At 47.2% G+C, this 57,671-nt stretch carries 47 protein-coding genes, 2 tRNA genes and 1 other annotated feature (2 of these 50 only partly in view); of the genes, 7 read left to right on the forward strand and 42 right to left on the reverse strand.

Annotated features, from left to right (window positions below; genetic code table 11):
- From NST33_RS24665 to NST33_RS24760, 20 genes are all read right to left on the reverse strand, one after another.
- Positions 1-1,672: the 5' portion of a valine--tRNA ligase gene (locus NST33_RS24665; protein WP_221820862.1), read on the reverse strand. Its footprint begins 995 nt before the window's first position; only the first 1,672 of its 2,667 coding nucleotides appear in the window; its start codon is at positions 1,670-1,672; its stop codon lies off the left edge, out of view.
- Positions 1,673-1,733: 61 nt separating this feature from the next.
- Positions 1,734-2,015, reverse strand: a binding site (T-box leader).
- 155 nt (positions 2,016-2,170) lie between these two features.
- The gene (locus NST33_RS24670; protein WP_221820863.1) at positions 2,171-3,754 is read right to left on the reverse strand and encodes a LysM peptidoglycan-binding domain-containing protein; all 1,584 of its coding nucleotides are present in this window, start codon (positions 3,752-3,754) and stop codon (positions 2,171-2,173) included.
- A 367-nt stretch (positions 3,755-4,121) separates the two neighbouring features.
- Complete coding sequence (locus NST33_RS24675; RefSeq protein WP_221820864.1) at positions 4,122-5,030, reverse strand: RluA family pseudouridine synthase; 909 nt, start codon at positions 5,028-5,030, stop codon at positions 4,122-4,124.
- A complete protein-coding gene (gene hemL / locus NST33_RS24680; RefSeq protein ID WP_221820865.1) occupies positions 5,027-6,331 on the reverse strand; it encodes a glutamate-1-semialdehyde 2,1-aminomutase in 1,305 nt (434 codons plus the stop codon). The genes NST33_RS24675 and hemL overlap by 4 nt, the downstream gene beginning before the upstream one ends.
- A gap of 26 nt (positions 6,332-6,357) precedes the next feature.
- Complete coding sequence (hemB, locus tag NST33_RS24685; protein ID WP_017692601.1) at positions 6,358-7,359, reverse strand: porphobilinogen synthase; 1,002 nt, start codon at positions 7,357-7,359, stop codon at positions 6,358-6,360.
- Positions 7,360-7,464: 105 nt separating this feature from the next.
- Positions 7,465-9,027 carry a uroporphyrinogen-III C-methyltransferase gene (gene cobA, locus NST33_RS24690; RefSeq protein WP_221820866.1) on the reverse strand — a complete coding sequence of 521 codons (1,563 nt, stop codon included), beginning with the start codon at positions 9,025-9,027 and terminating at the stop codon, positions 7,465-7,467.
- A gap of 4 nt (positions 9,028-9,031) precedes the next feature.
- The gene (gene hemC, locus NST33_RS24695) at positions 9,032-9,988 is read right to left on the reverse strand and encodes a hydroxymethylbilane synthase (RefSeq protein WP_036605896.1); all 957 of its coding nucleotides are present in this window, start codon (positions 9,986-9,988) and stop codon (positions 9,032-9,034) included.
- 2 nt (positions 9,989-9,990) lie between these two features.
- The gene (locus tag NST33_RS24700; RefSeq protein ID WP_221820867.1) at positions 9,991-10,641 is read right to left on the reverse strand and encodes a bifunctional precorrin-2 dehydrogenase/sirohydrochlorin ferrochelatase; all 651 of its coding nucleotides are present in this window, start codon (positions 10,639-10,641) and stop codon (positions 9,991-9,993) included.
- Positions 10,642-10,646: 5 nt separating this feature from the next.
- Positions 10,647-11,435 (reverse strand): cytochrome c biogenesis protein CcsA, encoded by a 789-nt coding sequence (ccsA, locus tag NST33_RS24705; protein ID WP_091037986.1) that lies wholly within the window; start codon positions 11,433-11,435, stop codon positions 10,647-10,649.
- A 53-nt stretch (positions 11,436-11,488) separates the two neighbouring features.
- Positions 11,489-12,874, reverse strand: coding sequence for a glutamyl-tRNA reductase (gene hemA / locus NST33_RS24710; RefSeq protein WP_221820868.1), 1,386 nt, complete (start codon positions 12,872-12,874; stop codon positions 11,489-11,491).
- Between the two features lie 340 nt (positions 12,875-13,214).
- Complete coding sequence (gene speD, locus NST33_RS24715; protein ID WP_091011877.1) at positions 13,215-13,616, reverse strand: adenosylmethionine decarboxylase; 402 nt, start codon at positions 13,614-13,616, stop codon at positions 13,215-13,217.
- A 336-nt stretch (positions 13,617-13,952) separates the two neighbouring features.
- Positions 13,953-14,540 carry a non-ribosomal peptide synthetase module gene (locus tag NST33_RS24720; RefSeq protein ID WP_076216938.1) on the reverse strand — a complete coding sequence of 196 codons (588 nt, stop codon included), beginning with the start codon at positions 14,538-14,540 and terminating at the stop codon, positions 13,953-13,955.
- Between the two features lie 266 nt (positions 14,541-14,806).
- The gene (gene yihA / locus NST33_RS24725) at positions 14,807-15,463 is read right to left on the reverse strand and encodes a ribosome biogenesis GTP-binding protein YihA/YsxC (protein ID WP_221820869.1); all 657 of its coding nucleotides are present in this window, start codon (positions 15,461-15,463) and stop codon (positions 14,807-14,809) included.
- A 156-nt stretch (positions 15,464-15,619) separates the two neighbouring features.
- Positions 15,620-17,959, reverse strand: a complete 2,340-nt coding sequence (gene lon, locus NST33_RS24730; protein ID WP_221820870.1) for an endopeptidase La — start codon at positions 17,957-17,959, stop codon at positions 15,620-15,622.
- An 86-nt stretch (positions 17,960-18,045) separates the two neighbouring features.
- Complete coding sequence (lonB, locus tag NST33_RS24735; RefSeq protein ID WP_339305476.1) at positions 18,046-19,800, reverse strand: ATP-dependent protease LonB; 1,755 nt, start codon at positions 19,798-19,800, stop codon at positions 18,046-18,048.
- A gap of 167 nt (positions 19,801-19,967) precedes the next feature.
- Positions 19,968-21,065 carry a flavodoxin-dependent (E)-4-hydroxy-3-methylbut-2-enyl-diphosphate synthase gene (gene ispG / locus NST33_RS24740; protein WP_076216934.1) on the reverse strand — a complete coding sequence of 366 codons (1,098 nt, stop codon included), beginning with the start codon at positions 21,063-21,065 and terminating at the stop codon, positions 19,968-19,970.
- Positions 21,066-21,185: 120 nt separating this feature from the next.
- A complete protein-coding gene (gene clpX, locus NST33_RS24745; protein WP_076216933.1) occupies positions 21,186-22,439 on the reverse strand; it encodes an ATP-dependent protease ATP-binding subunit ClpX in 1,254 nt (417 codons plus the stop codon).
- A 12-nt stretch (positions 22,440-22,451) separates the two neighbouring features.
- Positions 22,452-23,042 (reverse strand): ATP-dependent Clp endopeptidase proteolytic subunit ClpP, encoded by a 591-nt coding sequence (gene clpP / locus NST33_RS24750; RefSeq protein ID WP_076216932.1) that lies wholly within the window; start codon positions 23,040-23,042, stop codon positions 22,452-22,454.
- 379 nt (positions 23,043-23,421) lie between these two features.
- On the reverse strand, positions 23,422-24,762 hold the full coding sequence (tig, locus tag NST33_RS24755) for a trigger factor (protein WP_221820872.1): 1,341 nt from the start codon (positions 24,760-24,762) through the stop codon (positions 23,422-23,424).
- Between the two features lie 138 nt (positions 24,763-24,900).
- Positions 24,901-25,743: a hypothetical protein gene (locus tag NST33_RS24760; RefSeq protein ID WP_256704391.1), complete on the reverse strand. Its 843-nt coding sequence runs from the start codon at positions 25,741-25,743 to the stop codon at positions 24,901-24,903.
- 326 nt (positions 25,744-26,069) lie between these two features.
- On the opposite strand from NST33_RS24760, the gene NST33_RS24765 reads away from it, so the two are divergent.
- The 3 genes from NST33_RS24765 (at position 26,070) to NST33_RS24775 (ending at position 28,007) form a co-directional block, all read left to right on the forward strand.
- Positions 26,070-26,143: transfer RNA gene (locus tag NST33_RS24765), tRNA-Arg, on the forward strand.
- Positions 26,144-26,201: 58 nt separating this feature from the next.
- Complete coding sequence (locus NST33_RS24770) at positions 26,202-26,411, forward strand: hypothetical protein (RefSeq protein WP_221820873.1); 210 nt, start codon at positions 26,202-26,204, stop codon at positions 26,409-26,411.
- A gap of 366 nt (positions 26,412-26,777) precedes the next feature.
- A complete protein-coding gene (locus NST33_RS24775) occupies positions 26,778-28,007 on the forward strand; it encodes an MFS transporter (protein WP_221820874.1) in 1,230 nt (409 codons plus the stop codon).
- A 129-nt stretch (positions 28,008-28,136) separates the two neighbouring features.
- Here NST33_RS24775 and NST33_RS24780 read toward each other — a convergent pair whose 3' ends face one another.
- From NST33_RS24780 to NST33_RS24790, 3 genes are all read right to left on the reverse strand, one after another.
- Complete coding sequence (locus NST33_RS24780) at positions 28,137-32,105, reverse strand: S8 family serine peptidase (RefSeq protein ID WP_221820875.1); 3,969 nt, start codon at positions 32,103-32,105, stop codon at positions 28,137-28,139.
- 397 nt (positions 32,106-32,502) lie between these two features.
- The gene (locus NST33_RS24785) at positions 32,503-33,273 is read right to left on the reverse strand and encodes a class I SAM-dependent methyltransferase (RefSeq protein WP_221820876.1); all 771 of its coding nucleotides are present in this window, start codon (positions 33,271-33,273) and stop codon (positions 32,503-32,505) included.
- 199 nt (positions 33,274-33,472) lie between these two features.
- A tRNA-Arg gene (locus tag NST33_RS24790) sits at positions 33,473-33,546 on the reverse strand.
- A 280-nt stretch (positions 33,547-33,826) separates the two neighbouring features.
- Between NST33_RS24790 and NST33_RS24795 the strand changes: the two genes are divergently transcribed.
- Positions 33,827-34,120, forward strand: coding sequence for a DUF4870 domain-containing protein (locus NST33_RS24795; RefSeq protein WP_062837822.1), 294 nt, complete (start codon positions 33,827-33,829; stop codon positions 34,118-34,120).
- A 165-nt stretch (positions 34,121-34,285) separates the two neighbouring features.
- On the opposite strand, the gene NST33_RS24800 is transcribed toward NST33_RS24795, so the two are convergent.
- Entirely contained in the window at positions 34,286-34,642 is a 357-nt protein-coding gene (locus NST33_RS24800) for a hypothetical protein (RefSeq protein WP_145325244.1), read from the reverse strand.
- A gap of 30 nt (positions 34,643-34,672) precedes the next feature.
- On the reverse strand, positions 34,673-34,972 hold the full coding sequence (locus NST33_RS24805) for a hypothetical protein (protein ID WP_145325243.1): 300 nt from the start codon (positions 34,970-34,972) through the stop codon (positions 34,673-34,675).
- A 192-nt stretch (positions 34,973-35,164) separates the two neighbouring features.
- On the opposite strand from NST33_RS24805, the gene asnB reads away from it, so the two are divergent.
- Complete coding sequence (gene asnB, locus NST33_RS24810) at positions 35,165-37,009, forward strand: asparagine synthase (glutamine-hydrolyzing) (RefSeq protein ID WP_221821026.1); 1,845 nt, start codon at positions 35,165-35,167, stop codon at positions 37,007-37,009.
- Between the two features lie 146 nt (positions 37,010-37,155).
- Here the strand turns inward: asnB and NST33_RS24815 are convergent, their stop codons facing one another.
- The 9 genes from NST33_RS24815 to NST33_RS24855 all read right to left on the reverse strand — a co-directional run bounded on the left by NST33_RS24815 (position 37,156) and on the right by NST33_RS24855 (position 47,362).
- The gene (locus NST33_RS24815) at positions 37,156-38,853 is read right to left on the reverse strand and encodes a methyl-accepting chemotaxis protein (RefSeq protein WP_221820877.1); all 1,698 of its coding nucleotides are present in this window, start codon (positions 38,851-38,853) and stop codon (positions 37,156-37,158) included.
- Between the two features lie 411 nt (positions 38,854-39,264).
- Positions 39,265-40,125 (reverse strand): STM4011 family radical SAM protein, encoded by an 861-nt coding sequence (locus NST33_RS24820; RefSeq protein ID WP_221820878.1) that lies wholly within the window; start codon positions 40,123-40,125, stop codon positions 39,265-39,267.
- Positions 40,122-41,510, reverse strand: a complete 1,389-nt coding sequence (locus NST33_RS24825; protein WP_221820879.1) for an STM4012 family radical SAM protein — start codon at positions 41,508-41,510, stop codon at positions 40,122-40,124. Before NST33_RS24825 ends, NST33_RS24820 begins: the two co-directional genes overlap by 4 nt.
- A 47-nt stretch (positions 41,511-41,557) precedes the next feature.
- Positions 41,558-42,343, reverse strand: a complete 786-nt coding sequence (locus NST33_RS24830) for an STM4013/SEN3800 family hydrolase (RefSeq protein ID WP_221820880.1) — start codon at positions 42,341-42,343, stop codon at positions 41,558-41,560.
- Complete coding sequence (locus tag NST33_RS24835; protein WP_221820881.1) at positions 42,336-43,589, reverse strand: STM4014 family protein; 1,254 nt, start codon at positions 43,587-43,589, stop codon at positions 42,336-42,338. Before NST33_RS24835 ends, NST33_RS24830 begins: the two co-directional genes overlap by 8 nt.
- Before the next feature lie 21 nt (positions 43,590-43,610).
- Positions 43,611-44,453, reverse strand: a complete 843-nt coding sequence (locus tag NST33_RS24840) for an STM4015 family protein (RefSeq protein ID WP_221820882.1) — start codon at positions 44,451-44,453, stop codon at positions 43,611-43,613.
- A 353-nt stretch (positions 44,454-44,806) separates the two neighbouring features.
- Positions 44,807-45,430, reverse strand: coding sequence for an XTP/dITP diphosphatase (locus NST33_RS24845; protein WP_017692573.1), 624 nt, complete (start codon positions 45,428-45,430; stop codon positions 44,807-44,809).
- A 1-nt stretch (position 45,431) separates the two neighbouring features.
- Positions 45,432-46,187 (reverse strand): ribonuclease PH, encoded by a 756-nt coding sequence (rph, locus tag NST33_RS24850; protein WP_221820883.1) that lies wholly within the window; start codon positions 46,185-46,187, stop codon positions 45,432-45,434.
- Positions 46,188-46,306: 119 nt separating this feature from the next.
- Positions 46,307-47,362 (reverse strand): GerMN domain-containing protein, encoded by a 1,056-nt coding sequence (locus NST33_RS24855; protein ID WP_210109903.1) that lies wholly within the window; start codon positions 47,360-47,362, stop codon positions 46,307-46,309.
- Positions 47,363-47,634: 272 nt separating this feature from the next.
- On the opposite strand from NST33_RS24855, the gene NST33_RS24860 reads away from it, so the two are divergent.
- On the forward strand, positions 47,635-48,201 hold the full coding sequence (locus tag NST33_RS24860) for a phosphatidylglycerophosphatase A (protein ID WP_339178917.1): 567 nt from the start codon (positions 47,635-47,637) through the stop codon (positions 48,199-48,201).
- Positions 48,202-48,362: 161 nt separating this feature from the next.
- Here the strand turns inward: NST33_RS24860 and NST33_RS24865 are convergent, their stop codons facing one another.
- The 5 genes from NST33_RS24865 to NST33_RS24885 all read right to left on the reverse strand — a co-directional run bounded on the left by NST33_RS24865 (position 48,363) and on the right by NST33_RS24885 (position 52,462).
- Positions 48,363-49,016, reverse strand: coding sequence for a ferric reductase-like transmembrane domain-containing protein (locus tag NST33_RS24865; RefSeq protein WP_339178919.1), 654 nt, complete (start codon positions 49,014-49,016; stop codon positions 48,363-48,365).
- A 36-nt stretch (positions 49,017-49,052) separates the two neighbouring features.
- Complete coding sequence (locus NST33_RS24870; RefSeq protein ID WP_339305482.1) at positions 49,053-50,096, reverse strand: FAD:protein FMN transferase; 1,044 nt, start codon at positions 50,094-50,096, stop codon at positions 49,053-49,055.
- Positions 50,093-50,509 (reverse strand): hypothetical protein, encoded by a 417-nt coding sequence (locus NST33_RS24875; protein ID WP_339178924.1) that lies wholly within the window; start codon positions 50,507-50,509, stop codon positions 50,093-50,095. The genes NST33_RS24870 and NST33_RS24875 overlap by 4 nt, the downstream gene beginning before the upstream one ends.
- 198 nt (positions 50,510-50,707) lie before the next feature.
- A complete protein-coding gene (locus tag NST33_RS24880) occupies positions 50,708-51,691 on the reverse strand; it encodes an MBL fold metallo-hydrolase (protein WP_339305484.1) in 984 nt (327 codons plus the stop codon).
- A 27-nt stretch (positions 51,692-51,718) separates the two neighbouring features.
- The gene (locus NST33_RS24885) at positions 51,719-52,462 is read right to left on the reverse strand and encodes a methyltransferase domain-containing protein (protein ID WP_339305486.1); all 744 of its coding nucleotides are present in this window, start codon (positions 52,460-52,462) and stop codon (positions 51,719-51,721) included.
- A gap of 232 nt (positions 52,463-52,694) precedes the next feature.
- On the opposite strand from NST33_RS24885, the gene NST33_RS24890 reads away from it, so the two are divergent.
- Positions 52,695-53,570, forward strand: a complete 876-nt coding sequence (locus NST33_RS24890) for a DUF72 domain-containing protein (protein WP_339305488.1) — start codon at positions 52,695-52,697, stop codon at positions 53,568-53,570.
- A gap of 181 nt (positions 53,571-53,751) precedes the next feature.
- Here the strand turns inward: NST33_RS24890 and NST33_RS24895 are convergent, their stop codons facing one another.
- The 3 genes from NST33_RS24895 to NST33_RS24905 form a co-directional block, all read right to left on the reverse strand.
- A complete protein-coding gene (locus NST33_RS24895; protein ID WP_339305490.1) occupies positions 53,752-55,896 on the reverse strand; it encodes a glycoside hydrolase family 88 protein in 2,145 nt (714 codons plus the stop codon).
- A 90-nt stretch (positions 55,897-55,986) separates the two neighbouring features.
- On the reverse strand, positions 55,987-56,808 hold the full coding sequence (locus tag NST33_RS24900) for a polysaccharide deacetylase family protein (protein ID WP_221820890.1): 822 nt from the start codon (positions 56,806-56,808) through the stop codon (positions 55,987-55,989).
- Positions 56,809-56,840: 32 nt separating this feature from the next.
- A protein-coding gene (locus NST33_RS24905; protein WP_221820891.1) for a glycoside hydrolase 43 family protein crosses the window boundary here: on the reverse strand, positions 56,841-57,671 show its 3' portion. The gene runs 786 nt beyond the window's last position; 831 of the gene's 1,617 nt are visible here — the last part of the coding sequence; the start codon falls outside the window, past its right edge; its stop codon occupies positions 56,841-56,843.

The following is a 57,671-nucleotide window of genomic DNA, read 5'->3' on the forward strand; positions in this document are numbered from 1 at the left end:
AGCGCATTGCATCTGCGCCGTATTTCTCAATCACATCGAGCGGGTCTACACCGTTGCCCAATGATTTGGACATTTTGCGTCCATCTGCGTCACGAACAAGACCATGCATCAGTACATCCTTGAACGGAATCTCATCAGTGAATTCCAATGCAGTGAAAATCATACGTGCAACCCAGAAATATATGATGTCATACCCTGTCACAAGTACACTTGTTGGATAATAACGTTGCAGATCTTCCGTATCTTCCGGCCAGCCTAGTGTGGAGAAAGGCCATAATCCGGAGCTAAACCATGTATCCAGAACGTCTTCATCCTGTCTGAGCTTGCGTCCAGCATACTCTGGCAGCGTTGTTGGATCTTCAGCAGATACGATGATTTCACCCGTTTCCTCATCATACCAGGCAGGAATACGATGTCCCCACCACAGTTGACGGGAAATACACCAGTCACGAACGTTCTCGATCCAGTTCAGATAGGTTTTCTCAAAACGGTCTGGAACAAAATTAACCCCTTCGCCGCTCTGTTGTTTCTTGATCGCTCTCTCTGCAAGTGGCTTCATCTCAACAAACCACTGTGTAGAGAGATACGGCTCAACAACAGCTCCGGTACGTTCACTGTGTCCAACCTGATGCGTGTGATCCTCAATATTGATCAATACGCCCTGCTCTTTCAAGTCAGCAACAATCTGCTTGCGGCAGTCACTGCGATCCAGTCCCTGATACTTGCCAGCCTCAGCATTCATTGTGCCGCTCTCATCCATTACAGTAATTTGAGGCAGATCATGACGAAGACCTACTTCAAAGTCATTCGGATCATGCGCAGGCGTGATTTTAACTGCACCACTTCCGAACTCTTTATCCACATAATCATCAGCGATAATTGGAATTTCGCGTCCAATGATTGGCAGTACAAGTACTTTACCAATCATATCTGCATAACGCTCATCCTTCGGATGTACAGCAACCGCTGTATCACCCAGCATCGTTTCAGGACGCGTTGTTGCCACGGTAACGTAGCCACTTCCGTCTTTGAGTGGGTAACGCAGATGGTACAAGTGACCCTGAACCTCTTTATATTCAACCTCAATGTCGGACAGAGCTGTCCGGTTCACCGGGTCCCAGTTAATGATGCGTTTCCCTCGGTAAATAAGGCCTTTTTCATACAGTTGAACAAATACTTTGCGAACCGCTTGGGACAGACCTTCATCCAGCGTAAAACGTTCACGTGAGTAGTCAAGCGACAATCCCATTTTGCCCCATTGCTGACGAATGGTAGTGGCATATTGATCTTTCCAGTCCCATACTTTCTCCAGAAACTTCTCACGTCCCAGATCATAACGAGTCAGACCTTCTTCACGCAGCTTCTGCTCCACTTTGGTTTGGGTTGCAATACCTGCATGGTCGGAACCCGGAAGCCACAGTGCATCATAACCTTGCATCCGTTTGGTGCGGATCAGAATATCCTGCAGTGTAAAATCGAGCGCATGCCCAATGTGCAGCATCCCTGTCACATTTGGGGGCGGAATTACAATTGTATACGGCTCGGCATCTTTACGTTGACCGGCTTTGAAATATCCACGCTCCATCCAGGTGGCGTACCATTTATCCTCTGCCGCCTTAGGATCGTAAGTGGTCGGCATTTCTGTTGCAGCTGATTTTTTTTCCTCAGACATGTGTCATTCCTCCGTTACTTCATCATCTTCGCCAAAAAAAACAAAAAAAACCTTTCATCCATCAAAGGACGAAAGGTTAGCTTTCGCGGTACCACCTTTGTTTCACGCCGACAGCAAGATAGACTTCACCCTCTGTACATGACGTGACACTTCAAGCAGATAACGGCTGCTACCGGCCCATCCTACCTCAGAAATAAATGACGATAGATCTCATTCATCCCTTGTATTCAAACAGGCAACTCCCGGGCGACTTCGATCAGTTGGTTCCTGCGGAATCTCACAGCGTTGCAATTCCACTCTCTGAAAGGTCATACTGTCTACTACTCCCGTTCCACGTTGTTCTTCAAAAAACCTACACACATCATACCTTGCTCGTGCGCGATAGTCAACCTGACAACAGCGGATAAAGAGCGCTGGAATGCAGGTTTAGGACGAATCATGCAAAAACCCGCAATCCTCAAGGGGATCACGGGTCGTAACGAAGGCTTTAACTGCGGATTAAGGGATGTACAATATCTGACCTTCTTCCACAACCTGCTCAGATAATCGGTTATACAACTGAAGTTCCCTCGTGCTCAATTGATAACGATCTGCAATGGCATCCAGTGTATCTTCTCGCTGAACAATGCACAGTTTCACCTTGCGGAATGGGGTCTGGTCCACGATTGTTCCCAGGAACAGGTTCTTCCATTCCACATCATCAGCTGGATATGTTTCTTCCTGTACCACCCCCGCAGGAACTTCATCACCTCGCTCCACTTCAGCATCGCGTGCCGCTCTGCCCGAGGATAACAAGGAAGAGATACCTACGCCCTCTTCTTGCCGTGGTGCGGATTCTTTTTTGCTGCCAAAAGCAACCTTCAGCTCCGGCTTGTCTTCCGTCTCAGCCACAGGTTCAGGAACAAATGCTTCGTTCTGTACGAACTCGTCTACCCCAGTCGCTTCAAAAGACGGCCGGTCTTCCTCCGCGTTGCCTGGTTCGGACGGAGCAAATACACCTTGCCAGTTCTCCGCCTGTGATTCGCCCGGGACATCGGCAACCGCCTGATTCTCCTGCTGAGGTACAGATCTCGCTGATTCGAAGTGCCATACCTCTGGTGCGTCCGGTACATCCCGTGCTGCCAACTCATTAGATGATTGAGCAGTAGGCTCTGAGACTGCTTGATCTGCACTTCTCGAGTTCGCAGGCAATACATCCACGGAAGGCTCGGACCAACCCGAAGACTCGTCTTCCAGGGGCAGCAATGGTTCCGACTCAGGGTAAGAAGCTAACCGATCAGCAGTCTCAGCCATAAATGACGAGATCGGAGAAGGTTCGCTATATTGCTCATTAGATGCCAATTCATCTGCATTCGCCGTCAGAGATGCGGGATCTTCGTTTGCATCAGGTTGTCTGTTTTCGTTAGCGTACTCCGCACTTTGCTCCTCGGATTGAAGTGGCTCGGCCAATGACGAATTCGCATATTCCTGCTGCGATTCTTCGCTATTCCCTAATTTCTCTTCCCTTGTGGACAGGTCAGCGAATTCAGGAGCACCATATGCAAGTTCTGCTGCATTTGCAAGTCTCTCTTCCTCACTCCGCTGGAGCAGGTACTCCTGTGCAAATATGTTGGGGTCGCTACCTGTCTGTGCTGCTTCATCGGAACGGTTGGATTGCTGAGCATCAGGTGAGTGGACAACTGTAAACTCATCTGCTGACCACACTTGTGGCTCTTCAACAGGAAAACCTTCGATGCCTCGCAGCGACAATACGCCTGTAATGTTCAGACTGCGATTGGATAACAGATCCACGTCAAAATTTTCGATCTCGATGGAAATATCCTCAATTGATCTGACCCGGTTCAGCGGCACTGTGATCTCCACGGGAATGAAATGTTTGAGCTCCTCTGAAGCCTCATTTTCTCCTCTGTACGCACCTGTAAGTAAAAGATGCCCTCTTAAGGTGGCATGATCATCCTGCCCTATGACTTGAATGCGCGGGTATAGTTCAATCTCCTCCAATTCCTCAATCGCAGGGACTCCCTCAGACAAATGAACGCGCTCATAAATATCGAACCGCAAACCATAAGGTTGATTCAACAAAGGTGGCGTCCTCCTTTCGGCATATGTTCACCATGATCCTTCTCATGGGACTGATCCATGGTCCAAATCCTTCGTTACCCCATCTATATGCCTTGAATGAGGGGAGCATGCCACCTTTTGAAAAACCTTGTTATATTAAGCGAAATAGAGAATGTTGCACCTAGCCACTTCGATGACAGAATAACCTTCCGATCACTGTTATCCCCAGATTTTTTTGATTCCCTTCTTCAAAGGGAAAATGCGGGGATAGCTTATGCTTCCGAAGCAGCTTTCTTTCAGAAAGCTTTTAGGCGAACGCTTTGCTTCTTCTGGTTGTTTCTGTCCTCTCTGTTTTCGTGTAAATAGTTAGTCGAACTTATATAGTGTATTAATAATTTTGACGCTCACGCTCTGCCAATTGTGTGAAATCGGACGGCCATGGGTCGTTCACTTCAATCATCGCTCCGGTTAAAGGATGACTAAACTTAAGCATCTCTCCGTGAAGTGCTTGTCGCCCAATGGCATCCGCTCTACCTCCATACAACGCATCACCAATAAGCGGATGTCCCGCGTAACTCAGGTGTACACGAATTTGGTGTGTACGTCCTGTATCCAGCTTCAATCGTACAAGGGTTGCTCGTTCCCATACTTCGACGATCTCCACATGAGTAACCGCTTCCTGTCCACCTTCGGAGACACGCCTGCGCTGTTTGTGATGTCTGTCCTTGCCAATCGGAGCATCAATTTTGTGGAGTTCAAGGGGGATTTGTCCACCTGCAATGGCTACATAATGGCGGCCAATCTCTTTGCGACGCATCGCTTCATCCAATTTGGCGAGGGCAAAAGCATTTTTGGCATACAGAACAGGTCCGGTTGTATCCTCATCCAGTCGATGAACATGGCGTACGCTTGCCTGAATTCCGTTCATTTCATAATAGGAGGCAACCACATGATCCAGCGTGATGGCCTGATCAACACGGCTTCCATCCGGATGCAGTTTCATGCCTGCCGGTTTGTGCATAACCAGACAGAAATCATCCTCATACAATACATCCACATCAGCCCAGCGTGGCTCAACATCGATTGGCTGGGACGCAAAAAGGGCCAGCCGAAACCGGTCCCCTGCAAGTTGTATTCCTTGGTTTGCTTTTAACTGACGAAGCAGTTTCTCTGGAAACTGAAGTTCAGACAATAGCCATTGCTCTGCAGCCATCGGTTTGTCCGAACTGCCTGTTACGGCTTTTCCTGGCATCAGCTCAAGCCATTCCCCGCGGCGTTTCCAACTTTTGATGGTCATAACGATTGAAGAGCTTTACGATTCGCCTCAATCGTATCGTCAATATCCTGCTCTGTGTGCACACCAGAGACAAACATGCCTTCGTATTGCGAAGGCGCAACACTCACACCTTGATCAATCATGGCCGCAAAATAACGACGGAATTGATCCAGATTACTTTCTTTGGCAATATCATAATTGGTTACGGGAACGGCACTGAAGAATGGACAAACCATGGAACCGACACGGTTAATGGTTATCGCAATACCCGTCTCCACTGCATTTTTCTCAAATCCGGCTTGCAAACGTGTAGACAATGTCTCCAGACGATCATAGACCTCTGGTGTTAACAATTTGAGCGTGGTATACCCTGCTGCCATAGCCAGCGGATTTCCGCTCAATGTACCCGCCTGATAGATCGGTCCTGTAGGAGCAATCTGTTCCATCAAATCCCGACGACCACCATAGGCACCAACGGGGAGTCCACCACCGATAACTTTACCCAGACAAGTAAGGTCAGGTGTAACCCCATACCGTCCCTGAGCACAGTTCAACCCTACGCGGAAGCCGGTCATGACTTCGTCAAAAATAAGCAGACTGCCATATTGGGTCGTCAAACTGCGCAGGCCTTCAAGGAAACCGGAAGCCGGAGGTACAACCCCCATGTTACCCGCCACAGGTTCCACTATAACAGCGGCCAGTTCTTCACCATAACGTTCAAAAGCAAGCTTCACGGACTCCAGATCGTTATAAGGTACCGTAATTGTATTCACAGCTACACCTTCAGGTACACCTGGACTATCCGGCAGACCCAGTGTTGCAACACCTGAACCCGCCTTGATCAGCAAACTGTCCGCATGTCCATGATATGATCCTTCAAACTTCAGAATTTTACTGCGTCCGGTTACCCCGCGTGCCAGTCGAATGGCACTCATCGTTGCTTCTGTACCAGAATTGACCATCCGTACAATATCGATAGAAGGTACACGCTCACAGACCAGTTTTGCCATCTCGGTCTCCAGCAAGGTAGGCGCACCAAAACTTGTTCCTTTCAAAGCTGTTTCACGCAAAGCTTCTACAACGTCAGGGTGTGCATGTCCCATAATGAGTGGGCCCCACGATCCCACATAGTCAATAAAAACATTGCCATCAATATCGTAGATTTTGGACCCTTCACCGCGTTCTGCATAGATCGGAGTAAGTCCCACCGATTTGAATGCGCGTACAGGGCTGTTCACACCCCCGGGTATGTACTGCTTCGCTTCCTCAAACGCGCTGCGTGAGCGCTCATCCTTGCGACGATTACCTTGTTGTGCAGTCATGATTATCCTCCTTAATGTCATTTATTTTATTTCTCAGCCAACCAGCGTGAAGCGTCTTTTCCGTAGTAGGTAATGATCATATCTGCACCTGCGCGTTTCATGCTGAGCAGGATTTCCATGGCAACTTTTTTCTCATCGATCCAGCCTTGAATCGCCGCCGCCTTCACCATGGCATACTCGCCACTTACATTATAGGCAACAAGCGGAAGATCAAATTGATCCTTAATCGTGCGCATAACATCCAGATAGGAAAGGGATGGTTTTACCATCAACATGTCCGCTCCTTCGAGCACATCCGTCTCTGCTTCACGCAAGGCTTCACGCGCGTTCGCCGGGTCCATCTGATATGACTTGCGGTCTCCGAATTGTGGTGTGGAATCCGCAGCTTCACGGAATGGACCATAAAATGCGGATGCATATTTAACAGAGTAAGACATAATCGGAATATGACTGAATCCATTCTCATCCAGTCCCGCGCGGATCGCTTGTACAAATCCATCCATCATGTTGGATGGTGCAATAATGTCCGCTCCTGCTTTGGCTTGAGACACTGCCGTTTGCACGAGCAGATCCAGTGATTCATCATTTAATACATCTCCGCAGATGTGGCCGTCAATCTCCACGGTGTGTACCATACCGCAGTGACCGTGATCCGTGAATTCACACAGACAAGTATCCGCAACAACCAGCAGTTCCGGGTACCAGGATTTGATCAATCTTGTCGCTTCCTGCACAATGCCATCTTCAGCGAAGCCAGATGAACCCACACTGTCCTTCGTCTCCGGAATACCGAACAATAACACGGCTGGAATTCCCAGCTCGGCAATTTCCGTTACTTCCTCCTGAAGCCGATCCAGCGAGAAGCGGAACACGCCAGGCATGGATTTAATTTCGGATTTTACATTTTCTCCATACGTCACATAGATCGGTTGAATAAAGTCATCCACGGTTAGATGGGTCTCTCTGACCATATTACGAATACCTGTGGATTGGCGTAAACGGCGATGCCGTACAATTGGAAAACTCATACGAGTAAAACCTCCTTGAAAAAAGTTAAATAGAGCAAAAAGGGAAGCGCGCTGGTATCCTATCGAATTCAGCACGCTTCATATGTTGACATGATTACATGTGTATTAATTTCGAAGAGCGCCTTCTTTGGTGCCTGTCCGTTTCCAGTCGCATAGAATTGTGATCAAGCTATCCATCGTTGCTTCCTCTGCCATCAGTGTAACCTTTAGTCCAGCGGCTTCTGCCGTCTTCGCTGTAACAGGTCCGATACACGCAACCTCCACATCTTTCAATAAAGGCAATGGATCTTGCAACCCCATACGTTTCAACATACTCATGAAGTTGGTAACCGTCGATGAGCTTGTAAAGGTCACCGCATGAATACCACCTTCTTCAAGCAACTTAAGCAATTCGTCATCATCCTCACCAGCGAGGATCGTATCGTAGATGATGGCTTCGGTGACCTGAAGTCCTCGTTCTCTCAACTGGTCCCGCAACCACGTACGTGCAAGATCACCGTGCGGAAGCAGTACTCTCTGACCTTCCTTCAGTTCACTTTCAAAAGTCTCAAGCATGCCTTCGGCCTGGAAAGGACCTTTGACAACCTCTGCAACGATCCCATGTTTGCGCAAGGCATCTGCTGTGGAAGGTCCTACGGCTGCAATTCTCGCTTGATGAATCGAGCGAATGTCCTTGCCTTCCTGTTCCAGATGGCGGAAGAAAAACTCCACGCCGTTCACACTTGTGAAAAACACCCAGTCATAGGTATTTAAAGCACTGAAGGCGTCTTTGACACTTTGCTGCGCAGATTCACTGGACGGCATGACCGTCTCAATGACCGGAAACTCATACGGTTCGCCGCCGAGTTCCTCAATGCGATTCACCAGTTCACTCGCCTGACTGCGAGCACGGGTTACCAGAATTCGTTTGCCAAACAGCGGCAGCGCTTCTGCCCATTTCAACTGTTCCCGCTGATTGACGACATCTCCCACCACAATAACAGCTGGTGGTTGGAAATTGGCTGCGATCACTTTCGCTTCTATATCTTCAAGGGTGCCTATAAGGGTATCCTGTTCCGCTCGTGTTCCCCAACGAATCAGAGCTACCGGTGTTTGCGCTGGACGACCATGACGAATCAATTGTTCGCTGATATATCCAATTTTGGCAACCCCCATCATAAATACAAGTGTGCCCGTTGCATTCGTCACTTTATCCCAATGAATACTGCGATCAAGCTTGTCCGGACTCTCATGCCCCGTAATAATAGAGATGGAAGATGCATAGTCACGGTGAGTGACGGGAATTCCGGCATAAGCAGGTACACTTATAGCAGCGGTAACCCCAGGTACAATCTCAAACGGAATCCCGTTTTTGTGCAGCAAACCCGCCTCTTCGCCCACGCGTCCAAAGATAGTTGGATCGCCGCCCTTAAGCCGAACCACAACCTTGCCCTCAAGCGCCAGATCCACCAACAGTTGATTGATCTCTTCCTGTTTCATCGTATGCCGATCCGGGCGCTTGCCCACGTAAATCTTGACTGCGCCGGGTTTCATTTGTTTCAACAATCTCGGACTTGCCAAACGATCATAGACTACAGCATCGGCTTTACCGATGGATTCCCACCCTTTTACCGTAATCAGCTTTGCATCCCCAGGACCTGCCCCTACCAAAAAGACCTTTCCCACCATGTCTTCATCCCCTAACTTCTGCCAGTATCTGCTCTGCTCCCCGTTCGATCAATCTCCAAGCCACTTCTTCTCCCAGACGAACCGGGTCCTTGCCGATCATAGCTTCCTTAAGAATCAGTCCACCATCCGGTGTGCCGACCATACCTGTTAATTGTAACGTGTTTTCACCATTCAGGGAATCTGCATCTTGCTGAGGCACCCACACCGCATGAGCACCGATGGGAACCTGGCAACCCCCATTCAATACACTGAGAAAACGGCGTTCCGCCTGTACAGGAAATGCTGTCTCGGGATCGTTATACAGCTGCAGCAAGTGCAACAGTTCCTCATCGTCTTCACGACATTCGATACCAAGCGCGCCTTGACCCACTGCCGGAAGGCAAGCTGTTTCCGTCAAGTACTCTGTGATCCGGTCTTCCCATCCCATACGGTACAATCCTGCAGCTGCCAGAATAATCGCATCGAATCCTTCGGTCTCCAGCTTCCGCAGACGGGAATCAATATTGCCGCGAATCGATTCCAATTGCAAATCTGGACGATAGGCCTTTAATTGACTCGACCGGCGCAGACTGCTTGTTCCGACTCTAGCTCCTTCTGGCAGTTGATCCAGAGTAAGTCCACCATTGGAGATCAGCGCATCCCGTGGATCTGCACGACGGGGAATAGCACCATTGATTAATCCTTCGGGTAACTCGGAAGGCATATCCTTCATACTATGAACAGCCATATCAATCGTACGATCAAGCATCGCCTGTTCAATCTCTTTGACAAACAAACCTTTGCCTCCCACTTTTGACAACGTTACATCCAGAATGAGATCTCCCTTGGTAACAATCTTATGTACTTCAAAGTCAAAAGCTAATCCTTCCCGCTCACAAATATCGCGTAAATCCTGAATGACATGACCTGTCTGGGTTAGCGCAAGCGCGCTCTGTCTACTTCCAACTTTAATTGTACGCATATCTACACTTCCTCCTGATTATGGGATATCCAGTCCCCGATTTCTTCTTCGGTCCACCACCGAAAATGGCCTGTACGAATATCTTCTAATATGTGCATTTCAGTTAATTGCCGAAGCAACGTACTTCTGAGACTTGAAGAAGATACGCGTGACTTCACCTCAGTCCTCATCTGGTGCAAAAACTCAAGGTACGTCTCATATTCATCACCGAACTGTCGTTCGAGTGTGGCACGTATCTCCGCAGCTGCTGCCGGTCCCGCTCCTGCTGTGGATATTGCTATGCTTAATCTCCCACGCCTTACCACGCTTGGCGTAATAAAGCTGCTGTGCTCCGAAGACATTGCATTATTCACCAATATGCCCGCAGCCTCCGCATCCCGAACCACAGTTGAATTGACCTCGGAATGGTCAGTCGCTGCATATACGAGAAAGGCCCCCCGCAAATCTCCATTGCGGTAGGACCGGTCTATCCATTGAATTCGGGATTCATGATGCAGTTGTTTTAATACGGGAGTAAGCTCCGGACTAATGACCGTAATCTGTGCCTCGGCATGCAGCAATCCCTTAATTTTACGTTCGGCAACACGTCCACCACCAACCACGCAGCACTTCTTGCCTGAAGTATTCACAAATATCGGCGTGTAACGGTCCATCCCCTTCACTCTCCCGTCCAACGATGAAACGCTGAATACGCATTGGATAAAAAACTTATAATGACAAATCCGTACCCGATCAGTGTCCATCTTGCCATGATAATCGTAGAGAACTGTTTCCTTCTCTTGGATACGAAGTAACCTACATAGATGGCTATAGCAAGACCTGTCGAAATAACTTTGAGATCCAAGAGTAGAATCCAGCGTCTTTCCGCCACAATGGATAATACGGCAAGCATCACAGAAACACCAAGTAACGGTGTTCCTATCAACGTAGCACCATCCATATACTTCCCGATCACTTCCAGGCTTGGCAGCCGTCGCATCGTATCATTCCACTTTTTTTTCTTCAACTTACGGTGCAAGAACAGATATAACAAGGCAAATACCGTAGCAACGGTTAACGCCGCAAAACCAAGATTCGCCAAGGTAATATGCATAATGAGTAATCCATGTACCGTTTGCCAGTTATGCAGTGATATCTCTCCGGCCGTAAACCACAGTCGGTTTAATACCGTAACGGAAAAACCTACAACATTCAGCAACAAAATGACAAATTCAGAACGCTGGATGCGAGTCATGACGAGAGACATCAGCACAATACTGAATGAAAATATAAACAAAAAATCAAAGGTGGTATAGATGGGGAAATGACCTTCAGTCCACATGCGCAATATGACATGCGTTACCTGCAATCCCCAAACAACGACAAGAAACCCTGTGCCTGTCCGCTTCGCCCCCGCATTGCGTCGAATGCAGTCCGAGAAATAGAACAGTAGGCTCAGGGCATACATATAGATTAGAGCTTCATAAACTTGTTCAGCAAGGGTCAAGCTGCCCACCCGCCTTATACGCCTGCCGGAGCATAAGCCGGCACGGGGTCTTGCCGGTTTTCGTTAAGGTGAGCGGCTGGCTTCGCCAGAGCTGTGGCATCACTCTGACTCACTTTTTCAGCGGCCATCTCTACTGAATCTTCCAGAGCGAAAATCTGAGTAAACATGCGCAGAGCTTCATCACCTTGCTTCGTGCCTGCCATTTCCTTAATCCGATTAATCGGATCTGTCGTCATTTGGTTCACAATACTCTTGGTCAAACGACGAATGACTTTACGTTGATGTTCATCGAGCTCAGGCAGTTTATTAAACAGGCTATCCATCGTTTCTTCATGAATGGAAACACCTTTTTCCTGCAAAGCGCGAATAACGGGACGCACACCCAACGTTTTGAGCCAATGGTAATAATCCTCCATCTCAAGCTCAATCATTCTCTCAATCTTGGCAGCTTCCACCTTACGCATCTCGAGGTTGCTCTCCACGATTCCTTCCAGATCATCAATGTCATAGAGAAATACGTTGGATAATTCACCAATCGCTGGGTCAATATCGCGTGGAACCGCAATATCAATCAGGAACAATGGGCGAGATTGACGACGCTTCATGCTCTCCCGTACCACTGCTGCATCCATGACATAACGTTCAGCTCCAGTGGAACTAATCACAATATCAACTTCATTAAGTCGATCTAGTGCCTGTTCCATCGTACAAGGTGTACCCCGGAACTTGGCTGCCAATTCTTCAGCTCTTGCGAGCGTACGATTCGCCACGATGACCTCGGATGCCCCGTTGGCATAGAGATGTTTCACGGTTAGTTCACTCATCTTGCCAGCACCCAAAATGAGCACCTTCTTGTCTGTGAACATGCCAAAAATCCTCTTACCGAGTTCAACAGCAGCATAACTGACAGATACGGCGCTCTCCCCGATGGAAGTCTCCGAATGTGCCCGTTTACCCAGCGTAACGGCCTGTTTAAATAACTTATTAAACCAGGTACCTGTTGATTTTTCTTCCTGCGCTTTAAGAAAAGCCTGTTTCACCTGTCCAAGAATCTGAGTCTCACCAATGACCATGGAATCTAGTCCGCAGATGACACGGAACAAATGGCGCATGGCTTGATCATCTTCATATATATATAAGTGTTGCGTAAATTCTTCCCGTGGTACATTAAACCATTGTTCCATAAATGTTCGAATAAAATAACCACACATGTGAAGACGGTCCACCACAACATACAACTCGGTACGGTTACATGTGGCTACGATTACACCTTCCAATACACTCTTGGTCAGCTTGAGCTGCTGCAGCGCTTCAGACAAGTCCTTTTCTGCAAATGTGAATCGTTCCCTAACCTCTACAGGCGCCGTGCGATAATTCAAACCAACGACAACGATGTGCATTGCAAGTTCACCTGCCTAATAAATTTCCAATCAAAGTGCTTACTGCATATGTCTATCCATTTATGATTGACATGGTTAATTATATCACACATCATAGCCGTGACCGGGTCATTTTTATGAAATGTTTATGAAATCACCATGTTCATCATCATATGCACTGTCATTTATTGTAGTGTCTCACCAAAGTTCACCGTTATGCGTTAAAAAGTGTTGATTATGAATATTCATAACGATACGCATATTAAAACAAATAGCCATGGAATTATTCCATGACTATTAGAGTTTGGGAGGTTATGTGTCCATCCCGATATGTGAACATTGTATGCAATATACTTTTTATTTAAACCCGTTCCGTCTGGTTGTTCATCTCTGGTGTTTCAACTTGCAATTCGCCCAATCCACGTACCAACTTCTTTGCATACGTTTTTTCAGGCTTTAATACGGATACCAGGTAGTCAATAGCAAGCTGTGGATCTACGGTCTCCCCACAAGTGTAACAATCAATCGCTGCAAAACCTCTCTCAGGATACGTATGAATGGAGAGATGGCTCTCAGACAATAGTACAAGTACGGTTGCTCCCTGTGGGTCAAACTGCTTGGACTGCACGGACATTACTGTCGCGCCACATGCCTCCGCTGCTTCAACCATTTGGGCTTCCAGATACTCTGCATTGTTCAGTAGATTAAAGTCGACACCCCAAGTATCAACAGCAACGTGTCTTCCGAAAGTTGAATATTCCATCCTTCGGTTCCCCCTTCCTAGGAATAAAATGTTTGAAAAAATTTCATCCGCTAGGACCTACGTCATTCACTTCCCGAGGGAAAAATCTCTCGCAACATATAATGTCCTGAGTGAATCCTGGTTCCTATATTGTTTTCAACGAGATTAAAAATAACATTGAATCAGAGTGAAATCAACCCTTTTCCAGAAGATTGTAAAATAAATATGTTCAATTCGGAATATTTGATCTCACATCAAAAAATCCCCCTGAAACCTCCACATTGGCGAGTGCCACTGCCCGGAAGATACAAGGGAATTCATTATATACACATACGTTTATAAACATACAATTTTAAGCTAATAGGCTTCAAGCTCAAACAACCGTTTTTGATGACGAGCAAGGGTCTCATCAATCTGATGGAGCTGATCAGCAGTCGCATCTTTTCTAGTGTCCAGCAGTGAATCGATCTCGGCATACACACGGTTGATTTCGCGTTCTACATCTCTGGCCTGGAACAGATGTTGCAATTCAAGCAACGTATTTTTGTATTCATAGATCACTCGGGTGTTCTCCCCGGTCTTCTCCACAATTTTGTGGACAGTGCCTTGAGCATAAACATACGTCATGGTGAACCCTTTATAGATCCGATGAACGACCCCGTCACCCTTAAAAGTCACAAAGAGCTTCCGGACAACGTTGGTCAGATGCAGATTCACCAGGCGGCAAGATAACTCACAGATATAGAACCCTTCTATGCGGTCAAAAGGGAAATGCACTTCTTCTCCACTTACATCCCCCAGCACGACCTCCTGACAACCATTGTCCAACACCTTAACCCGATGATGAAGCCTGCCGTCTTCTGTCATGCGCAAAAACTGATGCATCTGGGGTTCTGACAATTTCATAGTGGCCTTAACATACTCTGTGGCTAACCGCTGAGCCATACAAATCCCTCAATTCTTTCCCGATTGTTTTGTCTTCCTGCACATGTAGCAGTCATCTCAAAATTCTTCAGGCCGGCTAAGCCGGATGTTTGGTACTGTTGGCAATATGCACCTATGCTCATTATACACTACCCTAACGTTATATTTCTCCAGAGCCAGATGATGAATTCTCACGAAATCCCATAAAAAACCGGATTAATCTGGATCTCATCAAAGATTCACTTAGCATGCTCACTTTCCTGCACTAAAACGGTGTACTATCTCGGTTATCCGTTAATTCCGTTGGTTTCTTCCTCATCAGAAGCACCCTCTGCATCCAGCACTGGTGCATACTTATCTATGCGGGCATGGCGGGTAATGATGTCCCATAACTCTTCTTTCCCCAATCCCTCTTCGGATGAAAACGGCACAAACAAATCCCCTGAACGAAGACCCAGTGATTCCTTAATGACTTTGATATATTTGGCTCTGCGTGTTTTTGGAATCTTGTCCATCTTGGTTGCTACAACAACCAAAGGCAGTCCATTATGACGAAGCCATTCGTTCATCATCTTGTCCTCTTTGGACGGTTCATGTCTCATATCCACCATCTGCATAACCAGTTTCAATTCTTCGCGTCCCAACAAGTATTTCTCCATCATTTTACCCCAGGCAAAGCGTTGCTCTTTGGAAACTTTAGCGTAGCCATATCCCGGAAAATCGACGAAGTAGAGATCCTGATTAATTTTATAATAGTTGAGTTGCTGTGTCTTACCCGGTGTTGAGCTCGTCCGAGCCAAATTTTTACGATTGATCAAACGGTTGATCAGGGAAGATTTCCCCACATTGGAGCGTCCCGCCAAAGCAATCTCTGGCAGACCGTCATCGGGGTATTGTTCAGGCCGAACGGCACTGATAATAAATTCAGATTGATTTACTTTCATATTGTATCTTTCCTCTCTTGAACGCCTATGCTATGCATCACCTGTTGAAGGTATTATGCCATGGATTGTTCTATCATACCAAAAAAACCGTTCCAGCGGACGCCGAAGCCTCCGCAGAACGGTCTACTCTTCATACGAACCTTTCGGATGTGTGGATTACAGGTTAATGCCTGTCTGCTCCACAAGTGCATGCTGCAATACCTGATCCATATGGGCTACAGGTACAAACTCCACATCTTCCTTGATGCTGTCTGGAATGTCACGCAGGTCCCGTTCGTTATCCTTAGGCAATAATATTTTTTTATAACCGGCACGATGGGCTGCCAGTGATTTCTCTTTCAGACCACCAATCGGCAGTACACGTCCACGCAGTGTTATTTCACCAGTCATCGCGATATCCTTGGACACATGTTTGTTTGTTAAGGCTGAGATTAACGCTGTTGCCATCGTAATCCCGGCAGATGGACCATCCTTCGGAATCGCTCCTTCCGGAACGTGAATATGAATATCGTTCTTCTCATGGAAGTCAGGCGAAATTCCAAGCTGTGTAGCTTTGGAACGGGTGTAACTGAATGCGGCTTGTGCCGATTCCTTCATGACATCCCCCAGTTTACCTGTGAGAGTCAATTTACCTGTTCCAGGCACAACAGTCACTTCAATGATAAGGGTATCTCCACCCACTTCAGTCCACGCCAGACCCGTTACAGTACCAATCTGATCTTCCAGTTCGGCCATACCATAACGGAATTTGCCAGGTCCAAGGTAGTCTTTGATCTTATCTGATGAGATGTTAATCTGACCTTCCACACCAGATACGACGTTCTTGGCAGCTTTCCGGCACAACGAAGCCATCTGCTGTTCCAGATTACGCACACCTGACTCCCGTGTATATTCACGAATTACACGCAACAACGCGTCATCCGGTATTTCCAATTGCTTTTCTTCCAGACCATGGTCCTGCTTCTGTTTGGGCAACAAATAGTTTTTCGCAATTTGCAGCTTCTCCAGCTCCGTGTAACCAGGGATGTTGAGCATTTCCATCCGATCCAGCAATGGACGCGGAATATTGTGTACCGTGTTGGCAGTTGTTATAAACATAACGTTGGATAAGTCAAACGGCAATTCTACAAAATGATCACTAAACGTATTATTCTGTTCCGGATCAAGTACCTCAAGTAACGCTGCGGAAGGATCTCCGCGGAAGTCTGAAGCCATCTTATCAATCTCGTCCAGCAGGAATACCGGATTCAGAGAACCTGCCGTTTTCATCCCCTGGATGATACGCCCAGGCATGGCCCCTACATAGGTGCGTCGGTGACCACGAATCTCAGCTTCATCCCGCACGCCGCCAAGAGATATTCTTACAAACTCCCGACCCAGCGATCTCGCGATCGAACGAGCAAGTGATGTTTTACCGACCCCTGGAGGTCCAACCAGACAGAGAATGGGCCCTTTGAGCTTCTTGACGAGTTTCTGGACAGCCAGATATTCAAGCACACGCTCTTTGGGCTTTTCCAATCCGTAATGATCTGCATTCAGCACATCTTCGGCTTTTTGGATATCCAGATCATCCGCTGTCATCTGACTCCAAGGAAGGCCAAGCAGCCAATCCACGTAGTTGCGAATGACTCCGCCCTCAGCTGAACTTGCAGGCATTTTCTCCAGTCGATCAATTTCTTTCTCGACCTTTTCTTTCACCTTGTCCGGCAAGCCGAGTTCTTCCATCTGTGTGCGAAGTTCCTCAACCTCACCCGCACGGCCTTCTTTTTCACCCAGTTCTTTCTGGATCGCTTTCATCTGCTCGCGCAAATAATATTCCTTCTGCGTTTTCTCCATCTGTTTCTTCACGCGTTGGCTGATCTTGCGTTCAAGCTCCAGCACTTCGCGCTCATTGTTCAGGATATCCAGTAATTTCTCCAGACGTTCCCGAACATCGATGGTCTCCAGAATTTCCTGTTTATCCTTGATCTTCAAGGACAGGTGACTCGTGATGACATCGGCCAGACGCCCTGGTTCTTCGATGTCAGACACCGCTGCGAGTGTCTCTGGTGTCACTTTTTTGGACAGATTAATATAATTCTCGAACTGGTTCAGAACGGTACGCATCAAGGCATCCGTCTCCGGATGGGTGTTCTCCTCTTCAGGCAGCTCTTTAGCCAGTACTTCATAATATTCCTCGTTGTCCGTATATTCAATAATTTCAGCCCGTTCCAAGCCTTCTACGAGTACACGAATCGTACCGTTTGGAAGCTTCAGCATCTGTCTGACCTTGGCCACGGTTCCGATTCTGAAAATGTCCTCTTGTGTTGGTTCTTCAATATTTACTTCGGCTTGGGAACATAGGAGAATCAGATGTTCTTCTACCATCGCTTTTTCTAAAGCCTTGACCGATTTCTCCCGGCCCACATCGAGATGCAGTACCATACTCGGGTAGACGAGAAGTCCTCTTAAAGGCAGTAAAGGAAAACGACGACCTTTCGCTTTGCTCGGTCCCATCGCTTTCGCACCTCCAATGGCTCTCAGGTTGTAGTCATTCATTATTCTATCAAATGTTCACATAAAAAACCAATGAAGGGAAGCGCTTAGCAGCTTCCCGAATCTGTAACCTGTCCTGGGCGAGGCACGTCCGCACGCAAATAGGAAGCGGATGCCGGCGGAAAAATCTCCGGTGCAGGTGCAACTGTCTCCTCTGCAAGCTTCGTTTGTTCCATCTGTTGTGATTCCGGAACCCAGGCAAACACTTCACGGAATACATCCTCTACGGTATCTACCGGGATAACGCGCAAGCCATCCAGATTCTCAAAAATGGACTGCCAGTTCTCCGCGGGAATAATAACGGTCTTCGCTCCTGCCTGAAAGGCAGCCTCCACCTTGGCTAGCACGCCACCAATAGGCTTAACCCGACCATGAATACTGACCTCGCCAGTCATCGCTGTCTCATGATCCACAGGGCGTCCCTGAATCGCTGATGTAATGGCAGTCGCCATGGCAATCCCGGCGGATGGACCATCAATAGGTGTCCCACCTGGGAAATTCACGTGTAAATCGTAATCATTCGGGCGAATACCCATGGCTTTTAATACGGTTAACACATTTTCAACCGAGCCTTTGGCCATACTTTTTCGCCGGAGTGTACGCGAACCGCCTCCAATCTCTTCTTCATCCACAACGCCTGTAATGTTGATTCGGCCTTGATCTTTAAGAGCCGGAACAGCAGACACTTCGATCTCCAAAATGGTTCCCATATTCGGTCCGTATACCGCCAAGCCGTTAACAAACCCCACCTGCGGCTGTGTAGGGACCTTCCGATCAGGCCGTGGCTGAATCTGGCTGCTACCCGCCACCCACTCCACATCAGACGCCTGAAGCGTCTCACGCTTCTCTGTCAGCGCAAGTCCAGCAGCCAGCTGGATGATATTAACCGCTTCACGTCCATTGGTTGCATATCGCTTGACCACATCAACGGCATCCGGACATGGACTGAACCCTATTTTCTGAACAGCATCCTCTGCAATTCGCCCAATCTCCTCAGGCAACAAAGGACGGAAATAAACTTCCATGCAGCGTGAACGCAAAGCTGGTGGCAGTTCATGAGGGGAACGTGTCGTTGCTCCAACAAGGCGGAAATCGGCCGGTAGGCCATTTTGAAAAATATCGTGGATATAAGCAGGAGTATGCGTGTCTTCCGAGTTATAGTACGCACTCTCCAAAAACACCTTGCGATCCTCCAACACTTTCAACAGCTTATTCATCTGAATCGAATGTAATTCACCAATTTCATCAATAAAAAGCATTCCCCCATGCGCTTTTGTCACAGCTCCCGGTTTTGGTTGGGGAATACCAGCAACGCCCATAGCTCCTGCTCCCTGATATATCGGATCATGAACCGAACCAATTAAGGGGTCAGCAATACCACGTTCATCAAAACGGGCTGTTGTTGCATCCAGCTCCGTGAATTTGGCGTCTGGCTTAAATGGAGAAGATGGATTCTTCTTGGCCTCTTCCAACACAACCCTTGCGGCAGCTGTCTTCCCGACTCCGGGTGGGCCATAAATGATAACATGTTGCGGATTCGCACTGCATAATGCAGCTTTAAGGGCACGCAACCCATCTTTTTGCCCAACAATATCATTAATGGTAGCTGGACGCGTCTTCTCCGACAGCGGCTTGGTGAGTGAGATTGAACGCAGCTTGCGCAGCTTCTCCAGTTCCTTGCGAGATTCAAGCTCAACGGCACTGCGGTTCGTTTTCTGGCCACGCAGCAGGTTCCAGAAATACAAACCAATCACCACTCCAAAAAATAACTGAATCAACATGATGACCATACCAAATTCCATGGCTTCACATCCTCCTATTTTGTCGCTATTCTCATATGAGATCATGCTAATACTTGGTAGTATAGCCTTTTCAACGCGACGTAAACGGGCGATGCAGAATTTGTATGCGAGAAAATAAAAAGCCCGCCATCGCTGGCGAGCTTTTGTTGTAACAAGATATGAATCAATCAGTGCGAACGACCAGGAATAACACCTGTCTCTTCGTAGGCTTCGACGATTTTGTCGATCTCTTTTTTTAATTCCTCAACCATGATTTCTTCAGGTACTTTACGAATCATCTTGCCGTGACGGAACAAGAGACCTTCTCCACGAGCACCGGCTATGCCGATATCCGCTTCTTTGGCCTCACCTGGACCATTAACCGCACAACCCAACACCGATACTTTAATCGGCACCTTCAGTTTGGAGATATACTCTTCCACTTCGTTGGCAATGGAGAACAGGTCGATATCCAATCGTCCACACGTTGGGCAGGAGATCAATGTAGCTGCATTTGTAATGAGTCCAAATGTTTTGAGCAGATCACGAGCGACCTTAATTTCTTCTACCGGGTCCGCACTCAGTGAGATCCGCATCGTAGAACCAATACCCATGGACAATAAGGCTCCCATACCTGCGGAGCTTTTGATCGTACCGGAGAACAGTGTACCTGCTTCGGTAATCCCGAGATGCAACGGATACGGAATGATTTGAGCTGCTTTGGTATATGCCTCAATCGCCATCGGCACATCCGATGCTTTGAGTGACACGATGATATCATGGAAATCAAGCTCTTCCAAAATACCAATGTGATACAATGCACTTTCTACCATAGCATCTGCCGTAGGATACCCATACTTCTCAAGGAGATGGTTTTCCAAAGACCCCGCATTTACTCCAATCCGAATCGGAATACCACGGTCTTTACAAGCCTTAACCACTTCTTCCACTTTCGCACGTTTACCGATGTTACCTGGATTAATCCGAACTTTATCGATGCCGTTCTCAATCGCAAGCAAAGCCAGCTTATAGTTGAAATGAATGTCCGCTACGAGCGGTATATGAATGCGTTTCTTGATTTCCTTGATGGCTGCGGCAGCTTCCTCATTATTCACCGTTACACGTACCACTTGACAACCCGCTTCTTCCAGTCGCAGAATCTCTGCAACCGTTGCTTCAACGTCTGCCGTTTTGGTTGTACACATACTTTGGATAATGACTTCGTTACTGCCACCGATCGTTACGTTTCCCACTTTCACGGGACGTGTATCCTGTCTTAAATACATGAGTGATTTCTCTCCCCACAACGTCAAAGCTCCACCCTGACAGAGACATGAATTCGCCTTCTGCCAAAGTGGAGAACTGACAAGTCTATATTTCAGAGTTCAACGGGATTCAGGCCTTTATTAGGCGCTCTCTTCCTGCTTATCGTCCTTCGATTGGCTTAGTTCAGGCACGACTCTTTTCTCAACAACTTCTTCGGTAATGACACAGTTCGTAACATCATCACGTGAAGGCACTTCATACATGATTTCAAGCATGATACCTTCAATGATGGCACGTAATCCACGTGCACCTGTGTTACGTTTAATTGCTTCTTTTGCAATCGCAAGCAATGCAGCTGGTTCAAATACCAGATTCACATTATCCAGCTCAAGCAGTTTTTGGTACTGTTTGGTAAGCGCGTTTTTTGGTTCAGAAAGAATCCGTACCAACGTATCTTCATCCAATGGCTCCAAAGTGGAGATGACTGGCAGACGGCCTACAAATTCCGGAATCAGACCAAATTTCAGCAAATCTTCCGGCAATACCATACCCAGGTATTCACCTGGTTTCAGATCTTTTTGCTCAGAAACGGTATTAAAGCCAATGACTTTTTTACCGATCCGGCGTTTGATCATTTGCTCCAGACCATCAAAGGCACCGCCGCAAATGAACAGGATGTTCGTTGTATCGATCTGAATGAATTCTTGATGAGGGTGTTTACGACCACCTTGTGGTGGTACAGAAGCCACAGTTCCTTCAAGAATTTTTAAGAGAGCCTGTTGCACACCTTCGCCCGATACATCACGAGTAATGGATGGGTTTTCGGATTTACGCGCTACTTTATCAATCTCATCGATATAAATAATGCCACGCTCTGCTTTTTCCACATCATAATCAGCAGCTTGAATCAGTTTGAGCAGGATGTTCTCTACATCCTCACCTACATAACCCGCTTCTGTTAATGACGTAGCATCCGCAATAGCAAAAGGAACATTCAAAATTTTTGCCATCGTTTGCGCAAGCAACGTTTTACCAGAACCTGTTGGTCCTAACAGCAAAATGTTACTCTTTGACAATTCAACGTCTTCAATTTTGCTTTGTGTGTTGATCCGTTTGTAGTGATTATACACCGCAACAGACAATGACTTCTTCGCTTGTTCCTGTCCAATAACATATTGATCCAGGATATTACGAATTTCTTTTGGTTTTGGAATATCTTTGAGGTCTACTTCTTCGTCATGACCGAGTTCTTCCTCAACGATTTCGGTGCAAAGTTCGATACATTCATCACAAATGTACACGCCTGGTCCAGCGACCAGCTTACGCACCTGCTCCTGAGATTTACCGCAAAAAGAGCATTTCAGTTGCCCTTTCTCATCGTTAAATTTAAACATGAAACCACCCCTTTAGGAATTGATCGGTCTACTGAGCACCTGGTCAATAATGCCGTACGTCTTAGCCTCTTCAGCGCTCATGAAGAAGTCACGGTCTGTATCCCGCTCAATTTTCTCAAGAGACTGACCCGTACGATCGACGTATATTTGATTCAGTTTCTGACGTGTTTTAATAATCCATTCTGCGTGTATCTTAATATCCGCAGCCTGTCCTTGAATGCCGCCAAGCGGCTGATGAATCATTACTTCGCTATTTGTCAGCGCATATCTCTTGCCAGGTGCACCGGCTGTCAGCAATAACGAGCCCATGCTTGCTGCCATCCCAACGCAAATGGTAGATACATCCGGCTTGATAAATTGCATCGTATCGTATATACCCATCCCTGCGGTGACAGAACCACCAGGTGAGTTAATGTACAAGCTGATATCCTTCTCAGGATCGTCGGCTGCCAAAAACAAAAGCTGTGCTATGACAAGATTGGCTACATCGTCATCAATCGCACTGGTTAGAAAGATAATGCGATCTTTCAGCAAACGTGAATATATATCGTAAGACCGCTCGCCTCGATTGGTTTGTTCTATAACCATTGGCACCAGACTCATGAGACCAACCTCTTTTCTACATGTAATTAGACATAGGCCACCTGTAAAGCAAACCCAAATTCATTCTAACACTTTCCTGTGACAATGTCATTTTTCACAAGAAGGGTCAGACATCCGTTTGTTTACTTTTTTAGCCTGATCATATTTAACCATGTTTTCTATGTATGTGCAAATTGAAGCCATCCTATGCCGTATTGCCTTTTTTTATTTGCATGAAGTACATAGGTATGTAAAAAGTGTACAGGGATCAATAAAATTAGTGTTCATCCATATAATTACTTCATTTTCTATAAAATGGATGTCGTAATTTAAAAATAAGGCACGCAATAATTCACGTGCCTTATCGTTTATTCAACTGACAAGTTGATAATAGCTTGTCTTATTTTTCGTCAGCTTCTGCAACAACTTCTTCAGCTGGAGCTTCAACCGGTTCAACAACTGTGCTGTTCTCAACAAGAACGTCAATCGTTTTACGCAGTTTAACTTCATCGCGAAGGCTGTCCAGGGAACCATTACCTTCGAGGATGCCACGGATCTCATCAGCAGGACGCTTGTAAGATTCAGCCATTTTCTCGAGTTCTTGATTCACTTCTTCGTCAGATACTTCAATGTTTTCCGCTTTACCTACAGCTTCAAGCACAAGGTTGTTGCGAACACGTTTGGAAGCATCTTCTTGCATTTGTCCTCTCAGGTCAGCTTGAGTCTGGCCAGAGAAGCTCAGGAACATTTCAAGGTTCATACCTTGGTTACGCAAACGGTTATCGAAATCGCGCATCATGTTTTGTACTTCGCTCTCAACCATTGCAGCAGGAATGTCCACTTCAGCGTTCTCAGCCACTTTTTCTACAACTGCATTTTCTTGTGCAGCTTTGGCTTCGTCAGCTTTACGGGATTCCAATTGTGTTTTCAGGTCAGCTTTGTACTCTTCAAGAGTGTCGAATTCGCTAACATCTTTAGCAAACTCATCATCCAATGCAGGAAGCTGTTTGCGTTTGATTTCGTGAATTTTCACTTTAAATACCGCTTGTTTGCCAGCAAGTTCTGCTGCATGGTAGCTCTCTGGGAAAGTCACTTCTACGTCTTTGAAGTCACCTGTGGACAGACCCACAACTTGTTCTTCAAATCCAGGAATGAATGTGTTGGAACCCAGTTCCAGGGAATAACGTTCAGCTTGTCCACCTTCGAAAGGTACACCATCAACGGAACCATCGAAGTCGATTACTGCAACGTCGCCGTTAGCAGCGGAACCTTCATCGATTACAACGAGTTCAGCGTGACGTTGTTGAAGACGCTCAAGTTCTTCAGTCACTTCTGCTTCAGTTACTTCACCTTTTGCTACAGCAACTTCGATTCCTTTGTAGTCACCAAGAGTAACTTCAGGTTTCACAGTTACTTTTGCTTTGAACTTGAAAGTTTGTCCTTTAGCGAATTGTTCAACATCTACGTCAGGACGATCAACCGGGAAGATATCCGTTTGGTCGATTGCTTCTGTATAAGCTTCAGGAAGCAAAATGTCGATTGCTTCTTGATAAAGGCTTTCTACACCAAAACGTGCTTCGAAGATGGAACGTGGTACTTTACCTTTACGGAATCCAGGTACGTTTGCTTGTTTAACCACTTTATTAAAAGCTTTGTCGAGCGCTGCAGTTACACGATCTGCATCCACTTCAACCTCAAGAACCCCAAGGTTCTTCTCTATCTTTTCCCAAGTTGCTTTCATTGTATACTTTCCCCTCCAAAATTCACATGTTCACGTAGGCAATCACGTACAAAATAACCATTTTAGTATAAACAAGATTAGATTCTTTTTCAAGGGGAATCCCTTGATACGGTTTAAGGAAAACGTTTCCGGCCTCTATTAACCATCCAATCCGGCAGATACAAACTGCTTCATGGAACGATAAGCCTGCTCCAGCCGAAAGCGCATTGCCCCTGTCACAGCATACATTGAGCGAGTATTTTCCTCATCATGCGAGCCACCCAGACTGTCTGCAACGGTCATATGTAGAGCTGCTGCCCATATATCTGTCATGGAATCATTTTCTTCCAACATGGATACATAATCACGAGTTCCATACACGGCCATGACATATTGTATCCATAACTCCTGAGCAAAATAAAAGAGCGTAGGTTCATGAACCTCCGTCTGATCTGCCACTCGTTCCAAAATCTGAACGATCTGGAGCGGGAATTCCTCTGGTTTAAGAGGCACGGTATCAATCTCGACTTCAACCTGCTCTTCGCCTCTCGTAAACAGGATCATACCTTGAACGCCTCGGCGACGCAAGGTTTGCAGCACCCGAAATTGAAGCAAAGGGTGAAGTGACTTCTCTTTTAACCAACTCGTAAGTGCCTCATCAATCTTCGGCAGATCAAGATAGGCCAGCTGCTCCAAAGCCAGCATTGTCTGTTCAGACAGCGGCTCTTCCATGACTGTGCGAAGCATCTTATCTGCATAGCCATCATCCTGTTCAAGCTTCATTCGGGCATGCTGTCGTGCCATGTCCTCCTCACTAATCTCTTCTTCCTCTTCTCGTTCTTCAAGAACGGCAGGCGAGGTTTCTTCATATTGAGGAAACGCAGCCTGAAGCCATTCGAGCAGGGCCCGCCATTCATCGTAGTGGCGCTCTTCCTGTCCCTGACATTGCAGCAAAAAGTGAAGCAATTTCATCGCTTCACCATACCGTTCATTTTCAAGCATAACTGTCAATTGAATCTGGTAATAGTCCAGCGTCTTAGGAAACAGCACAATATTGTTGTTATGCTCGGTTTCCGGGGTCGTGGATTCCTTAATGGGAGCACCTCCTCTATATCCTGAATCTCCAGTTGGCATCAACCTAAATAGATATATATTAAAACGATTGTTGATCTATTTTTTTGAGTTCTCCTGATATTCTAACATAACCTTAAATATAATGAAAAAAACGTTACTGCCGCCAAATATCATATACGAAAAACAGTTTAAAATAAAATGCTTGATATTCCTGTATGCATATGATAAAATCAATTTTGCTTGAAAAAAATCATGTCTCAGTAGCTCAGCTGGATAGAGCAACGCCCTTCTAAGGCGTCGGTCGGGGGTTCGAATCCCTCCTGGGACGTATTAAAAAGAAGCTTCCTTCGGGAAGCTTTTTTTGCGTTCTGGGGATGAGAACCCCAATGGTTCGTCGGAGCATTCGCTTCGTTAGCACCACTTCGCAGTCTCGACTGCAAGGAGAGTATCCCTCCTGGGACGTATTAAAAAGAAACTTCCTTCGGGAAGTTTTTTTGCGTTCTGGGGATGAGAATCCCAATGGTTCGTCGGAGCATTCGCTTCGTTACGTGCTCTATGTCGCTGCATTGGAGCGTCTGCATTTGCTCACTCTATAAGCAATACGTTGAAGTATCGATGTTCTAACGAACACAGGACAGTTTATTTGCTACAAATTCAGCATAACTGAATTCTAACGAATCTTAGAAAGCTTATTTCACCATTCTGGAATATTAACTCACTTATTTGCACACTTCATAGCCTGATTAACGTCGCTGAGGTTCGGTAGAATCTGAAAATAGCGGTTTTACCCATTAGAAGACTTCATGGATTCGTTAGAGTTCACAGGTTAGTCAAAGCACCCACGGTCCATTGGGTGTTTTTTCATTTCATTGCTCAATATTGACATAGAATGTTATGCTTACGGAGTGGATTATGTAACAATCCATACATATTAACTTCATAGGACACAGGAGATTTTATCAATGTCATCTTCAATACAGCAACACTCATCTATCCATACCGAGGAAGAACATTCTTCAACATCCAAAAGATTCGGCCTGTTGTTAGCAGGCATTATCGTCATCGCCGCTACCATGAGGTCACCGATTACAGTAACCGGACCTGTAGTGGAGATGATCCGCTCAGATACAGGTATCGGCCATACAATGGTCGGGCTTCTGACCTCACTTCCTTTGCTCGCCTTTGCAGCAGTCTCCCCTTTTGCTCCACGTCTTGCCAAACGGTTAGGACTCGAATCTGCTCTGCTATTGGCTGTCATGATTGTAACCATTGGGGTGGCCCTACGCTTGTTGCCTTCCGCTCTCTCCTTATATGCTGGAACCGCAATTTTGGGGTGCGGCATTGCATTAAGCAACGTGCTTTTGCCAAGTTTGATCAAACGCGATTTCCCATTGCGAGTAGGTATCGTCACCGGATTATACTCTGTATCCATGAACATATTTGGCGCCATCGCCTCAGGTGTGAGTGTACCCGTAGCAGGAGCCACATCTATGGGTTGGCGTGCTTCGTTAGGCATGTGGGCCTTGTTGTCCATATTGGCGCTTCTCTTGTGGCTCCCCCAGATCGCCGCAGGACGTCAGCGAATGTTATTCATAGCCACACAGAGTGAAGGGACGCCTGTACGTCTACGGACCTCTTCCCTTGCCTGGTTCATTACTTTATTTATGGGTCTGCAATCTCTAATATTCTATACAACGATTACCTGGCTTCCCGAGATTCTCGCTGAGCAAGGATTCAGTCCCACCTCAGCAGGGTGGATGCTCTCCCTAATGCAGATGGTTAGTGTACCGGCTACCTTTATCGTTCCAATCCTCGCCGGCCGAACGCGAGATCAGCGTGTTCTAACCGCGATTACGTGCTCTTCTTTGATTGTCGGGTATGCTTTATTGTTAAGTGGCATCGCTTCGCTCGTTACCATTGGTGTCACGTTGGCAGGAATAGGTGCTGGAGCTTCATTTGGCATGGTAACCATGTTCTTCGTCCTTCGCACAAAAGATGCCAGACAAGCTGCCAGCCTGTCCGGTATGGCCCAGTCCTTCGGATATATGCTTGCGGCAGTAGGACCTCTACTGTTCGGCATGCTTCATGACTGGACAAAAGGATGGACCCTGCCGTTGCTAATACAGGTCATTCTGGCCATCGCTTTGCTAATCGCAGGGATTCAGGCCAGCAAAAATAGAATGATCGGTTAGTCATACAATTCATTTATAAAAAAAACAAAACAGCCTCCATCCTGCAAATCAGGATGGAGGCTGTTTATGCATAAAAAAATTCCTTCATTAATTTAATCAATTTTAATTCAATTTCAATGAGGGATAAACTTACTTCACTTTTACCTTAATCGTGTCTGTGCTGGTCACTCCGGCTGCGTTAATTAACTCTGCCCGATACGTATACGTGCCCGATGCTTTCCCGGACAGTGTAGTCACAGCACTTTGCGCATTAGGTGTAGCCGAACGGAGTTCTTGCGTATCGATCAACTTATCATTTTCATAGAGACGATACTCTGTGGCGTTGGTCCCCCACCACAGGTTCATGGTCACCTTATACTTTCCATCGCCATCCCAGTTATCCTGAGAGAGAACCGCTTTGCCTGGCGTAGCGTTGGTAACCCGAACAGTCAACGTCTGACTCCGCGTTGTTCCCTTGTCGTTGGTCAGCTCAGCCACGTACGTATACGTGCCATTGGCTTTGCCCGTGATCTTCGTCTGAGCAAACTGCGCCCAAGGTGCGTTGTAAGTCAGCTTCTGCGTATCAATCAAAACCCCGTCCTCATATAACTTGTAGCTAGTTCCGTTCTCACCCCACCACAGGTTCATGGTAACGATATACGAGCCCTCTGGCAGGCCGTTGCCTACCCAGTTATTGTGAGACAACACAGGCGTACCTGGGGCCTTGGTTGCCGGAGTTTCAGGTTCAGTCTCCACGGCTTCCAATTTCAGTGCCGTATTGGCTGTGCCCGCAAGCCCCTGTTGGTCTTTTACTGTAAGTTCAACAGCATACTCACCGGCTACAATCCCCTCCAAAGGAAGGCTGAAGCTGCCATCAGCTTGTACTTCAAAGACTCCTTCTTTATAAACCGAACCATCCTCTTTTTTCACAACATACGTTGCTTCCAGGGAAGCGGCCGGATCAAACGTGATGTCCCATCCGCTGGCAAGCGCAGGAGCTACACGGAAGTACAAGTCTTCCACGCTACCATTAAGAACAACAGGCTCATCCTCTCTGAACTCCAACGCTTCTGGTGCAGTTACAGCCGGAGCTGTCTTTTTCACCAAAAATGGCGAAGTGTCTTCCTTATAGGTTTTGCCGTCTGTACCAATGGTAGTGATGTCTACCGTATATAAACCATCCGGGATCTCAGTCACTTCATCGGTTGTGTAATCTGCATATGAGCCGTCCCAAGCAAGATTGTATCTTGCATTGGCATTGAAATTAAAATAGTTACCAAAGATGGAGCCAATATAACCATCTTGATAATATCCACCTTCCGGATTAAGACCATCATAGATCTCAATCAGGGCAAATGTCATCGGATTATAGAATTCCATAGCTACATTAAGGGTATCCAACGTACCATCAGCCTTCAATGGATAGTGGAATGGATTTTTCTCAGTGCCTTTTACGGTTTCAATATATTTAACCCCACTCAACGTAACGTTGAAATGAGCAACATATGGCACAGTAAAAGTGTTGGTTCCGTTCGAGAACTCAATGTATCCTTGTGCTTCTGTAGTCGCAGTAACCCCTCGTGGAACGGTGATTGTCACTGCAAGTTCTTCTTCACCATTCAGTGTGAAGGAACTCTTTTCTACCGCAACGGATACACCAGCGACATTACGAGTTGGATTCACATTTACGGTGTAATCCCCTCCACTACCATTCAGCGCTTCAACTTTAATCGTTTTGGTAATCGTCTTTTCATCTGTGCTCAGGAAATTACCGTAGTTGATACTTCCCGTGATATTCTCCTTCTCAACAACAGAGCCACTTTCTGTGTATTGAGTTACATCAACCACTTTGACAAAAGCAGCAGGATCAATGGTATTTACAGCCTGAATACGGCCAGCACCTTGATCAAATACATCAAACTTGGTTGTATCCAGCACCTTACTATTGTTCATCAGTGCAACTTTGATATCAAATGGTGTCCATTCCGGATGTTTCTCGATCAGCAGCGCAATCAAACCAGCTACATGAGGTGTAGCCATACTTGTACCTGATTTACGATCATAAGCTTGTGCGTAATCTGCGTCTGGCTCATCCTTGCCGTAGGCAGGAATCGTAGACAAAATACTTGTACCTGGTGCAACAATATCCGGTTTGATGTCCAGTGTTACCTTTGCAGGTCCACGTGAACTGGATGAATTCATTTCATCACCCGGAGTTTGGGAACGTTCAAAATCACTAAAGCTCACTTCAACGGCTTGGCCTGCGTCCAGCTCAGCCTTGATCACATCTCCATCTTCCTTGGACATGCTCAGTGTTGGAATGAGTTCAAAGTTATCGCCCAGACTTACACCGATTGGGCCGGGAATGTTGTTATATACAATAACAGCCAAGGCTCCAGCCGCTTTAGCATTGGCGATTTTCTCTACAAATGCGATTTCACCACGCTGTATTAATGCCACTTTACCTGTAAAATCCTTGCCTTCAAAATCAGTTGGCTTACCCAGTGCTGCAAATTCAAGTTCATATTTGCCTGTCAAAACAGTTCCAGGGTCTGCAGACAGGCTCCATCCCATCAGATCCAGACGGTAAACCGACTCTGTAACAGCCAGTGGAGCTTCAGTCGGAGCAATTACAGACTCTTCTTCCACAGGAGCAGCTTCAGGAGAAGCTTCAACCGGTGCAGAAGGTGATACAGATGGAGTATTTTCAGTATTTTCTTCTGTTGTAACTTCTTCTACATTCGGAACTTCAGCTTCGTTAGAAACTGTGTCCTCCACAGCTGCTGCACTTTCCTCATCAGCAGTTGCAGGTACACCTTGCTCCGAACCTTCTGGCTCTTCTGTTCCAGGTGCCGTACCCAGTTCAGGAGATTGTTCAACCTCTGGCACCGGTTGTTGTTCAGGTTTTGCCTCTTCGTCTTCCTCACCAATCCAGAAGTGGGTATCGGCTGTAATCACCTGGCTAGGTCCTGTAGAGTTACCTACTGTAATGGCCATTGCAGACGCACCCGGAGAACCGAGTGTATAACGGTTGGGGCCACTGTTACCACTTGCCACAACTGCTGTCACGCCAGACAGCATGGCATTGTTCAGGGCAACTGAAGTAATATAACTCGGATCGTTGGCGGCGTTACCTAACGAGAGATTAATTACGTCCATGCCATCTTGAACAGAACGATCAATTCCGCCGAGTACCCATGAGGTTTGACCACTACCATACGGTCCAAGTACACGGTAAGCATAGATATCTGCTTCAGGAGCCACACCAACAATACCGTAGTCCCCTGCTTCGCGAGCAGCAACGGTACCCGCTACGTGCGTACCGTGGGAGGTATAATAGGCGCTTCCAGTATCATTGAACTCAGGTTCACCCGAAGCTTTCCATTCTTGATATGTCGCTTCATACGGATCATTGTCGTTTCCAACAAAGTCCCATCCGCCTTTGTAAGCTTCCTGCAAATTAGGATGTTCATAGTCAATCCCTGTATCGATGACGCCGACTTTAATGCCATTTCCTTTGTAACCCAGATCCCATACTTCAGGTGCACCAATAAAAGGCGCTGTGTCTTTCATATACGGGTTCACTTCATCTGTCTCAGGCGCTATTGTAACTTCAAGGTCAGGATATACGCTGACCACGCCAGGTATTTGAAGCAATTGTCCCACCTGGTTTCCTTTAAGTTCAATTGCTACACCATTCAGGGCATATACATATTCTTCCAATACTTCATGTTTGATTTTCTTCTGAGTGAGGCTATGTACAAATGACTGTTGTTGTTGCTCAACTTGAGTCACAGCCTTTGTTTCCATAGAGGAGGTAAAAGATTTTCCAGAGAGGGTTGATTCACCTTGCGCTACTGCAACAGGTTTATTGGAAAGCTCAACGATCACTCGGGTGTTCTCTCCACCCAGACCTTCCAAGCTTTTATCCAAAAATGGATCTGCGGCAAGTTTTGCTTCCCGTCCTGCAAGAATCTCTCTCCATTGTTTGGCTTCGGCTGTACTGGGTAAGTTGTCAAGCTGAATAACTGAATCTGCGGGAGCGGCTCCAGCCGCGGGGAGAATAATGGAAAAGACCATCAGAACACTTAATAACGTGGATATCAATCGTTTACTCAAGGCTTAGCCCCTCCTTTTAAATGTGAATACCTCACCAAATGATGGGTTCCTGCTGTCTGTGCGTACTGCAATACACACTCCAATTTCACCGCCTATCTGCAAGAAGGATTGACCCTTGGTAAATTATTCTATCAAAATACCACATTTTCCTTCTAAATACTTACAAATATGATATAGAAATTACTTATATGGGTCTTGAGTATGATAAAATTACCCATTTGTAATTATTTGTCGTTTGAATATTTCATTTTTAAAATAATGCATCAAAAAAAAAAACCAAGAGTCTCTTTATTCGAAAGAGATTCCTGGTGTATAGGTGAAGCGTGGTTAGTATACAAAGGATCGCGATAATTCGTTTAACATCGATAAAAATTGCTACACATCACAAAATTCTACTTTATTCTGACTTCACGGCTTCAATACGCAGACGCTTATAATCAGCATACAGGGCATCATCTTTCCAAAGGTGAGGCATCACGATCTGACTGGTTTCCTTGCATATTTGTTGTATCTCCCCATGATTGAGACCCTCAAAATAGTCCCCTCCAAAATGAGTCAACCAGCCTGCTATACCTTGCTCACCATCTTCCAATCTGGTTGGACGGTCATAGTGATAGGCATGACGCACCACAAATCCACGTTGCTCTAAAATATGGCTATATTCTCCGATCGAAGGAAAGTACCAAGGGTTGCGTTCCGATGCACGAATGCCCGTGTTTCGCTCCATAACCTGCTCTAATGCATTCACAATGGTCTGCACGTTCCCTTTACCACCAAATTCTGCTACAAAACGCCCTCCAGGCTTCAAAGATTCCCATATACTATCCACCACTAATCGCGGGCTTCGCATCCAGTGCAGGGCTGCATTGGAGAAGACGGCATCATACAGTCTATTCGTCTCAAACTGATGACCGTCTCCTTCCACGAACTCAAGTTCAGGGAATTTCTTCCTCGCACGGCGAATCATGTCCGTCGATGCATCCATGCCAATAACTTCAGCTTCGGCCAGAGAAATTTCATGTGTCAAATCCCCCGTCCCGCAACCCAGATCAAGGATGTATTCCCCTTTTTGGGGTTGAAGCCAAGAGATCAGGTTTTTGCCGTATCCGGACACAAAAGCCAGTTTGTTGTCATACTCATCTGCTTGCCATTGATTTAATGATTTCATGAATACCACCGTCGCTTTCGTTATTGATATCCTCATTGTGGCATAGAATTGTTTATTATTTAAATATATAAATTCTATATTGTTTATAGGTATAACCAATAAAGGTGCTAACGAAGCGGATGCTCCGACGAACCATTGGGGGTTCTCTTCCCCTGAACGAAAAAGAAGAAGCTTCCCGAAGGAAGCTTCTTGTTCTTTACGTCCCAGGAGGGATTCGAACCCCCGACCGACGCCTTAGAAGGGCGTTGCTCTATCCAGCTGAGCTACTGAGACAAATATGTATAATAAATTTTCGGCGCGGTTCTTATTATACTCTGTTTTCTATATTTTTCAATAGTTTTATAAAAAAATTAATAATTATACTTATAACTGTACTTTTCCGTGTTATTATCATACTCCAGTACCCTTCGGAATATGATAGCTTGAACCGGGCTATATTGAGGAGATGGGTACTTCTTGAGCAGGATTAACATCAGACATTTTCAATGTCAGGATTGCTGGGTAATCTTTTGCATACATACATTTCAATGTTCCATTGAAGGAGAGAATCGTCATGAGACAACTTTTATCAGCCCTATCCTATTTTAGCATTTTCTTTGCCCCGTTCCTGTTTCCGATCATTATATGGATTGTTGCCAAAGATGCTTACATTGAGGGACATGCCAAACGCGCCTTATTCTCTCATGTATTCCCGTTTCTCGCTGCCATTCCGCTATTTTATTTCTTCGTGACAGCGCATAGCCTGGGTTCCGCCGTCGGGTTTGTCATCCTATTCTTTGTGATCTACGGATTAAGCTTTGTATATAACGTGGTCAAAGGGATTCAAGTGCTTCGTGAGTATGCTTGATTACCTCTCCACCTGGATCTGACCTCGCATAACAAACCCCGCCGTTCAACAACGGCGGGGTTTTCTAGTTTAGGTGCATTATAGAAGGTCAATGTGTACGCTGTACAGTTCAACGTCTAGCTCCTATCCCGCAATCACCACATGTTGTTGCAGGTGTCTTCCCTGTTAAGCCTGCCCAATCAGATAGCGCTGAAGTGTTGGACCAAGCAAACCAAAGGCAAACAGTTCACTTTGAAACCGAGCTTTATCTTCTTCGGCAGTAATGCCTTCGCTGTTCTCAAAGGCGGTTTCTGTCGCCTCTTCAAATGCGGTATGCATATTATTGTTATACCAGTCGATCGCCGAATCGGAGTGATTACGTACAATTCGAACAACTTCCAGCGAATTTCCGGGCTGAGTGGAGGCCACGTATACAAGTAATGACGGGTCTCCGGCATTTCCAGGCTGCACTTCAACCTCTGCACAGGACAACCCATCTACCTCAGTTAATCTGCGTATTTTGGCATCTTGAATGGCATACATTCGTATCGCGCTCCTTTTCCTTTGTGCTTATCATGTACTTTGTTCAATCTGGTATCGCGTCTCTGGTGTACCCAATCGATAAATCTCCCGATACACCTGTTGTAATACCGTTTCATACGCCCGGTTTACGGACTCCTCCGGTGTATCTGGCCATGGGAATACCATGCCAGGAAAGGCCTCTTCCTCCTTTTCCTGCATGAGATTGAGCAGTCCCAGTAATTGCTCCGCTTCCTGTGGTGTTGCCTGAATGATCCATTCATACGATGTTACAGACGGATCCGGAATAACGGAGCGGCCCATGACAGACACATAATACTTCATACTGTCCATTGCATGTTCTCTCCTTCACAGGCATGTTGAGGCCGTTGTCCCTAGAACTAGTTTCCGAAGAGGACAGACATTTTATGCCTGCTTTCGGCATATATTTGTTACGACCTCTGACGAAAAGACAACATTTGCTGGTTGCCAGTAACTAAGCAGCCATACGGATGAATGACTCGACCAAGAAAGGATGAACAAACCATGTGCGGTATTACCGGCTTCATACAGTGGAATCGGGATTTGACCCAGGAATCAGAGCTGCTGGTCCGTATGACGGATAGCTTGTCGAACCGGGGGCCCGACGCTTCAGGTACATGGATCTCCAATCCTTGTGCCTTTGGACATCGGCGTCTTAGTGTAATGGACCCCGAGAACGGCGCACAGCCCATGCATGCGTTACAGGGAGATACCTCCTATACCGTCGTGTATAACGGAGAACTATACAATGCACCCGAGTTGAAAAAGGAATTGCTCCAGCGGGGGCATCAGTTCCGCACGCAATGTGATACGGAAGTGTTGCTCGCCTCTTATATTGAGTGGGGACCGGCATGTGTTGACCGGTTTAACGGTATTTTTGCCTTTGCCATATGGGATGGGGGACGCGAACAGGTTTTTATCGCACGAGATCGCCTTGGCGTGAAACCTCTGTTCTACAGTAATGCCAAAGACACTCTCGTATTTGGTTCAGAGCCCAAAGCTCTACTTATTCACCCTGATGTGGAAGCCGCTGTAGGCCCGGAAGGATTGGCCGAAGTGTTTATCGTAGGGCCTGCACGGACACCAGGACACGGCGTATACTCTTCACTGAGCGAACTCAAGCCCGCGCACGCGCTGATCTATAACCGAAACGGTATCCGAACCTATGCCTACTGGAAACTGGAAAGCCAGAACCACGAACATAACCTGGAAGAGACGGCAGCCGAGGTACGCTCTCTCTTGCAAGATACACTGGAGCGCCAGTTGGCTTCGGATGTTCCAGTATGCTCTCTTTTATCAGGAGGACTGGACTCCAGTGCCTTGTCTGCATTAGCCGTGGATTATTACAACCGGACCGGGCAAGGCCAAATCAGTACGTATTCTGTCGATTATGTGGATAACGCCAAGCATTTCCAGGCGCATTCCTTTCAGCCGGGTGCAGATGGTCCCTGGATTAAGCGAATGGTGGATGAACTCAAGACCGACCATCACTGGATTGAGATTGAGAACGGAGAACTGGTTCATGCACTGACACAGGCCATGCTAGTCAGGGACCTGCCAGGTATGGCAGATGTAGACTCCTCGCTCTATTTGTTCTGTAAAGAAATCAAAAAAGGGGCCACCGTTGCCATCTCAGGCGAAGCAGCGGATGAAGTGTTTGGCGGTTACCCCTGGTTCCATCGAGAAGATATGCTGAACTCCGGTACGTTTCCGTGGTCTGTAGCGCCTGATATGCGAGCAGCATTGTTATCCCCGGATATTCGGGAATGGATTCGGCCACTCGATTATTTGGCAGACCGCTATTCGGATGCAGTGGCTGAAGTGCCTCTGTTGGACGGGGAAACGGGTAAAGCTGCACAAATGCGGGTGATGTCATACCTGAACATTACACGTTTCATGCCTACACTTCTGGATCGCAAAGACCGGATGAGCATGGGGGCAGGACTGGAAGTGCGGGTACCTTACTGTGACCATCGTCTGATCCAGTATGTGTTTAACATCCCTTGGGAAATGAAAATAACGGGCGGACGGGAAAAAGGTATTCTGCGTAAAGCACTCGAAGGTGTCCTTCCTGACGATGTGTTATATCGCAAAAAGAGTCCGTATCCGAAAACACATAATCCACAATATCTGGCCGCGGTCAAACAACAGGTACTTGATATCCTGGATGATCCCACTTCGCCGATTTTGCCTTTGATCGACAAAACTCAGATCCGGAATCTTGCGTCTTCACCAGATGCAGCTTCCAATCTTCCCTGGTTCGGACAGTTAATGTCGGGTCCCCAGTTATTTGCTTATCTGACTCAGATCAATACCTGGTTGCGGACATATAAAGTCGCTATTCGTTAAAATCATGTTATGCATTGATTCATCAAGGTGAATTATTTAAGGGTGCCCAAACAGTAACTACTGTGTTTGGACACCCTTTATTACTTTTTTATAAGAATCTCTGTACGTATGCGTTCGTTCTTCATCCACATTCCACTCAGTTCAATTTATTGCACTTTGAAACGACTGACGGTCTGTTGCAACTGTTCTGCCATCAAGGAGAGATCATTGGCTGCGGAAGCAATCTCCTGCATCGCAGACAACTGCTCCTCAGAAGATGCACTCACTTCTTCTGTTCCGGCGGCCCCCGTTTCGGTCACTTCCATGATTGTTTTCATAGACCTATTAATCTGTTCTACCCCTGTTGACATTTGCTCAATTGAAGCAGAGACTTCCTGTGTTTGCCCCGCTACGCCCCCAACCGCCTCACGAATTTCATCAAATGTGGCTCCCGCCTGGTGAACAAGTGTAATCCCCTCTTGAACCTCTGCGGATACAACCACCATAGATTCAGCAGCATTTCGCATTCCCTTCTCAATCGATGCCACCAATGGAACAATTTGATTAGCAGAAAGCGCAGACTGCTCAGACAGCTTCCGAACCTCTGTAGCAACAACCTGAAACCCTCTTCCCTGTTCGCCAGCTCGTGCAGCCTCAATAGCAGCATTAAGGGATAGGAGATTCGTCTGTGCTGATATTTCCGAGATGCTGTCCACCATTTTCACAATATCCTGAGAGTGTCTGCTCAGTTCCTGGATCACGACCGACAGATTCGACACCGTCCCTTGTATAGAATTCATTTGACCTATCGCAGACTGAACTGACTCGCTACCCGATATTGTTTTTACGGAGACTTTGGTAGCTTCTTCAGACATATGGAGTGTGTTCTCCGTAACTTGTTGAAAGCCTGTCGTTAACTCATTCATCGTCTGGAATCCATCACTCGCCATTCGAACCTGTGTATCCATACCTGTTGCAATCTCACCCATTGTGATGCCCACTTGCTCTGTGGCGGTTGCTGTCTGTTCGGTGCTTGCCGTCAACTCCTCTGAAGAGGCAGCTACCCGTTCTGCACTGTCTCCTACCTGATGAATGAGTGTACGCAAATTTGCAGACATGATGTTAAAGGCTTGGGCGAGATCACCAATCTCATCCTTGTTACGGACCACAATAGGCTCACCAGTCAGATCTCCGTCTGCAATCCGGCTCGCGGATTGGGCAATAGCAGCAACAGGCAAGGATATCATTCTGCCAATGACATACGTCACAAGTGCCCCGATTAGAAGAGAAGCCACTCCAATAATTGCAATCCACCTAAGGACCTGCACAATCTGAAGATTAGCCTCCACAACGCCTGAGTTCATGGCATCTTGTTGATGCGTTTCCATACCTTCCACAATGCCTTCAAATTCAGAGATCAGACTTGGGGCTGTATCCTTCAGTAATCTTGAGATTTCACTGTTATTCCCCTGTCTTGTCAATGTCATAATCTGCTGCGCAAGTTCATAATATTGGCTCATCGCTTCATCCGATCGTGAAAGGTAATCTTTCATCTTTGAACTTGAAACTGATGATTTTAATTCTTCATTTAATGCTATGTAATCTTCATAAGCTTTATTAAATGCCTGTTCGTTCTCCGCACTGTCTTCCAGAATATAATTTCTCAAAGCAATCTGCTGTGATTTAAGATCAATCGACATATTTTTAATGAGTAATAGTTTGCTTGTTCTATCATTAATTAATTCTGTATACGTTTTCTCAACGGCTATAAACTGCGTATATGTTATAACCGTTATAGCCACCAATAATAACAGCACAGATGAGAAACCCATAAGTAATTTACGGCTAATTGAGATTTTTTTCATGTGTACTCCCCCGAAAGTTCAGATAACGTGCATGATACTCCTACATCCACCCTCCTTTCAATTAAATTGAGACTTTAGACCCAATTAAAAATATAATTCGCGATTATATGTACAAATACTATTCATAAAAGGGTCTTTTTTCCTATTCATACTAACCCATAAAATATAAAAATTGAATCATAAACTTAAAAATATTATTTTTCAAAATTGTCAAGGCCCTTTTAATAAAGAACACAAACACTAACTCTAGTCCCGTAAAACAAAAAAAACACCTTCCAGAAGGCAAGTCCAAACCAAAGGTCTGATCCTGCCTATACTAAAAGATGCGTTTGAAGTTACGCTGATATGTGGTTTAGAAACGAATAACCCTATTCCAGCTCCCCAGTGGAATAGCTAAATATGAAATGCCGGTCAACGAATCAATACCGGATTACGTTCAAGTAGCCCGCTGCCAAAGGTTTCTCTGAACGGGGAATCCTCCATATGGATATAACCGATGTAACAGCCACATTTTTTCATGCGACAGGGCCGATCCGCTGCCAAAGCCTGCAAACCATCGCGGTACAGATGTCCAATGATACGGCGATCCTTATAACACCTTTTCACATGCCCGGACCCCTGTACATAAAATACTTCCGAACCGGCAGAACATCGTTTGCCCAAGCTTTCATAATCCTGCAGATTACCTTCAAAAAGCGGATCAAGCCCACGTAAAAACTGAATCTCTTCCGGTGTGTAATACTTGGGCCGATCTTTGAAGGCATTGACCCACATATACACATCATCCGGTAAAGCCTGTCTCATCGACTCGATTGCGGGGAAAGCACTACGGAGTCCGACAGTACCGACACTAAAAGCAAGTCCCATCTGACGCAAGGTCAGACATTGTTTTACAAAAGAAGCCTCTTTTGTCTCACGAGGATGATACGTCGCCCAAAAGGCTGCTTTATTCGCATCCAGCTCCCTCGCCCAATCCAGTTTGACGGACAGGTTGGTTTGAATTGCAACTTTATCCACATGTGGCATATGTGACAGCTCAACCATCGCTTCCCTGTACCACCGACGCACCAAAGCTTCACCATAGGGATTAAAGAAAATAGAAAATTGGTGTCCCTCAACTTCCTGCTCGCTCACCCAATTCACAAATTGACGCAATTGTTGTTCATCCACTTCCAACGTCTCTTTGGAATCCACGGTTTTGCTAAAAGGACAGTAGGGACAGTCGTAATTACAGGAAGACAACTTCCCCCGATAATACAAAGTCGCTCTCATGAGAAAACAAACCCTTCCATCTGTTCACGAATTTCGGCAGATATAAGCCAATCTCCAATCGCATCGGAGTAACCTAGTCCTTCTTCTGTCAGACGCAGCACCTGCTTGTCCTCATCACTCTCCAACTCCGCCATGCCCTCTGTCAACAGTTCAGCCAACCAGGCATAGTCGGACATCACATCGGTACCAAAGCGCTGTTGGTAGTCAGACAACGTCAATCCCTCGCGATGCAGCAAGGCTTTCAGAATAAAGCGCCGTCTCTGTTCCTCACGGCTTAACACGATGCCATAATCCGCCACATCGTAGCGCTCGGTCGCCACATAATCGGCAATGATGCTTTGTGTGGCCTTGTAACTCACGCCATACTTGGAAGCATAATGTACTTCACTCGTATAAGAGCGTGCGCCACATCCCAGACCAACCATGCCCTCCTCCTGACAGCTATAAGGCAGAAGCACTTTGGAGGACGACTGTTCTTTGGCAAATCTGCGCATCGAATATTGCACATAACCTTTACTTTTTAAAGTCTCACGTGCAGCTTTATACAATTCCATCCGGATGTCAGGTCCCTGACGGCGAATATCATCAGGCTTCACGATTGTATTTTCCCGTGTATACAAGGGATAGATAAAGATCTCGCCCGGTTCGTAGGCCAGAACTCTTTCCAATGAATAGATCCACGATTCCACCGTTTGACCTGGCAAACCATAGATCAGATCCAGATTTAACAACGGGAAATCATACCGAGTAAGCTTCTCAAGCGCTCGTTCGACCTCCTGCGGTTTTTGTGGACGATAGATGGCAGATGCTTCAGCTTCAATAAAACTCTGGATGCCCATACTGATACGATCCACACTTCGTTCCTTCATGATGGCCAGCTTGGCTTCCGTAACGGTATCCGGCGACGTTTCCACCGAAATCGATGCTTGCGCAGGGTCCAGCCCCATCACATGTTCAGCAATTTCAAACAGACGATTTAACTGAACCTCATTTAATAATGTAGGCGTTCCTCCACCAATCGCGAACCGTGAATACGGTTTTCGAGATGTAATAGGTGCCCACTGCTTCGCCTGACGCTCCAGTGCATCCACATAGCGTTCATGTGTATCATCCCGTCGATCCGGCAGTGTGAACAGATTACAGAATCCGCAACGAGCAGCGCAAAAGGGAATGTGCATATATAAAAAATACGTATCGGTATTCTCTCGTTCCCACAGTGGCCCCAACGGTAGTGGTGGGTCAAGCTCCCGATAGGCGGTCTTGTGTGGGTACGAGTATAAGTAAGAACGATAAGGGAATGCCAGTACTTCACTGAGACTTGTAGCTATATTGGATCCGGACTGTGTGGAATGGCCTGTTGTTGTATATTGTATATGTTTCTCCATCGGTTTCCTCCTGTCTCCGGTTGTTGTCCTCATAAGATCAATACATTCTATACTAAAAATTCACGGTAAGGTACCGTCCACACCACATCATGTGCGAGCCGATGTCCTTGATACCCGTCTTCACCGTAAGCTGTACCATGATCGGAAAAAGCCAGGCAATACGCAGGCCGGGCGCGTTTACTCATCGCCTCGAACAATGGTCCAAGAGCCTCATCTACATATCGAAGTGCAGCCCTTTGAGTTTCCACCGAGTCCTCCTTGGCTCCTTCCACAAAGTAACGATTGGGTCCATGAATGGCAGACACGTTCAAAAACATAAATATCTTTTCATCCGGCGCTGTCTGTTCAAGCAACTTTAATGCATGCTGTACCTGATGCTCTGTTGATTTGGGGTTGGTTACCCCAAAGTTCATTCGCCAGTAGCTCTGTTGGAAATAGCCGGGCAATACTTTCGCAAGCGGGTTTTTTTTCGTAAAAAAGATGACACCGCCAATACAGATGGTACGGTAACCTTCAGCTGCGAACCCGGATACGATATCAGGTGTATCAAACAGCCAGGTGTGTGGATGTGTTTTGAGCCCAGAATTCCGGGAATGAAATAGCCTAACATGAGATGCCTTGTCCGTATTAGCAGGAGTCGGCATAAAACCACCAAAAAAAGCATGGTGTGCTGCATATGTAAAACTGCCCGGGGTATGACGTTTCTCCCACGGACCCGAACCACACAGATTAGGACAATTCTCCTCTTCCAGCTTGGCTACGTCATATCGTAACGTATCCAGCGTAATCATTAACAGATCATGGGAGCCCACAATGGTGTTCATATCAGGCATGTTGAATAGGCTCCTTTCGTAAAAGTTCCATTTCCCACTCATAGGTTCCGAGGCCATGATGCTCAACTCTGTATAACAGATCTCCAAACGGATTCACATCCAGCACATAAGCACGCGGATTCGAACCACTAGTAAGCATCACATCAATCCCGGCTGACCACGAGTTGGGAAATGCAGACATGGCTGCTTGCGCTGCCGTCCTAACCAGCGACATCCGCTGTTCATCCAGCTCTGCTTCAGCAGGCAGCATACGTTCATTACGCAGATGCAGATTGGTAATCGGCGTACGGCTCAGCCGCATAATCGCGTGACCTGCCTGTCCACCTGCAACCAGTTGGCGAATATCGTAGGCCCGCTGATCAAGCGTGGCTTTGGGCATCCATCGTTCAATCTGTGCACCTTCTGCACATAACCAGTTCATCAGCGTAGCAATCTCTTCACTGCGGGTATACTTGCGTAGACGTCCTTCATTGAAGAAAATCGTCTTGCCCTGTCTCTGTTCCATCCCCATCGTTGTTACAGCGATTTCATCACCCGTTCGGGGATTGACTTGATAGGCAACAACTCCTGAAGCCCCGGAGCCACACGCAAGCTTCACAAACACACGATGCATCTCGGCAGCCTTCATTGAGCTACGCAGGTCCATATAATTGCGGATTGGCTGCGAAGATGGAAGCGCCGGAGGTACATCAACTCCATGTGAAGATAGATGCTTCTGACATGTTCTCTTGTCAAACATCAATTGGATATCGGCGGGATCATTCATGAATCGGACTTCAGGCCATATTTCCCGAGACTCACGGCCGATTAGATCCAGACATGCTTTCCAGCCACGGAACCACTGAGCAGGAGCGTAGATTCTTCCCCACTCCTGTTCCAGCGCAAGTGCCTGTTCTGCGGAAAATTCTTCTGCTCCCATTTCACCCGTTAATGTTGTCGATGACGTATCGTTCACAGCTCCAAGGAACAGTAGGTCACGCTCCACTTCCCACTCCTCACCAGGAGCATCAATCCGAATCAGGGGTACGGGCAGATTGGAATCTACTGTATCAGCGATGGTTCGACCCTGTCTCCAATTCTGGAGCAATTGAGCATATGGCAGTACAACCGCAGGTTTCAAACCCAATCTATGCCTAGCCTCTTGCAGCCCTTGTGTTCGTCGGTTATCAGGGTTTCCGATCAATAAAAAGGGCTGATCTTGCGTTAGATCATACACATCTATTGGCTGGTGCAGTCTTTCATTCATTCCCTTTACACCTGACATCAACTATTCCGTTAAGGATGGATAACGCCAGTCATCCTCATCACTCTGTTGCTGGTCGCTAACATCTACAGAAATACCCGATTGGTTCCAGCGACTGATCATTTCATTGGTCATGTAATGGTAACTTAGATCAAGATGTTTCAGTTTCTTGATCTTGTCACTGGCAAGCAACGCTTCAGCCCCTTCATCGGACAACGTTCCTTGCGATAGATCCAGTACTTCAAGTTGATCCAGAATAGGTGCTTCAGCTGCTGCTTTGGCAATCTCGTCCTGAATTTCACTGTCTTTCAGACCCAAGTAAACCAGCTTTGGAAATAATCCTTTTTCTAGCAAAGGGAGTACATCTTTAAGTGATCCATCGAAACCATAATTATCCACACCCAGGTACAGTTCCAGTTTACGCAATTCAGGCAACTTGGCATGGGTGATTGAAGATAACACGTCTTTCGGCAGCCCACCACAAATAATAATTAATTCTTCAAGCTTGGCATGCTGGAGTGGTTCCAGACTGAGGCCGCTACTGCCCATTACAGAGAATGATTTTAATTCTGGAAAGGCACCTAACAGTGGTGTGAGATTTGTCTGGATAATCCACGATACTTCACATTCTTCAAATCCCATATCTCCAATAAACAGTTTCTTCAATGACGGAAAGCTTGGAGCCGACTCGACGAGCGTACCCATGAACTCATCAGGCGAATTTTCATAAGCCTGTCCCCAATCTCCGATGACCAGACTTTCCAATGAGCTGGCCTCCGGTTTAGCCGCCAGTTCTTTAATTAACTTTTCCATACGAATGCCGTCCTCGTAATCATCGTAAGATACAACAAGCTTCACTTCTTGCATGAGTGGATCCCTCCGTTTAAGGTCATATGTGATTCGTTAGTTTGAATGTTAACCCATACCACACAAGGCTTGCAACTTCTTCCAACTCCAGTCCCAATGAGATTCCCAATCGTGCAACGTAAACTAATTTTCATATAGGTATAAGAACATACGTTCTATTATATAGTCACAGAAAATAGCCCTCACCATTAGGTATATGGATGGACCTCACCAAACCCGATCAAATACTTCATTTCATACAAAAAGCGTTAATGGCGGATGAACCATCCCATCGGAATGCTTCTGTCCTTCCATTAACGCTTCGATGTTCACATATCATGAAGTTAAATCAAGATGTTCTGTTCCGTTTAATCTCAGCCTTCAAGTCTGGATACAAGCGCTCTCAGCGCGTGACCACGGTGGCTAATCGCCTGCTTTTGCTCAAGCGTCAGCTCTGCCATCGTCATCTCGTATTCAGGTACATAAAAGAGTGGGTCATATCCAAAACCGCCAGCACCTGCAGCTTGAGCCGTGATCCAGCCTTCCGCAGTGCCTTCCGATTCATACTTATCACCTGTTGTCGGATCGTACAGTACCAACGCACAGACAAAACGAGCCGGACTTAGCAGCGGCTGTTCGGTGTCCTCACCGGATTTTAACGATTCCAGTGTCTCCAGCAACTTTGCATTATTCTGTGCATCCGTTGCTCCTTCGCCTGCATATCTCGCTGAATATACCCCTGGCTCACCATCCAACAGGTCTACGCAAAGTCCTGAATCGTCTGCCAGAACAGGCAATCCAAGCGCATCACCAACCGCCTTGGCTTTCTTCCAGGCATTCTCCGCAAACGTTACGCCATCTTCTACCACATCCGGCAGCTCCGGATAGTCAAACATGCTCTTGACCTCTTTGCCAAGCGGTGCGAAAGCATGAGCGAATTCACGGACTTTACCCGCATTGCGGGTTGCAACAATGAGGATTGGGCTGTCCAAACTCATCTTAAGCTTCCCCTAATCCACGCACGCCGATCTTGAGCGCAATCGGTCCGAGCACTTCTTTTTGACGCTCGATCATCTCCAGAATTCCCTGTTCGCCCAGTTCCAACATGGCGTTCAGCTCACGGCGATCAAATGGTGCTTCCTCACCTGTTCCCTGAAGCTCAACGTATTTACCGCCGCCTGTCATCACCAGGTTCATATCCACCTTGGCTTTGGAATCTTCATCATAGTTCAGATCCAGTACAGGCTGTTCACCCACAACACCCACACTTACTGCTGCAATGAAATCCGTAATCGGGAACACTTGCAGTTTGTGCTGTTGGGAGATCTTGTTCACGGCAAGCGCCAGCGCTACAAACGCACCGGTAATGGACGTTGTGCGTGTGCCTCCGTCAGCTTGAATGACATCACAGTCCAAGGTAATCGTACGCTCGCCAAGAGCCTGCAGATTAACTACCGAGCGAAGTGCCCGACCAATCAGACGCTGGATTTCCATGGTGCGTCCAGTTAATTTGCCACGATTGGCTTCACGTTGGTTCCGGGTATGTGTTGCACGTGGCAACATGGAATATTCAGCTGTTACCCAGCCTTTACCTTGCCCTTTCATAAAGGGAGGAACACGTTCCTCCACTGTAGCTGTACAGATCACCTTTGTATCTCCAACTTCAATCAGTACAGAGCCCTCGGCGTATTTATTCGTGTTCACTGTTAAATTCAGCGGGCGCAGCTGTTCGCTGGTTCGTCCGTTTGATCTCATATTTTCTGCCTCCTACGACTTAAGCATCCTGTAATGTTGAACTTATTCACACTTTTACGAATCCCTTATATTTTACCAAAGAGTTCGGTTAAAAGCATCCTTAAGCATTTCTTCGTTCATTAAATCGGAATTTCGTTGATATATTCAGGCTTGGAAACCGGCGCACTGTAATCCCTGTTATCGTCACCCATGACCGTTTTTTGGCCATTCCATTCGATCTGCACTTTGGCATCCTTACTGGCTGTGTTCTCCGCAGTGGTTAATACGACAGACTGTAACAGCTCGCTTGGCACGATATCCCCTTCGGCAAACATATCATCTTTCAAGGCAACCGTTACCGTGCCATCCTCTGCCGTTTTGACCGATTGCAGCTCCGTTCCGCCTGTCATGACCTCTTCCAGTTCTCCACCTTTGTCAGGTCCCTTGATCAGCTCATTCAATGCTGCCTGCACCCGATCTTCACCAGGTGTAACCAGACGTGTCACCGGAACATAATATTGGATGCCTGCTGGTGAAGCAGCGGAGAAATAGACCGTGACCGGGCTGCTATTCGTCACAAACGTATCACCCAGATCCAGATTGATTCCCACAGCCCGATTCAGCGGTTCAGGCAGCGGCGTGCTGTTTACCGGCATTTGCGTTAACTTTTTGCCATCCACCCAGATCTGCACATTCTCCACATCAGGTGTTCCCGTCAATGTCCACGTGACAGCTTCTAGCATTTTCCGTTCTTCCTTCGCATCATACTTGGCAAAATTACCCGAGAACTCAACGACCGCCAGCTTGTCATCCGCGTGAATCGTTACATTCTGCACAACCGTTCCCTGTGGGAGAACGCCCTGGAATCCTTCAGGCAGCATACCCGCATAGGCCCCGCCTGTGACAAGTGTATCCAGTGCTGTCTTCGGACTACTTGCGTCTGTTCCGGAAGGAAGTGTCAGGGATACCGGAGCGAGCAGCCCCTGCTGGTCTTGCAGATATACCGTCGTTAATGGGAGCATTGCGAGTGCACCATTTCCTTCGGCTGCCTGAATCATGGCTGCTTCCTGAATGGGCGGTGGTGGATCAACAGCTTCGGAAGACTGTGCTCCAAACATGCCGCAGCCTGACAATACCATAGGAATACTCAGCAGCGCTGCTGCCGATACCGTACGCAAAGATTGGATCTTTCTCATGATCACGTTCCCCCTCATCATTTTTACAGTTTGTACTACCATGTATACGAGCCTTTGTCCAAAAAATAACTAAAAGATAATAAGAAAAATGTCTATCAACGCACTTTCACGGAAGACAGACCGTGTTTAGCTGAAATTTTCCATGTGGTAATCGAATTGTTCAACTTTACTGAAACTTATAATTTTATTATCTTAAAGAAACGTAAACCAGGTTAATAACGTATTAGGAAGCAAGAGTAGGGACATTGCTAACTTCAGAGGAGGAATCGCCCATGGAACATCCTGAGAAAGAAAAAATCCCTTACAGCCTGAATAGCCGCAAGGTGGCGGAGGCAACAAGGGAATGGCTGCATAAGCGGGGCGTCACGATCCCTGAGATCGCAGAGCTGGTCATGTTATTGCAGAAAAAATATTATCCAGGTCTTACGATGGAAGAATGTATCGAAAATGTGGAGATGGTTCTCCGTAAACGTGAGGTACAGAACGCTGTTCTGACCGGGATTCAGCTTGATATTCTGGCAGAACAGGGGCAGCTCATATCTCCTTTGCAGGAGATGATTGAGAACGACGAAGGACTGTATGGCGTGGATGAGATTTTGGCATTCTCCATCGTCAATGTATATGGCAGTATTGGATTTACGAATTATGGTTATGTGGACAAGCTGAAACCAGGGGTGCTTGAACGACTGAATGACAAGAGCCTGGGCCCTGTCCACACGTTCTTCGATGATATTGTCGGTGCGATTGCATCGGCAGCGAGCAGTCGGATCGCGCATCGCAAACAATCCGAGCTTGAAGAAGCTCTGGGAGAAAAACCTGTCAGTGATGACGCTGTATAATACGTAACTCGTTTCATATCTGAAGCCATGTGGAACATTGGACATGCGTATGGATGCTTCGTTAAATAACTGTTCAATAAAATAACTGTTCATGGAAAAAGCGGCCTGATGGCCGCTTCTTTTGCATGTGTAACGATACATATTGGATAATCCACATGCTATTATTTCAGATGTTTAGGTCGTACCGTTCCCACCAAACCAAAACCTTCAACCCAATTCTGCTCGGAAGGTGAACCAGATGTTGCCCGTTTCGGTCCAATCGTGATTTCCGGGCCTTTGCGCTCTCGCAACATGCCACGCAGCACCGTGATACCGAGAATGCTGAGTCCGGTAAATACATACATCATCCGCATGATGATATTGCCAGAATCCGTTCCGGTAACCATGCCGTGAACCAGCAGACCAATGAACACTGGATAGGACAACATGTGGAACATGAACCACCATTTACGGCCCAGCTTGTTCCGCAGATCACTGGATAACAGGACAATCACTAATCCGTAGAAGGCTAACGTTCCCAGACCACTGCCGATCGGATGCACGGAGGCGGTAAAAGGAATCAGAAGTTCTCCCCAGCTAAATGGGCTGTAATGATCAATATATAACGTTAATGCGTGCACGAGTCCAAGTCCGAAGGCGAGCCAGGTCGTTCGAGTATGCCATTTGAACATGTCTGCTTTTGGTTTGCCTTTGGCCAGAGGCATCCCTTGCGCAATGCCCAGAAACACACCGGCAAAGAGCAGCACATAAGCAGCAATTCCACTAATTCGAATGATATTCCACGTTGGCAGGTAATCTACAATCCATTGTGCCATAACCGGCTCCCCCATATCTGTTAGACTTGTCCTCGTTTATAATAGACTGAAGCGATGATCCGGATCAAAACCGGGCCAGTGCTCAGCGAGCGTATCCGTATTCCCTCTAAAATAAATACTCCCATCCCGTGTCATCCACAGGACGTCATGCCGATCGTAATGTCGGTTTAACCAGCCCACGGCTTCGGCACTTCCCAGAATGCATACCGTCTTGGCAATGATCTCGCATTGCGAAGCATGCTGTCCCATAACGGTACACTGCAATACGTCCGTATGTGCGGGCTCCATCGTCCGGGGGTCAATGAGGTGATGTGCAAGGCTTCCGTCCGTATTTTGCCATTGTCTGCGGGAAATACCCGAAGTGGCAACAGCTCCTCGCTGTAAACGGATCGCTCCCGACGCAGCACCCTGATTCTGCAAAGGATCTGCTACTTGCAAGGTCCATTGGGAATGGTCTGGTGAACCCCATACTTGAATATCTCCACCCGCGTTAATCAACCCCGCCGGAATACGCAATGTTCGCTGCAACCATTCTGCGATTCGCTCCACTGCCCAGCCCTTAACAATGCCTCCCAGGTCCAGCTCAGCTCCGGGGTCCAGATGAACCATCCGGCTACCTTCCCGCTGAATCCAGCTCGGACGGCTGTGGTCATATCGATCTTCCATCCAGCCTGATGATTCAGGTGTTCTCGTTCGCAATATGCGTTCAAGCAATGGACGTTGCAATTGTCGTTGCTGCACCTTCTCGAAGCTTAGATCATATCCCGAAGCCTGAAGAGCCTGCGAGATACCCGGTTGAAAAATCCCTTCAGTAAGTCCAATATATCCATAGGCCAGACTCAAAACTTCATCCATCGCAGCGGAGATGGGCATCCATCCGGTCGAACCATTCAGACGATTTAGTTCACTGTCTGCCACAAATCGGCTGAAACGTTGCTCCTGCGTCTCAAACCAATTCTTCACTACGGTTGCTGCATGTTCAGCTTCTTCCCGCTCAGCGGACAGTTGCACTTCAACATCCGTGTTCATCGCATGGAATTGAAACCGGAGCGGACGAGTAACTTGCTCCGTGCGGCTCATGATGCACCTGTGCGTGACTGATAGTTGCCACTGCTGTATCCAGAGTCTGTACTCTGGTTATTTTGTCCGAAACGCTGAGAATCTGAATAATTCCCCTTGTTACTCGTGCTCTGATCTGGCCCAGCTGCTTGTGTGCTATCGGATGTTCCATTATATTGACTATCATTATTGTCATTGTCCTGCGTGTTCCAGTTGTTGCTGTCCGTTGTACTGTTGATCCATTCATCCATCACATCATCATGCGTATCCACTTGGCTTGAAGCAGTAACGCTTGTATCTGTGCCATTCGCTGCTGCGTAGGCCACATCAAAGGCATCCGAAGTTCTTACATATTGAAAGAGTGCAGCCACGGTCAACGTTGCTGCCGCTGATGCTTGCCATTTTCTCCATTGATTCCGTTTTCTTCTGGTCATCGCTCTTCCCTGCTTTCTTTAGGGTGTGTCTCAAGACACGCCCTAGCGAAGTTCATAGATGTATCATAGGCGCGCTGGCTTAAAAATAGATGAATGAACCGTTAAGAGAGGCTAAAAAGGCCCAGAACAGGTGAATTTCCTGTCCCGAGCCTCTATATAAGATCGTATTATCATTTCATATCGATATCATCATTCCGTTTAGATTTTATAATAGAACATGCCATCCGGTTGCTGCTCTTGCTTCATTACTTCGCGTCGAATTAACTCCTGCAAATGGGCCAACGTCTCACTCATGGCAAACCGCAGTTGATGGGTACCCAGCCGATTGCCAAACATGTGCACACAGATGTCATAAGCATTCGCCGGTGACTCCTGAATTCGCTCCGTCATCTTCTGAAGACGTTCCTCGTGATGAGCCAGCAATTGAACTGTCCGTTCGGTGAACTGGGCAAAAGGATTCCGATGCCCTGGATACGCCAGCTTGACATTTAGCCCCCCGAGACGTTGCAATCCTTCCATATAAGACAATAATGGCTGAGGGTCACTGCCGGGTTGCAGACTGATATTCGGTGAAATCTGTGGCAAAACTGCATCTCCGCACAGAATCTCCATGGACTCCGGCGCATAAAAGGATAAATGTCCTGGAGCATGTCCACCCGTCTCCACAGTAACCCAACGTCTCCCGCCCATATCGAGCCACTCGCCATCTTCAATGGTTGTCACATTTGGAAGTGGCGTGATCTGCGAAGTAAATGCCTTCATATGTTCATGTATCTGCTCAGTCTTGTCTTCCGGCATACCATGACGACGATAAAAATCAGGTAATAATGTATTAATACGTGAATCAGGTCCCCACATATAGTCGGCCTCTTGGCGGGAGCGTGTGGACATTCGAACGGGTGCCCCCGTCATCTGTTGCATCCAACCCGACAACCCAAGATGATCGGGGTGATGGTGGGTGAGTACAATTTGACGAATATCGCTAAAGGTCAGGCCAAGATCTGCCAGCGCTTCACTCCACTCCTGTTCTGTTTCCGAATTACGCGGTCCCGGATCTATAATAGTTATCTTCCCATCCGGTTCTGATAACAGATAACTGTTCACCCATCGTAAGGGAAACGACATGCTGATCTTAACCCGGTGTATGCCCTCTGTCATGGACATCTCTTCTGTGCGCTTCATGTTATCCCCCTTCCAGACTGTCTCTGTTCACTCCACAGGACGACGACCCACAAAAATCATGCGCGGAGAAGTCTGCTCGTCATATTTCTCTTCGTCATAGCCGCCATGTACCTGATCTACCCGGAGTCCGGCGGCACTTAACATCTGACTCAGTTGTTCCCGTGTGTACAACTTCACACGCTCCTGATATACCCGTGGTTCATGCCCGGATGTGGTATCCGTAATACGAATTTCCTTTTGCACAAATCCATCCTCAATCTTGCGGTACTCCTCAATTCGCTGTCCTTCATCCTCTCGGACGGAGTGCGGAACCAGATGACGAGTCACATAAGCCGTATTCATAAAATCAATAATGTAGCTGCCACCCGGCCGAAGCATGCGATGAATGGCACGTAATACTTTCAATTGTTCTCCGTCCTCAAGGAAATAACCAAACGATGTGAACAGATTGACTACGGCGTCGAAGCCACCTTTCAGCGGGAGTTCACGCATGTCCGCAAGACACCACGATACTCGGTGTTCAGTGTCCATTAGTCGGGCTTCGCGCAAAAGCACATCAGAAAGATCGACCCCGGTCACTCGTAATCCCGCATCAGCAAGTGCCAATGAGTGCCGTCCCATACCGCAGCATAGATCCAATACTTCAGAGTTAGGCTCAAGCTTCAACCATTTGATCATTTTATGTACTTCCTGATAGGCACCCTGCACATCCCGGTGCTTGTATACGAGCAGATAATCTTCTCCAAAACTCTTTTCATACCATTCCGTCATCCATTCTCGCCCTCCACTTGGTCACTGGCTCTCTATCTGTAGTACGCTTTGTTCAGGCCTCATCATTTCCCCTAGCTTTAATGTATTGTAACGTCTTTATTCTGCAAACTCAAAAAATTCCAGTAAGTTTCCAACATTGAAGAGCCAAAATGCACACGATATAATGTTAGACATATGCCTGTAAATCGGTTAATTATAAGAGGTTGTTCAAAAAGCAACAGGAGGTGTTCTTATGATTCGCATTGGACTTACCGGATGGGGGGATCAGGGAGATCTCTATCCAAACCGTACCAAAGCCAAAGACAAGCTCAGTCTATACGGACAATACTTCTCCACTGTGGAGGTGGATAGTTCCTTCTACGCCGTTCAGCCGCGGGATCGAATGGCACGGTGGGCTGCAGAGACGCCCGAATCCTTTGCTTTTATCATCAAAGCCTATCAGGGAATGACCGGACATCTGCGAGGCAAACCCTACTTCACCAGCACGTCGGAGATGTATAAGGCTTTTCGAGAATCACTAGAGCCCGTCATTGAAGCTGGCAAGATGCAGGCAGCCTTGTTTCAATATCCGCCCTGGTTTGAGTGCAATAAGGACAATGTCAATGAGCTTCGTGAAGTGAAACTTCGAATGGAGGGTATTCCGTGTGCCCTCGAATTCCGTCATCGTAGCTGGTATGAAGGTGACATGCGAGAGCGCACGCTTGCGTTCCTGAAAGAGCAAGGCTGGATTCACAGCGTCTGTGACGAACCTCAGGCGGGTTCAGGTTCCATTCCCATCGTGCCACAGGCCACGGATTCGGAGATGACGCTCGTGCGCATGCACGGACGCAATGTGTCCGGGTGGCATCAGAATGGTGCGCCCAATTGGCGCGAGACCCGTTACCTGTACCGTTACAACAAGGAAGAGCTGTTGGAGTGGAAAGGGTATCTGGAGCAGTTGCAGGAACAGAGCAAGGATGTCTATGTTATTTTTAATAACAACTCCGGTGGCGATGCAGCAGCGAATGCCCAGATGATGATGGACCTGCTGGATCAGCCGGTGAAGCCTTTCCCTGACCGTTCTGAGCCTGAGCAGGAAGAAGGACCGGAACAGCTGGAATTATTTTGATCGGTATTAACGACGGAGTTATTCACATTATAGGGTGAAGGTACGTGTATGTTATTGCTATCATGCAGATCGGATTCGAAATTGGAATCAACTAAAAGCGGCAAGCCTTGGGGCTTTGCCGCTTTTTCAGCTCGTACCTATTGAAGGCCATCCGCAAATATACGTTCCGTTACGTCAAGCACTAGCGCTGCGCAGCCGTAACCGAAGAATCGATAGACACCTTGGAGAGCTGCTGGTTCATTTTATACACTTCAATGCCTGCCAAGAGCACAATGCCGATCCCATGGGTATCATTCAGATTCCATCCCAGATCATCGCGATAATACAAGGCGGTAAACGAGTAACCGGAACCGCGGCATACCCCGTATATATTGCCTTTATAGTCAATCGACAAGCGCGTCATGCCTTCCCATCCTTTGCGTACGGCCTCCAGATAAGGCTCCGGTTGTTCTAGCCACCCTTCCCGAATTCCACGGGCATAGGCGTAGATGAACATCGATGTACAGGAGGTCTCTTCATACGAATCCGAGCGGTTTAACACCTGATGCCATAGTCCATTTTCCCCTTGCAGCGCCAAATAACCTTGACTTAAATCACGATAGAAACATAACAGTTCCGGCCGTTTCACATGATCATGCGGCAGAATGGACAACAGTTCGGTTAAGGAGAATAGCACCCAGCCGTTACCCCGTCCCCACGGAATACCTGTCGCCCGACCACGCACAAAATCATACACATGGGACATGATCTGTTGTTCGGGAAGGTAGAGATACTTACGGAACATCAGGAACTGATTGACCGCATCATCCCAATACGTCGCATCACCTGTCAACTGACCATAACGCATCAGAAAAGGTGTACTCATGTACAAGTCATCACACCACATCGTCTCCTGACGCATCTCCCCACTGCCTCGTACCCGGTAAAAGGCGCCATCCTCCAGACGTTCCTGCTCATCCGTAATGTAGCCCGCAATTCGATCCGCGGTATCTCTTCCCCCACGAATATCGCCGAATTCCATCGCAGCAAGCAACGTAGATCCGAACGAACCGCAATCATCCAGACTGTCGATGGCAGACAGCTGATTATTGATTCCTGCCGCACCGTACCCTTCCCGATCCCACAGACCATAGCGGTCAAATGAAGTGCTCAGTTCAATATGTTGCCGCACATACTGAATGTAATCATCACGTCCCAATTCCTGTCCCGTTTGGAGAAGTCCAAGCAGGGTGACGCCTAGCGGATAATTCCACTTTCCGTAATGTGTGTTCTCCAGATAGGGACGAACATGCGTATCGGGAAGATCTACTCGCCAATACACACCTTGTGCGCCATCATCAAATACGGTATCTGTTCGCACGATGTCGGCGTAGGATGGCTCAGCGCCGAGAGCAAACACACCTGTGTACAGCCAGGGGTCCGTGCATCCCGCAACCGGATGAGGAGGTTTCAGTCTCCAGCCTGTGGAACCCGAACGCTCGGCATCTTCCAAAGTGAATCCCCAGGAGCCACCAAGTGCTTGAATTTCACCTTTTGCGACCAAATCCGAGGAACCGTAACGTCGCGGGAGTTCAACGTGAAAGTTACCGCTACTTCCAGCAGAGTATATTTCCGTGCCATCCACATACAAGGTCAAAGCACCATCATGACGGCCTTTTAAAATAACTGGCTTTGATCCTGGCAAGGTTACATCCAGTTTGGACCACGCATAGGCAACAGCCGGTTGTTCCGTACCAAAGATTCGAGCAAATGAACCTGCGCTCTGCTCCTCATCTGTCCAGCCCCTGCGCGGATACCAGGTAAGACCCGTTTCTTCTTCCGTCATGCCGTCACAAGGAAGTGATAATACAGGTTCATCGACGGGTTCCGAATATAACCAGCCTTCCTGACCCTGACGATCTGCCCCAGGAGTGAGGAAGTGCAGCGGGAAATTTTTGAACGAGGCTGTTCCATAGATACCGCCGAATCCCACTTCTGTTTTGACAAAACACAGTAACACATCATTCCAGCCATAGTTAATGGAAATCGGAATCTGGGTTCTTCGCTCAGGAAATAATTCCTGCAACAACTCAGACTTGAATACCTCTTCGCCGTTCACATAGATTGTCACCGGACTATAACAGTTCAGGCCCGTATTTAACGTTGCATTCTGCTCGCTCCATAACTTGCCCCATACATACACGTATTGCCCTGCATGCGCCTCTACGCATTTCTCATTCAGATTCAGGTCGTAGCGATAATCGCCAAGCCTGCGAAAACCTCCCTGATGATAGGCTCTGAGCAAAAATGAATGTTTCGGATGATCGCCAATATAACGCTGAGCCACCGTAGTCAATATATCCGGAATTGAATCGTACACCTTGCCTGCAATCGCCTCGTTCTCATGAAAATAACGAATGATCGTCAGCTCCCTTCCTTATATCTTGATTCGTTCGCTTAGCCGCAATGTCTCTCCGCCCTGCACTTCAACAACCTGCTGATCTGCCGTGAACCAAACCGGGATGGCAGACGGATTATGGATGATGGATCGATCAGCCGAACACTCGAGTCGTTGTACCGCTTTCCAATAGGCAATCACTTCGATGTTCGTGGCATACCAGATATCGTCCCTGCCGCCAATCTGCTCACCGAACTGTTCGATGATCTCCCAATTGTCGTTGTCATTGAACTCATAACTGTGACCCCAGACGTAGAGTAATAGTGGCGTACCTGTTTTGGAATGTTGGATAAAACGTTTGGCATGCCCCGCCAGATCATGGTTATGATGACACGTCGGATGCCATTCAAGCGGGCGCTCTGGCAACGTGTATCTGCCATGTGATTCAACGGTACGGGCATAATCAATGCCAAGCCACTCCAGCTTCGAACTTAACGCACGGTCGTACCCTCCATTGGGATAAGCCATACCTCGTACGGGATAACCGACACGCTTCTCGAGTGCTTTTCGGTCCTCAATAATCTCTTCGGTCAGCAGTTCATTCGGAACATAAGGCAGTGTAGGATGAGTAACGGTGTGAACAGCTACTTCATGTCCAGCGTACAGTTCCGCGACTTCCCCCGGCTCGATGCGGCCTGGATTGCCCAGGGTACCGGAGTTCAGATTAAAGGTTCCCCGTAGGCCATACCGATTACAGATATCCACCAGTCTGCGATCATGCACCACTCCATCGTCATAGCTGAGCGTTAACGCTTTCATCACACCACCTGGATAGCGGTCAAACTGAATACGATGTCCCATCTTGCTCCTCCTTCTGCTTCTTTTCCTGCTCCCTATTTCTGAATTTCCTTCACATTAAAATAGTGAAAAACACCCTGACCTCCACGATTCGCAAACCGTGTGTTTACAGCATAGATACCCATCTTCGCTCCAACCCAAAGGGCTGTTGTTGCGCTAAACGGTGTACCCATCGTCTGAAACTCAGCTCCGTCCGCACTCCAACTAAACTGGCACAAAGCAGGTTCTGTCAGGGTAAGCCGAAGATGAATGGTCCAGCCGGTTGCCTGCGAACCCTGGCCCTCCCAGTCCAGTCCCGTTTCCTCCCATTCTTCGGCATGCAGATGGCTGTCTTCGCGTTTGGCTCCGCGAATCAGCGATAACCGAATGGTTCCGTCTTCTGTCTGTAACAGGCACAGGCTTGCATACGAATCACCAAACATGATGAGACCTGACTGATCCCCTTCCTGTCCAGGCAGGAACGTGAGCCGGGTTGTCGCTTCAAATTCAGAGGCAGGCAGCTTCTGCAAGAGAAGATGAGGTGTACCAAACAAAGACTGAACGCCCTCCGGGTATGGATGACCACGCAATACGATCCCGCTTTCTGTACCTGCCTCAGCCCATTCAGGACGGGAGTTCGCCTGCCATTGCCACTGCAGCCCCAGACGATCAGCCTGAAAATTATCGGATACCTCAGGTACAGTGATCGGATACGCTGCTCCTACATCTGGTTTGATGTGCACATCAACAGGTTCCCCTGTTCCCGTTCCCTCAGAGTCAATTCCAATGACAGGCCAGCTGTCTTCCGTCCACGTCATCGGCTGTAGATGAACAATTCGGCCATACGCATCCCGATCCTGAAAATGAATAAACCAGGACTGCCCCGA

This window comes from Paenibacillus sp. FSL L8-0435, from assembly GCF_037965655.1.
Classification (GTDB): Bacteria; Bacillota; Bacilli; order Paenibacillales; family Paenibacillaceae; genus Paenibacillus.

Bases quoted from the DNA above. Each gene is read 5' to 3' on its own strand.
- NST33_RS24865 (WP_339178919.1), bottom strand. From the start codon at position 49,016: ATGGCACAATGGATTGTAGATTACCTGCCAACGTGGAATATCATTCGA.
- cobA (WP_221820866.1), bottom strand. From the start codon at position 9,027: ATGGTGGGAAAGGTCTTTTTGGTAGGGGCAGGTCCTGGGGATGCAAAG.
- NST33_RS24675 (WP_221820864.1), bottom strand. From the start codon at position 5,030: ATGACCATCAAAAGTTGGAAACGCCGCGGGGAATGGCTTGAGCTGATG.
- NST33_RS24900 (WP_221820890.1), bottom strand. From the start codon at position 56,808: ATGGGACATCGTATTCAGTTTGACCGCTATCCAGGTGGTGTGATGAAA.
- NST33_RS24885 (WP_339305486.1), bottom strand. From the start codon at position 52,462: ATGACGGAATGGTATGAAAAGAGTTTTGGAGAAGATTATCTGCTCGTA.
- hemC (WP_036605896.1), bottom strand. From the start codon at position 9,988: ATGCGTACAATTAAAGTTGGAAGTAGACAGAGCGCGCTTGCGCTAACC.
- lon (WP_221820870.1), bottom strand. From the start codon at position 17,959: ATGGGACCGAGCAAAGCGAAAGGTCGTCGTTTTCCTTTACTGCCTTTA.
- NST33_RS24845 (WP_017692573.1), bottom strand. From the start codon at position 45,430: ATGAGTTTGGACAGCCCAATCCTCATTGTTGCAACCCGCAATGCGGGT.
- NST33_RS24720 (WP_076216938.1), bottom strand. From the start codon at position 14,540: ATGGCTCAGCGGTTAGCCACAGAGTATGTTAAGGCCACTATGAAATTG.
- asnB (WP_221821026.1), top strand. From the start codon at position 35,165: ATGTGCGGTATTACCGGCTTCATACAGTGGAATCGGGATTTGACCCAG.
- NST33_RS24830 (WP_221820880.1), bottom strand. From the start codon at position 42,343: ATGCCTGATATGAACACCATTGTGGGCTCCCATGATCTGTTAATGATT.
- ccsA (WP_091037986.1), bottom strand. From the start codon at position 11,435: ATGTATGCCCTGAGCCTACTGTTCTATTTCTCGGACTGCATTCGACGC.
- yihA (WP_221820869.1), bottom strand. From the start codon at position 15,463: ATGAAAGTAAATCAATCTGAATTTATTATCAGTGCCGTTCGGCCTGAA.
- NST33_RS24800 (WP_145325244.1), bottom strand. From the start codon at position 34,642: ATGTATGCCATTCAAGATGCCAAAATACGCAGATTAACTGAGGTAGAT.
- NST33_RS24880 (WP_339305484.1), bottom strand. From the start codon at position 51,691: ATGAAGCGCACAGAAGAGATGTCCATGACAGAGGGCATACACCGGGTT.
- hemA (WP_221820868.1), bottom strand. From the start codon at position 12,874: ATGCACATCGTTGTCGTTGGTTTGAATTATCGCACGGCGCCTGTAGAG.
- speD (WP_091011877.1), bottom strand. From the start codon at position 13,616: ATGGAATATTCAACTTTCGGAAGACACGTTGCTGTTGATACTTGGGGT.
- clpX (WP_076216933.1), bottom strand. From the start codon at position 22,439: ATGTTTAAATTTAACGATGAGAAAGGGCAACTGAAATGCTCTTTTTGC.
- NST33_RS24835 (WP_221820881.1), bottom strand. From the start codon at position 43,589: ATGAATGAAAGACTGCACCAGCCAATAGATGTGTATGATCTAACGCAA.
- rph (WP_221820883.1), bottom strand. From the start codon at position 46,187: ATGAGATCAAACGGACGAACCAGCGAACAGCTGCGCCCGCTGAATTTA.
- NST33_RS24840 (WP_221820882.1), bottom strand. From the start codon at position 44,453: ATGCAAGAAGTGAAGCTTGTTGTATCTTACGATGATTACGAGGACGGC.
- NST33_RS24820 (WP_221820878.1), bottom strand. From the start codon at position 40,125: ATGAGAGCGACTTTGTATTATCGGGGGAAGTTGTCTTCCTGTAATTAC.
- clpP (WP_076216932.1), bottom strand. From the start codon at position 23,042: ATGAGTCTGGTGCCAATGGTTATAGAACAAACCAATCGAGGCGAGCGG.
- hemB (WP_017692601.1), bottom strand. From the start codon at position 7,359: ATGAGTTTTCCAATTGTACGGCATCGCCGTTTACGCCAATCCACAGGT.
- tig (WP_221820872.1), bottom strand. From the start codon at position 24,762: ATGAAAGCAACTTGGGAAAAGATAGAGAAGAACCTTGGGGTTCTTGAG.
- NST33_RS24870 (WP_339305482.1), bottom strand. From the start codon at position 50,096: ATGAGCCGCACGGAGCAAGTTACTCGTCCGCTCCGGTTTCAATTCCAT.
- NST33_RS24785 (WP_221820876.1), bottom strand. From the start codon at position 33,273: ATGAAATCATTAAATCAATGGCAAGCAGATGAGTATGACAACAAACTG.
- lonB (WP_339305476.1), bottom strand. From the start codon at position 19,800: ATGGAATTTGGTATGGTCATCATGTTGATTCAGTTATTTTTTGGAGTG.
- NST33_RS24815 (WP_221820877.1), bottom strand. From the start codon at position 38,853: ATGAAAAAAATCTCAATTAGCCGTAAATTACTTATGGGTTTCTCATCT.
- hemL (WP_221820865.1), bottom strand. From the start codon at position 6,331: ATGACTGCACAACAAGGTAATCGTCGCAAGGATGAGCGCTCACGCAGC.
- NST33_RS24770 (WP_221820873.1), top strand. From the start codon at position 26,202: ATGGTTCGTCGGAGCATTCGCTTCGTTAGCACCACTTCGCAGTCTCGA.
- ispG (WP_076216934.1), bottom strand. From the start codon at position 21,065: ATGTATTTAAGACAGGATACACGTCCCGTGAAAGTGGGAAACGTAACG.
- NST33_RS24890 (WP_339305488.1), top strand. From the start codon at position 52,695: ATGATTCGCATTGGACTTACCGGATGGGGGGATCAGGGAGATCTCTAT.
- NST33_RS24855 (WP_210109903.1), bottom strand. From the start codon at position 47,362: ATGAGAAAGATCCAATCTTTGCGTACGGTATCGGCAGCAGCGCTGCTG.
- NST33_RS24700 (WP_221820867.1), bottom strand. From the start codon at position 10,641: ATGGACCGTTACACGCCGATATTTGTGAATACTTCAGGCAAGAAGTGC.
- NST33_RS24775 (WP_221820874.1), top strand. From the start codon at position 26,778: ATGTCATCTTCAATACAGCAACACTCATCTATCCATACCGAGGAAGAA.
- NST33_RS24760 (WP_256704391.1), bottom strand. From the start codon at position 25,743: ATGCTTGAAAATGAACGGTATGGTGAAGCGATGAAATTGCTTCACTTT.
- NST33_RS24860 (WP_339178917.1), top strand. From the start codon at position 47,635: ATGGAACATCCTGAGAAAGAAAAAATCCCTTACAGCCTGAATAGCCGC.
- NST33_RS24805 (WP_145325243.1), bottom strand. From the start codon at position 34,972: ATGGACAGTATGAAGTATTATGTGTCTGTCATGGGCCGCTCCGTTATT.
- NST33_RS24825 (WP_221820879.1), bottom strand. From the start codon at position 41,510: ATGGAGAAACATATACAATATACAACAACAGGCCATTCCACACAGTCC.
- NST33_RS24875 (WP_339178924.1), bottom strand. From the start codon at position 50,509: ATGACCAGAAGAAAACGGAATCAATGGAGAAAATGGCAAGCATCAGCG.
- NST33_RS24795 (WP_062837822.1), top strand. From the start codon at position 33,827: ATGAGACAACTTTTATCAGCCCTATCCTATTTTAGCATTTTCTTTGCC.